The sequence below is a fragment of the Micromonospora sp. LOL_025 genome (assembly GCF_048060285.1).
Classification (GTDB): Bacteria; Actinomycetota; Actinomycetes; order Mycobacteriales; family Micromonosporaceae; genus Micromonospora.
This window is the reverse complement of record NZ_JBHMIR010000010.1, coordinates 114,924-172,594: the sequence shown is the minus strand read 5'-3', so window position 1 is coordinate 172,594 and position 57,671 is coordinate 114,924. Positions and strand designations below refer to the sequence as shown.

General features: G+C 73.9%; 37 protein-coding genes (2 of these 37 cut by a window edge). 15 read left to right on the top strand and 22 right to left on the bottom strand.

The window, feature by feature from the left end; translation table 11 throughout:
* Window positions 1-1,772, bottom strand: partial view of a CHAT domain-containing protein gene (locus ACFHW0_RS15920; protein ID WP_416608376.1) — the 5' portion only. It extends 859 nt beyond the left edge of the window; the window shows 1,772 of its 2,631 coding nt (coding positions 1-1,772); the start codon lies at window positions 1,770-1,772; its stop codon lies beyond the left edge, outside the window.
* Window positions 1,773-1,958: 186 nt separating this feature from the next.
* Between ACFHW0_RS15920 and ACFHW0_RS15915 the strand changes: the two genes are divergently transcribed.
* The 3 genes from ACFHW0_RS15915 to ACFHW0_RS15905 are packed head-to-tail and all read left to right on the top strand — an operon-like array spanning window position 1,959 to window position 4,378.
* Entirely contained in the window at window positions 1,959-3,269 is a 1,311-nt protein-coding gene (locus ACFHW0_RS15915) for a S8 family peptidase (protein WP_416608374.1), read from the top strand.
* A 31-nt stretch (window positions 3,270-3,300) separates the two neighbouring features.
* Window positions 3,301-3,939, top strand: coding sequence for an RNA polymerase sigma factor (locus ACFHW0_RS15910; protein ID WP_416608372.1), 639 nt, complete (start codon window positions 3,301-3,303; stop codon window positions 3,937-3,939).
* Complete coding sequence (locus ACFHW0_RS15905; protein WP_416608370.1) at window positions 3,914-4,378, top strand: hypothetical protein; 465 nt, start codon at window positions 3,914-3,916, stop codon at window positions 4,376-4,378. Before ACFHW0_RS15910 ends, ACFHW0_RS15905 begins: the two co-directional genes overlap by 26 nt.
* Before the next feature lie 134 nt (window positions 4,379-4,512).
* Here the strand turns inward: ACFHW0_RS15905 and ACFHW0_RS15900 are convergent, their stop codons facing one another.
* The 3 genes from ACFHW0_RS15900 to ACFHW0_RS15890 form a co-directional block, all read right to left on the bottom strand.
* Window positions 4,513-5,556, bottom strand: coding sequence for a hypothetical protein (locus ACFHW0_RS15900; RefSeq protein WP_416608369.1), 1,044 nt, complete (start codon window positions 5,554-5,556; stop codon window positions 4,513-4,515).
* A gap of 175 nt (window positions 5,557-5,731) precedes the next feature.
* Window positions 5,732-6,160 (bottom strand): hypothetical protein, encoded by a 429-nt coding sequence (locus ACFHW0_RS15895; RefSeq protein ID WP_416608367.1) that lies wholly within the window; start codon window positions 6,158-6,160, stop codon window positions 5,732-5,734.
* On the bottom strand, window positions 6,150-6,341 hold the full coding sequence (locus ACFHW0_RS15890) for a helix-turn-helix transcriptional regulator (protein ID WP_121399264.1): 192 nt from the start codon (window positions 6,339-6,341) through the stop codon (window positions 6,150-6,152). Before ACFHW0_RS15890 ends, ACFHW0_RS15895 begins: the two co-directional genes overlap by 11 nt.
* Window positions 6,342-6,608: 267 nt before the next feature.
* On the opposite strand from ACFHW0_RS15890, the gene ACFHW0_RS15885 reads away from it, so the two are divergent.
* Window positions 6,609-6,905 carry a hypothetical protein gene (locus ACFHW0_RS15885; protein WP_416608365.1) on the top strand — a complete coding sequence of 99 codons (297 nt, stop codon included), beginning with the start codon at window positions 6,609-6,611 and terminating at the stop codon, window positions 6,903-6,905.
* Between the two features lie 213 nt (window positions 6,906-7,118).
* Entirely contained in the window at window positions 7,119-8,453 is a 1,335-nt protein-coding gene (locus ACFHW0_RS15880; protein ID WP_416608363.1) for a GNAT family N-acetyltransferase, read from the top strand.
* A gap of 92 nt (window positions 8,454-8,545) precedes the next feature.
* Here ACFHW0_RS15880 and ACFHW0_RS15875 read toward each other — a convergent pair whose 3' ends face one another.
* Both ACFHW0_RS15875 and ACFHW0_RS15870 read right to left on the bottom strand, forming a co-directional pair.
* Window positions 8,546-9,268 (bottom strand): VOC family protein, encoded by a 723-nt coding sequence (locus ACFHW0_RS15875; protein ID WP_416608361.1) that lies wholly within the window; start codon window positions 9,266-9,268, stop codon window positions 8,546-8,548.
* A gap of 161 nt (window positions 9,269-9,429) precedes the next feature.
* The gene (locus tag ACFHW0_RS15870) at window positions 9,430-9,840 is read right to left on the bottom strand and encodes a nuclear transport factor 2 family protein (RefSeq protein WP_416608359.1); all 411 of its coding nucleotides are present in this window, start codon (window positions 9,838-9,840) and stop codon (window positions 9,430-9,432) included.
* A gap of 80 nt (window positions 9,841-9,920) precedes the next feature.
* Between ACFHW0_RS15870 and ACFHW0_RS15865 the strand changes: the two genes are divergently transcribed.
* The 7 genes from ACFHW0_RS15865 (at window position 9,921) to ACFHW0_RS15835 (ending at window position 24,984) form a co-directional block, all read left to right on the top strand.
* A complete protein-coding gene (locus tag ACFHW0_RS15865; RefSeq protein WP_416608358.1) occupies window positions 9,921-10,370 on the top strand; it encodes a MarR family winged helix-turn-helix transcriptional regulator in 450 nt (149 codons plus the stop codon).
* A gap of 358 nt (window positions 10,371-10,728) precedes the next feature.
* Entirely contained in the window at window positions 10,729-11,586 is an 858-nt protein-coding gene (locus ACFHW0_RS15860) for a DUF4132 domain-containing protein (protein WP_416608356.1), read from the top strand.
* Between the two features lie 5 nt (window positions 11,587-11,591).
* Window positions 11,592-16,640, top strand: coding sequence for a hypothetical protein (locus ACFHW0_RS15855; RefSeq protein ID WP_416608354.1), 5,049 nt, complete (start codon window positions 11,592-11,594; stop codon window positions 16,638-16,640).
* Window positions 16,641-16,758: 118 nt separating this feature from the next.
* Window positions 16,759-17,949, top strand: coding sequence for an ATP-binding protein (locus ACFHW0_RS15850; RefSeq protein ID WP_416608352.1), 1,191 nt, complete (start codon window positions 16,759-16,761; stop codon window positions 17,947-17,949).
* Window positions 17,946-21,638, top strand: coding sequence for a vWA domain-containing protein (locus tag ACFHW0_RS15845; RefSeq protein WP_416608350.1), 3,693 nt, complete (start codon window positions 17,946-17,948; stop codon window positions 21,636-21,638). Before ACFHW0_RS15850 ends, ACFHW0_RS15845 begins: the two co-directional genes overlap by 4 nt.
* Window positions 21,635-23,545, top strand: coding sequence for a hypothetical protein (locus ACFHW0_RS15840; RefSeq protein ID WP_416608348.1), 1,911 nt, complete (start codon window positions 21,635-21,637; stop codon window positions 23,543-23,545). Before ACFHW0_RS15845 ends, ACFHW0_RS15840 begins: the two co-directional genes overlap by 4 nt.
* Window positions 23,546-23,976: 431 nt before the next feature.
* Window positions 23,977-24,984, top strand: a complete 1,008-nt coding sequence (locus ACFHW0_RS15835) for a hypothetical protein (protein ID WP_416608347.1) — start codon at window positions 23,977-23,979, stop codon at window positions 24,982-24,984.
* A 25-nt stretch (window positions 24,985-25,009) separates the two neighbouring features.
* On the opposite strand, the gene ACFHW0_RS15830 is transcribed toward ACFHW0_RS15835, so the two are convergent.
* The 6 genes from ACFHW0_RS15830 to ACFHW0_RS15805 all read right to left on the bottom strand — a co-directional run bounded on the left by ACFHW0_RS15830 (window position 25,010) and on the right by ACFHW0_RS15805 (window position 34,469).
* Window positions 25,010-27,001: an acyl-CoA dehydrogenase gene (locus ACFHW0_RS15830; RefSeq protein WP_416608346.1), complete on the bottom strand. Its 1,992-nt coding sequence runs from the start codon at window positions 26,999-27,001 to the stop codon at window positions 25,010-25,012.
* A gap of 182 nt (window positions 27,002-27,183) precedes the next feature.
* Window positions 27,184-29,781, bottom strand: a complete 2,598-nt coding sequence (rph, locus tag ACFHW0_RS15825; protein ID WP_416608344.1) for a rifamycin-inactivating phosphotransferase — start codon at window positions 29,779-29,781, stop codon at window positions 27,184-27,186.
* A gap of 377 nt (window positions 29,782-30,158) precedes the next feature.
* A complete protein-coding gene (locus ACFHW0_RS15820; RefSeq protein WP_416608343.1) occupies window positions 30,159-30,872 on the bottom strand; it encodes a hypothetical protein in 714 nt (237 codons plus the stop codon).
* 188 nt (window positions 30,873-31,060) lie between these two features.
* On the bottom strand, window positions 31,061-32,008 hold the full coding sequence (locus ACFHW0_RS15815; protein ID WP_416608342.1) for a carbohydrate ABC transporter permease: 948 nt from the start codon (window positions 32,006-32,008) through the stop codon (window positions 31,061-31,063).
* Window positions 32,005-32,976 carry a carbohydrate ABC transporter permease gene (locus tag ACFHW0_RS15810; protein ID WP_416608340.1) on the bottom strand — a complete coding sequence of 324 codons (972 nt, stop codon included), beginning with the start codon at window positions 32,974-32,976 and terminating at the stop codon, window positions 32,005-32,007. The genes ACFHW0_RS15815 and ACFHW0_RS15810 overlap by 4 nt, the downstream gene beginning before the upstream one ends.
* 128 nt (window positions 32,977-33,104) lie before the next feature.
* Window positions 33,105-34,469, bottom strand: a complete 1,365-nt coding sequence (locus tag ACFHW0_RS15805; RefSeq protein ID WP_416608338.1) for an ABC transporter substrate-binding protein — start codon at window positions 34,467-34,469, stop codon at window positions 33,105-33,107.
* A 226-nt stretch (window positions 34,470-34,695) separates the two neighbouring features.
* Between ACFHW0_RS15805 and ACFHW0_RS15800 the strand changes: the two genes are divergently transcribed.
* The gene (locus ACFHW0_RS15800) at window positions 34,696-37,194 is read left to right on the top strand and encodes a hypothetical protein (protein ID WP_416608336.1); all 2,499 of its coding nucleotides are present in this window, start codon (window positions 34,696-34,698) and stop codon (window positions 37,192-37,194) included.
* Between the two features lie 71 nt (window positions 37,195-37,265).
* Here the strand turns inward: ACFHW0_RS15800 and ACFHW0_RS15795 are convergent, their stop codons facing one another.
* Window positions 37,266-40,319, bottom strand: coding sequence for an alpha-mannosidase (locus ACFHW0_RS15795; RefSeq protein ID WP_416608334.1), 3,054 nt, complete (start codon window positions 40,317-40,319; stop codon window positions 37,266-37,268).
* A gap of 188 nt (window positions 40,320-40,507) precedes the next feature.
* Here ACFHW0_RS15795 and ACFHW0_RS15790 point away from each other — a divergent pair, with 188 nt between their 5' ends.
* Window positions 40,508-42,493: a hypothetical protein gene (locus tag ACFHW0_RS15790; protein ID WP_416608332.1), complete on the top strand. Its 1,986-nt coding sequence runs from the start codon at window positions 40,508-40,510 to the stop codon at window positions 42,491-42,493.
* 65 nt (window positions 42,494-42,558) lie between these two features.
* Here ACFHW0_RS15790 and ACFHW0_RS15785 read toward each other — a convergent pair whose 3' ends face one another.
* The 5 genes from ACFHW0_RS15785 to ACFHW0_RS15765 all read right to left on the bottom strand — a co-directional run bounded on the left by ACFHW0_RS15785 (window position 42,559) and on the right by ACFHW0_RS15765 (window position 50,217).
* Complete coding sequence (locus tag ACFHW0_RS15785; protein ID WP_416608331.1) at window positions 42,559-45,378, bottom strand: alpha-mannosidase; 2,820 nt, start codon at window positions 45,376-45,378, stop codon at window positions 42,559-42,561.
* Window positions 45,375-45,956, bottom strand: a complete 582-nt coding sequence (locus ACFHW0_RS15780) for a D-sedoheptulose-7-phosphate isomerase (protein WP_416608329.1) — start codon at window positions 45,954-45,956, stop codon at window positions 45,375-45,377. The genes ACFHW0_RS15785 and ACFHW0_RS15780 overlap by 4 nt, the downstream gene beginning before the upstream one ends.
* Window positions 45,949-46,989, bottom strand: coding sequence for an ROK family protein (locus ACFHW0_RS15775; RefSeq protein ID WP_416608327.1), 1,041 nt, complete (start codon window positions 46,987-46,989; stop codon window positions 45,949-45,951). The genes ACFHW0_RS15780 and ACFHW0_RS15775 overlap by 8 nt, the downstream gene beginning before the upstream one ends.
* A 260-nt stretch (window positions 46,990-47,249) precedes the next feature.
* Complete coding sequence (locus tag ACFHW0_RS15770) at window positions 47,250-48,296, bottom strand: LacI family DNA-binding transcriptional regulator (protein WP_416608325.1); 1,047 nt, start codon at window positions 48,294-48,296, stop codon at window positions 47,250-47,252.
* Window positions 48,297-48,318: 22 nt separating this feature from the next.
* A complete protein-coding gene (locus ACFHW0_RS15765; protein ID WP_416608323.1) occupies window positions 48,319-50,217 on the bottom strand; it encodes an MBL fold metallo-hydrolase in 1,899 nt (632 codons plus the stop codon).
* Between the two features lie 103 nt (window positions 50,218-50,320).
* Between ACFHW0_RS15765 and ACFHW0_RS15760 the strand changes: the two genes are divergently transcribed.
* On the top strand, window positions 50,321-52,423 hold the full coding sequence (locus ACFHW0_RS15760; RefSeq protein WP_416608321.1) for a beta-N-acetylglucosaminidase domain-containing protein: 2,103 nt from the start codon (window positions 50,321-50,323) through the stop codon (window positions 52,421-52,423).
* Here the strand turns inward: ACFHW0_RS15760 and ACFHW0_RS15755 are convergent.
* From ACFHW0_RS15755 to ACFHW0_RS15740, 4 genes are all read right to left on the bottom strand, one after another.
* Window positions 52,379-53,917, bottom strand: coding sequence for an FAD-dependent oxidoreductase (locus ACFHW0_RS15755; RefSeq protein ID WP_416608318.1), 1,539 nt, complete (start codon window positions 53,915-53,917; stop codon window positions 52,379-52,381). The two genes, ACFHW0_RS15760 and ACFHW0_RS15755, sit on opposite strands and share 45 nt — an antisense overlap.
* Window positions 53,914-55,755, bottom strand: a complete 1,842-nt coding sequence (locus ACFHW0_RS15750) for a hypothetical protein (RefSeq protein WP_416608316.1) — start codon at window positions 55,753-55,755, stop codon at window positions 53,914-53,916. Before ACFHW0_RS15750 ends, ACFHW0_RS15755 begins: the two co-directional genes overlap by 4 nt.
* Before the next feature lie 69 nt (window positions 55,756-55,824).
* On the bottom strand, window positions 55,825-57,219 hold the full coding sequence (locus ACFHW0_RS15745) for a GH1 family beta-glucosidase (RefSeq protein ID WP_416608315.1): 1,395 nt from the start codon (window positions 57,217-57,219) through the stop codon (window positions 55,825-55,827).
* Between the two features lie 28 nt (window positions 57,220-57,247).
* On the bottom strand, window positions 57,248-57,671 hold the 3' portion of the coding sequence (locus tag ACFHW0_RS15740) for an aspartate/glutamate racemase family protein (RefSeq protein WP_416608313.1). It continues 275 nt past the right edge of the window; only the last 424 of its 699 coding nucleotides appear in the window; its start codon lies off the right edge, out of view; the stop codon is at window positions 57,248-57,250.

The following is a 57,671-nucleotide window of genomic DNA, read 5'->3' as shown; positions in this document are numbered from 1 at the left end:
AGGTCGTGCAGGCTGGTCCGGCCGTCGCGGACGAGTACGGCCCGCAGCCGTGGCCCGTGTGCCACCAGTTCCAGCAGTACGGCGTCGCCGAGCGCGGCGGCGAGGGCGCCGACCGTGGGCGGTGTCACCAGGCCGCCGCCGCCCGATTCCCGGGCTCCGCCGTCCGCTCCCCGGGCCAGCTCCCGGATGCGCTGTTCGAGTCGGGCCTGGCTGCGCCGCAACGCGTGCACGGGGTGCCCGGCGAGCAGCGCGTCCTCCAGGGCGGTGCTGACCATCCGTAGCTCGGCCAGGGCGGCGGCCAGCTCGGGGTCCTGCGGCGGCTGCACCGCGCGCATCCGCAGGGCGTTGGCCCGCCAGCGTTCCGCCCAGGCCAGCACCTGGGCGGGCGTGCCGGTGCGGACGGCGATGTCCAGCCCCTCGGCGGCCAGTTCGTGCCCGTACGCCCCGCTGTGCGCGCGTAGCTCGGTGGCGCCCAGGGAGGCCCGGTGGCCGTCGAGCACCGCCAGTCCCCGGCGCAGGGCCCGGGCGGCGCCCCGCAGGTCACCGTCGAGCCGGCGACGCAGGGCGAGCGCGTACCAGCCCTGGGCCCGGTGCGGCGCGGTGCCCCGGCGGTGCGCGCGGGCCGCCACCGCCAGCAGCTCGGCCGCCCGGGCGGGCCGGCCCATCGCCTCGGCCAGCCGGGCGGCCTCGATCCGGGTGGTCAGTGCCGGCGAGGGCCAGCCGGTGGCGTCGAGCTGCCCGGCGGTTCGCACCATGGCGGTGAGCAGGGTCGTCGACCGGGTGCCCCGGGCGAACTCGGCGCGCAGCTCGACGTGCCGGGCGAAGGCGGCCCAGATGCGGCGTCCCTGGCGGCGGAAGCGGGCCCGGGACGAGGCGGCGGCGGTCGCGGCGGTGCCCAGGTCGCCGGCGAGCAGCGCCGCCCGGGCCCGGGCCAGCAGCGCCTCGGCGAGATCCGAGGCCATGCCCCGCCGCCGCAGCTCCGTCACGGCGGAGGTGGCGACCTCGACCGCCTCGTCGACCAGCGGCACCGAGAGCAGCAGTTCGAACCGGTCCAGCAGCAGTGCCGGACGGGGCACCGACAACCGGCGGTACTCGTCGCCGACGGTGGCGAAGGTGCGCAGCGCGCCCGCGACGTCGCCGCGCTGGCCGGCGGCGATGCCGATGTTCCAGCGGGTGTCGGCGGCGGCCAGGTCGAGCCCGAGCCCGCTGAAGATGGCCGCGGAGCGGAACAGGTCGTCGTCGGCGTCCCGACTGGTGCCCCGGTGGGCGTTGAGCAGTCCACGGTTGTTGCGCGCCCGCGCCTCCAGCAGCAGGTCGCCCTCGCGCTGGGCGATCTCCACCGCGAGGCCGTAGTCCCGGACCGCCTCGTCGAACCGCCCCCGGTAGTGCAGCACGACGCCCCGCTGCATCCGGGCCCGGCCGGCGTCGGCGCCGGTCAACCGGGGGAGGGCCAGGGTCACCGCGCGTAGCGCCGCGCCGGTGCGTCCGGCGTTGGCCAGGACGTACCCGAGGCTCATCCGGGCCAGTGCCCGCACCCGCGGCGAGTCGGTGACCCGCACCGCCCGGCGCAGGTGCCGTAGGGCGCCCGGCAGGTCGTTGAGTTCCCGCAGGGCCAGCCCGATGGCGCGCTCGGCGGTGGAGCGCTCGTCGGCGTCGGCGTGACCGGCGGCGAGGACCTGCCGGGCGATCGCGATCGCCTCGCGGGGGTAGCGCTGGACGGCGTCGAGCGCGGCCTGGGCCGGGACGGCACCGGGAACGGCGCTGTCGGCCATGCCAAGAAGAATCCCGCAGTCGCGCTGCCCGGTCAATCGCGTCGGGGCGGACGGGCATCAGTCGCCTGACCGACGATCAATTGACACTCGACTATCCTTTGAAATAATCGTCCGGTGCCTCGGAGAGCGCTTCCGTAGCCGCCCGGCCCGTCGCCGACCACGCATCTTCGACCGCCTGGAGGACCGGTGCCGTCTGACGACTCCTTCGCGTCGCGCCCGCCCGCCGGGTTGTCCCGTCGGCAGGTCATGGCCTGGTCCGCCCTGGCCGCCGCGGCGACGCCGCTCGGTCTCGTCGGGCGGGGCGGCCCGGCCGCCGCCGGCGAGTCACCCGACGCGACCTACCAGCGCGTCTTCCTGGAGGCCCTGGCCGCCGACCCCGACCTGCGCCGGTACGCCGTCGAGGGCCGGGAGTTCCTCTACCGGCCCCGGCAGTTGCTGGTGGCCCACCCGGACGTGCAGCGGGTCGTGAGTCGGCTGCGCAGCTACGGCCACCCGGTCACCGAGGGCGTCGGCTTCGGCGGGGTCGCCCGGCTCCGCTTCGCCGCCGAGACCGACATCCCGTCGGTGGTGACCAGGCTCCGCGACCCGCAGCAGTGGCCGGGGCAGCCGGCGCCCCTGGTCCAGCCGCACCACGCCCTGCTCGGCTTCGGCAACATCATGGGCAACCCGGGCGGTCCGCCCCGGGTCGCCGCCGCGCTGCCGGCGCCGGATCCGGCGCGCGCGGGTGAGGGCGCGGGAGTGACGGTGGGAATCTGCGACACCGGCATCTGGCGGCTGGCCGGTTCCCGTCATCCGCAGTGGCTGGCCGGCAGCTATCTTCCCGAGACCGACGACGAGGACGCGGTCTACGTCGGGGCCGACGTGCTGGCGCTGCAGGGTGGCCACGGCACCTTCGTCGCCGGAGTGGTCCGGCAGGCCGCGCCGGGCGTACGTTTCGATCCCGAGGCCGCGCTGAACGCCACCGGCGTCGGCGACGAGGAGATGCTGGTCGCCGCCCTCGGCCGGCTCGGTCCGCAGGTGTCGGTCGTCAACCTCTCGTTGGGCTACTTCACCCAGGACGACCAGCCCCCGCTGCCACTGGTCAACGCGTTGGCCGGGCTGCCCGGCCGGGCGGTGGTGGCGTCGGCGGGCAATGCCGGCAACAGCCGGCGGGCCTGGCCGGCCGCCCTGGACCGGGTCCTGGCGGTGGGCGCGGTGAGCGCCGGATCCACCGGCCCGGTGCCGGCGCCGTACAGCAGCTACGGGTCGTGGGTGGACGCCTGTGCCCTGGGGGAGCGGACCAGCACCTACGTCAGGGGCCGACTCCAGTTGCCGGGCCAACCGATCCGGTACTTCGACGGCTTCGCCGCCTGGGCCGGCACCTCGTTCGCCACCGGCCACGTCGCCGGGCGACTGGCCGCGCTGATGACCAGCGCCGGGCTCGGCGCGGAGGCGGCCCGAGCCGCGCTGGTCGCCGGCCCGCGCTGGCATCCCGACTACGGCGTACTCGTCGCGTGAGGCCGGCATCGGCACGCCGGGCGTCGTACCGGTGAGCGAGCGCGGCACCGTCGGGCTGGTCGCCGCCGCCTCCTGCGGTGACGAGCGGGCGTGGGGTGAGTTGGTGCGCCGCTACACCCCACTGGTGCTCTCGGTGATCCGGTCGTACGGACTCGACCCGGTCGACGCGGCGGACGTCAACCAGACCGTCTGGCTGCGCGCGGTGGAGCACCTGGGGCGGCTGCGGGAGTCTAACGCCCTGCCCGCCTGGCTGATCACCACCACCCGACGCGAGTGTTACCGGCTGCTTCGCCTCGGCCGGCGGACCCAGCCGTTCGACCCGTACGACGACTCGGTCGACGGGCACGTCGGTGCCCATCTGCTGGTGGATCCGGTCACCCCGGACGAGGACCTGTTGCGCGCCGAGCGGCAGCAGGCGCTGCGGGAGGCGTTCGCGCAGTTGCCGCCGCGCTGCCGGGACCTGCTGGCCCTGCTGATGGCCGATCCGCCGGTCAGCTACCGCGAGATCGGCGCGCGGCTGGGCATGCCGGTGGGCAGCGTCGGTCCGAGCCAGGCCCGGTGCCTGCACAAGCTGCGGAACTGTCCGGCACTCGCCCCGTTCCTCAGGGCGCGCCCGGGCGACGAGGGGAGCGGAGGTGACCGGGATGGAGCCGTGGCCGCCAGCCGCTGACGACGCCCTGCTGGCCGAGTTGAGGGCCGCCCTGCGGGACTCCGGCCCGGTGCCGGAGGAGTTCCTGGCCGCGGCCCTCGCCGCGTTCAGCTGGCGGACCGTCGACGCCGAACTGGCCCTCGCCGAGCTGACCTTCGACTCGGCCTGCGACCCGGAACCGGCCGGTCCCACCCGGTCCGCCGGCTCGGCGCGCACGTTGACGTTCCGCACCGGTGCGGTGGTGGTCGAGATCGAGGTGACCCCGACCGGCATCGTCGGGCAGCTCTCGCCGGCCCGGGGCGGGCGGGTCATCGCGCGTACCTCCGTCGGCCCGTACGAGGAGGTGCCGGTGGACGCGGTCGGCTACTTCTCGATGGGGATGCCGCCCGCCGGCCCGGTCCAGCTCTGCGCCCGCACCGCCGGGTACGCGGTGGCGACCACCTGGGTCACCCTGCGCTGAGCCGGACACCGAGCGGGCCCGGAGGCCGGCCGTCGAGGGCCCGGGAGCGCCGCGGCGGCGGCGACACCGCCGGACGTGCGGAACGGAGGTCGCGGGCCCCGTCCGCGACCTCCGTCCCTGCCCCTTGCGGGCGCTTACCTGGCCCGCTGGGCCACCGTGATGTCGTACCGCACCCCGCCGAGGTCGGCCCGCGCGGCGCCGGTGGTGTCCGGGCCGACCTGGGTCACGTTGACGGCGGTCTTCTCCTGGGTCGGCACGGCCGCCGTGAAGTGCAGCGAGAAGGCGAGCCGCTCACCGGGGTTGAGCTCCAGGTTGTCCAGGCTGGCCTGGCCGATGTCGACGATCTCGACCTGGTTGCGGCCCACCTCGCGGACACCCTTGCCGGCCTTGCCGCCCTTGGCCCAGCGCTCGAACAGGGCCGGGCCGAGGTCGGCGACGAGCCGGCCACCGGCGGCCTGGAACGGCGCCCCGGTCTGGCTGAAGACCACGCTGCTGCGGGCCGGCCGGGTCAGCGTGTTGCCGATGGCGAACGGCCGCGTCTGCGCGAGGCCGCCGGCGGTCACCGCCACCGAGTCCACGTTCCGCCAGGCGATGTTGTTGTTGTGGCGGGTGTTGACGCCGATGTCCGGTCCCTCGAAGGTCATCGGGTCGTTGGGGGAGACCCAGCGCGCCAGCAGGCAGAAGTGACCCGGGCCGGGCACGTTGTCCCACGGGATGGTGACCGAGGTGACGCCCGGGTAGACCGGCACCGCCATCGCGCCGATCTGCGTCCACGCCCCCGGCCAGGCCGCCCCGCCGCCGGGCGTGGTCCGGTAGACCCAGATCGTGCCCTCCTCCATCACGCTGTCGCCGTACGGGCCGGGGTTGCGCAGCTTGATGAAGATGTAGTTCCGCTGGCCGACGATCGGGTTCTGGCTGGTCGCGCACTCGACGGCGGTGTGGCAGACCTTGATGTCCGCGCTCTGCCAGAGCGGGTTGAGCGCGTGCGGTTCGAGCCCCACGTCGGCGGCCGTGTCCTTCATGTACACGTCGACCGCGGCGGCGGTGGCGGGGCCTTCCGCCGGGCCGGCCAGTGGTGCGGCACCGGCCGCGGTGACGGACAACAGCGTCGCCAGTGCCGCGCCGGTGAGCAGGGCGAGCGTCGAACGGCGCGCTCTTCCTGCGAGTCTGGTAGACACATTTCCTCCCGATGATGGGGGATCGCCGTTCGCCCCGAGGTGGTGGCGTGGGCGGGTGGACATCCTTACGGAGTCCGATCGATGCGAGTAGATACATCTGCCGCCGGCGGGTGATGTCAGATGGCGGGAGTTGCCGTCAAGCCGGCGAAAAGCCGCACAGCGCTCGGATCCGCGCTCAACTGCGTCGGTTGATGACCGCGAAGGCGGTCGCCCCGACCAGGACCTCCGCCAGGATCAGCAGCGCCAGCATCATCTCGACCGCGGCGCCGAGCCCGATCGCGATCCCCGCCGTGCCGGTGAGCGGCAGCGCGAGCAGCCCGAGCACGGCCAGGGCGCGGGTGAGGACGGCGTCGTCCCGCTCGTCACCCGACTGGGACCACGCCCGCTCGAAGGTCGTCGCGCGTTCCGGTCGTCTGCTGAGCCGCCACGCCATCACCCCGACACCGATCAGCCCGAGCGCCGCGCCCAGGAGGAAGCCCACTCCCATGTTCCCGGGCGCGTGCTCGCGCAGCAGCAGGCCCACGGCGATCAGCAGCGCCACGATCGCCATGCCGACGCCGAGAGCCAGGGCCCTGCGCCTGTCCGTGTGTCGATCAGTCGACATGGAAGATCTCCTCGACGGTGCGGTGGAAGTGGCGCGCGATGGCAATGGCCAACGGCAGGGAGGGGTCGTAGCGGCCGTTCTCGATCGAGTTGATCGTCTGTCGCGAGACGCCCAGCGCCTGGGCCAGCTCGCGCTGGGACAGCCCGGTGGCCAGCCGGAGCGCGCAGAGGTCGTTCTTCATGAACACCCCCTGATGTCAAGTGACCTTGTCGCGACAAGCGTGCTTGACACTCTCCGCGGTTGTCAAGTTCGCTTGTCTCCGGCGGGGGTCCGCCGGCCCGACCGGCGCCCCGTGGCGACGTCCCGACCGGGAACGGCTCCTTCCACTGAGTGCCGCCGCCCCGGCTGTGCCTGGCGGTCCCCGACTCGATGCCGCCCCCCGTGACGCCGGGGCGTACCCATCGACCACAATCAGAGTCCGTCACCGTCCACAGTCGAGAGGACCCGAGTGAAACATCGCCTTCTACACGCCCTGACGGTCGCGACCGTCGTCTTCTCCGGTACGGCTGTGGTAGCCGCGCCGGCCTCGGCGAGCGACGCGTGGGGCATCGTCTGCAACCTCCGGCAGAACACCTGGCTGCGCGCCGAGCCGCACGGTCACGTGCTGCTCACCCTGACCGCCGGGCGCGGGTTCCGCTGGCACGGTCAGGTCTCGGCCGTCGACGACGATGTCTGGATCTACGGCCAGGGCGCCGAGCACCCGTCCGTGGACGGTTGGGTCCCGGCCGGCAACACCACCTGCTGAACCGGCACCTGAGCTGGGGCGGCCGTCGCGCGCTGCCGTCCCGGCGCAGGGCGACGGGCGGGATCCGCTGACCACGCCGATCCCGGCCGTGCGCCGAGCCTGGGCGCCGAACGCCACCGTGGCGCCGACCCGATCGACGGCGGCGCCGCGGGTGGTTCCGGCGCGGCTCGCCTCGGCACGCCACCGACGGAGGCTCCTGTGCGAAGGTAAGGCATGACAAGGCAGAGCGACGGTTACGTGATCCGGGCCGGCCGACCCTCCGACGCGCCCGAGCTCGCCGCCCTGCACGCGTCGGTCCAGCTGCAGTGGGTGACCGGCGGGAAACCGCACCCCGGCATCGCCGCCTGGGTCGAGAGCCTGCTGACCGGCCACCCCTCGGTCGTGCCCGACGACTTCCTGGTCGCGGTGGACCTGGCGACCGACCGCCCGGCGGCGAGCCTCGTGGGCCTCCGGCAGGACTGGAGCGTGGCCGGGGTGCGCCTGCCGGTGGCCCAGGTCGAGCTGGTCGGTACGGCGCCGGAGCACCGCGGGAACCAGCTCACCCAGCGGCTGTTCGCCGCGCTGCACGAGCGGTACGCGTCCCGCGGCGTGCCCGTCCAGGTCATCGAGGGAATCCCCTACTTCTACCGGCGGCTCGGCTACGACTACGCCCTCACCAGCGGCGGCGCGCCGGCGGTGCCCGCCACCGCACTGCCGGCCACTGGGCAGGCCCGGCCGGACGGCCCCTCCGACGGCCTGACGCTGCGCTCGGCGACCGCCGCGGACGCGGGTGCCCTCGCCGACATCGACCGGCGGCTCGCTGACGGCGACGCCCTGGTCTGCCCGAGGGACGCGGGTGTGTGGCGGTACGAGATCGCCGGACGCCGTCAGGCGGACCTCGCCCGGCGCGTCGTCGCCGTCCTGGTGCGAGGCGCCGAAGTCCGTGGATACCTGGTGCACGGTGCCCGGCTCAACGCCGCCGGCGAGCTGGCCGTGTTCGCGGCGGCCTGTACGCGCACGGCCGACTGGCCGCAGGCCGCCGTAGCCATGCACGCGTACCTGGCCCGGATCGGTCGAGGGTACGAGGCGTCGGCGGGTCGGCCGTTCGTCGCGGTCTGCCCCGCGCTCGACCACGAGCACCCGCTGGTGCGCCTCGGCCCGCCGGGCGTACCGAGGCGGCCCAGAGGCTGGTACGTCCGCAGCGGCGATCCGGTCGACCTGCTCGCCCGGTTGGTGCCGCTGCTGCGGGCCCGTTGGCGCGCGGCCGGCCTGCGGTGGCGTGAGGCCACACTGACCATCGACATGTACGGCCCCGCCGCCCGGCTGGTGTTCACCGACGGCGAGCTGACGGCGGTGACGGCGGTGCGCGGCACGGTCGGCCCGGCCACCGACCCGGCGACCCACGCCGCCGTCCCGCCGGGCGCTCTGCTCCAGCTCGCCCTCGGCAACCGCACCCTGCCCGAGGTGCTGGACGCCTGGCCGGACTGCCTGCTGCGGGACCGCCTCACCGAGCACTTCCTGACGGCGGCGTTCCCCCGGGTGCCGGTCCGCGTCTGGCCCCGCAACTGAGCAGGGCGCGGTTGCCGTCGTACCGGAGGTCGCGGCTGCGCTGACACCTGCCGCCGACCTTCCGGACGCCCGCGCCGTCGGGGCCGGGGTGGCTACCGGGGCGGCAACACGCAGAACTCGTTGCCGTCCGGGTCGGCCATGACCACCCAGCCGACCTCGCCCTGGCCGATGTCGATCCGGGTGGCCCCCAGGGAGAGCAGCCGGTCGACCTCCGTCTGCTGATCGCCGTCAGCGGGCGGGGCGAGGTCGAAGTGCAGGCGTTGCTTGCCGGTCTTCGGATTCAACGGTGGGCCACCCCACGTGATCTTCGGGCCACCGAGCGGTGAGCGGATCGCGGTCTCCTGGTCCTGGTCCCAGACCAGCGGCCAGCCCAGCGCTTCGCTCCAGAAGTATCCGACCTCCTGCGAGCCGTCGCAGGCCAGCGCCCCGACGAATCCGCAGTCGGCGAGGAAGTTGTTGCCCGGCGCGATGACACAGAACTCGTTGCCCCCGGGGTCGGCGAGCACCACGTGACCCTCTTCGGGGCGCTGGCCGACGTCGATGTGCCGTGCGCCGAGTTCCACCGCCCTGGCCACCGTCTGCTGCTGGTCCTCGAGGGATGCGCTAGTCAGGTCGAAGTGCATCGGGTTCGGGCCGGCCTTCGGCCGCTCGGTCGGAAGGAAACGGAGTCGGAACCCGGTGTCGTCACCGGACAGCAGGGCGACACCGTCGGGTGGATCGTCGAGCATGTCCCAGCCCAGGACCCCGGACCAGAACCGGGCGAGACGCGGAGGTTGGTTCGCATCGAGGCTGAGCGCGAACAGGTGGCACGTCATCTTCTGCGCATCTCCGATCGGCGGTGTGACCGCTGTCGACAGGACGCCTTGCCGGCGCGTAGGCCGGGAGCCTAAGGGCGGGCCGGCGGCGTCCGCAGCCGAGTATTGAACGCCGCCGGGCCCGCCGGTCACCTCGCCGCTGTCGGCGAATGGCGCCGAGTTCACGAGGACGTCGGGACCTGCTGCCAGAGCGGGGAGATCCGGGCCTGTGCGAATCGCCAGCCGACCGGCGTACGTGCGGCGGTGTAGCGGGCCCGGACGCCGGCGGTCCGGTGCGGCGCCTCGCCCCGGTGGAAGAAGTACACGAGTTGATGGGTGCCGACCTCCGCGTGGTCGCCGTCGAGGTCGACCACCACGTCGGTGTTGAAGTGCTGGGTCAACTCCTCCTCCGGGCTGGTTCGCCGGACGACGTCGACGATCTCGTCGATGCCGCGCAGGGCCCCGCGCGGGCTGCTGGTCTCGGCGTCCGGGGCGTAGACAACCCGCAGGTCCTCGAAGCGCCGCTCGTCCAGCGCCCGCGCGAGCCTGGCGACCAGCTCGGCGATCTCGGCGCGGTCGGTCACGTGTGACATCTCGATCCTCCGTATCGTTGGTGCGGCCAACGGTAAGGCAGATCGTTGGCGCGGCCAACGTCCTGTTAGCATGGTCACCCGTGGAACCGACACCGGACCGCCTCGCCACGAAGGCGACCTGGCTCATCACTCAGACCGCAGTGCACGCGAGGCGGTTCGTCTCCCAGGGGTTCGCCGCCGCCGGCGCGCGGGGCTACCACTACCGGGTGCTCGCCGCGTTGCGGGAGTTCGGCCCCGCGAGCCAGGCGGAGCTGGGGCGGCGCTGCCGCATGGACCGCAGCGACGTCGTCGCGGCCGTGACCGAGCTGGAGGGGGAGGGCTTGGTCGGGCGCAGCGCCGACCCGGCGGACCGCCGACGCAACATCGTCACCGTCACCGAGGCGGGCGTCCGGCAGCTCCGGCGGCTGGACCGGGCGCTCGACGACGTGCAGGACGAGCTGCTCGCCCCGCTGTCGGCCACCGAACGGCAGGCCCTGGTCGCGTTGCTCGGCAAGGTGCTCGACCACCACGCTGGCGCGCCGACAGCGTGATCAGCCGTCCGTCGAGCCGCAACGCGCCGGCCCGGCGTCGTCGGTCCGCCACTGCTGAGCCCGTACCGCCATGCCCATCGCCGGCCGGGGCCGACTCCGGCCGCCGACGGCCCTGGTGTGACCTAGATCATCGCCGCGTCTCCCCGCCGGGACCGCGACCGACCGTTCGCGGCGCGCTCGGACCCGCCGGACCTGCGACTTCCGCGGATCGCGCCCTCTCGTCCCGCCGACCCCGGCTCGGCTGACCGGCCGATGGGTCGCTGTCGTGTCGGTCACTACTGTTAGCGTGCCCTCGTTGTCGATCACGGCCGATTCCTCACGAAATCTGGCTGTTCTGCCACTGCGGAGGGTATTCCTGATGGGCTGGCTACCGGTGGGGGACTCGTACGAGATCTCTCTCGTGGACGGAAAGGTGGCGGCCCGGTCCACCGGCCCGCGGGCCGGCGGCCGTCCGCTGAAGACTCTGCCGAAGGCGCTGCGGGACGACCCCGAGGTCGACCGGCTGCGCCAGCTCGGCCAGTGGCTCGACCGGCACGCCGCGGAGTGCCTGGCCCGGGTCGACGCCTGGGTGGTGTCCTCGCTGCCGGTGCCGACCGGGCTGCTGGCCCGGGTCTGGCCGGACCCGGCCTGGCAGGACGCGTTGCGCGACCTCGTGGTGCTCGGGGACGACCCGGCCGAGCCGGGCTTCCTGCGCGACGTCACCGACACCGGCGACCTGCGCGTGGTCAACCTCGACGGGGAGACCGTCCGGCTCTCGCCGGTCAGCGCCACGCTGCCCCACCCGGTGCGCCTGCCCGAGCTGGCCGACCTGCGCGGGTTCGCCGACGAACTGGACGTCACCCAGCGGATCGAGCAGCTGCACCGGGGCACCTGGGGCAGACCCGACGACCTGAAACAGCGCGACACGACCATCACCGACTTCCGCGGCACCACCGTGCCGAACCGGCTCGCCGCCCGGGCCGCCACGCTCGGCTTCCGGGTCTCCGGCTCGCAGGTCAAGTGCCGGGTCTGGGAGGCCGGCCGCACGGTCGAGGCCGCCATGTGGTTCGACGAGGACTACTGGGACTCGGAGGCGACCCTGGGCAATCTCTCCTGGTCGGTGGTGGACGGGCCGACGTTGCGGTTGACCGAGGTCGGGCCGGTGGCCTGGTCGGAAGGAATGCGGATGGCGACGGCCCTGTCCGGCGCCGTGACCGGAACGGGGAAGAAGGCGTGACCGGGATGACGACGACGGCTGACGACGGCGCGGTCGAGAACCTGCTGACCGCCGGCGCGGTGCTGCCGGCCGACACCGCCGGGGCCGGTGACCGGGCGGTGCCCCTCACCGCCCGCACCTACCGGCACCCGGCCCTCGACGAGCGGCCGGTGGTCCGCCTCGTTGACGCCGCCCTGGGCGAGGGCGAGGACATCGCCGTCGGGTTCCTCGGCCTGTCGCCCGGCGCCGAGCCGGTCGTCGTCGGGCTGGGTCCCCGCCGACCGCTGGCCTTCCCCGAGTGGGTGCTGGTGCACCACCCGGCGGACGGCCGGCACGCGTTGGCGGTGGTGCCGGAGTTGCAGAAGCTGGCCAAGCAGGTGCGGTCGCGGCCGAAGGCCGCCCTGGACGGGCACCAGAGCATCGCCGACCGGCTCGCCCGTACGCTGCCGCACCTCCTGCCGACGTTCTTCGAGCAGGCGGCGCGGGTGTTCCTGGCCGCCGGGCAGGACGCGTACGCGACGCAGCTGTTCAACAAGGCGCGCAAGGCGGAGGCGCAGCACGGCCTGCCGGTCGACCTGGACCGGCTGGACGAGGTCTACGTGGAGTTCGCCTCGGCCAAGGTGGTGTCCGCGACCGCGTTGGCCGGCTACGCCAAGGAGTTGTCCGCCCAGTTGCCGGCCGACGAGGCGCTGGAGCGGTTCTGCCGGCTGGCACTGCGGGCCGCGACCGCCGGCGTGGTTCCGTCCACCCAGTCGGCCGGTGTGGTGAACCGGCTGGTCCGGGCCGCCACCAAGGCCGCCGGTAGGGCCGGGGCCGCCGCCGTCACCGAGCGCGAGGCGGCCTACCTGACCGAGCTGCTCCGGTTGCCGGTGGCCGCCGAGGCGCCGGCCGGCTGGTGGAAGGCGCACCTGCCGGCGCTGACGGCGCTGGCCGGCCGCGACCCGGCGATCCGCGGCAGCCTGCTCGACCTGATGCCCGCCGACCGGGACGACCTGGTCACCTGGCTGGCCCTGCTGACCGACACCGGTGCGCTCGCCGGGCTGTCCGACCCGGACGTGCCGGACGCGGCGCGCCCGCAGGACGGCTCCGTCGGCTGGCTGCGCCGCTTCGTGAGCCGGGTCAACTCCGGCCACCAACGCCGACGCCTGCCGCAGTTGTACCCGCTCGTCGAGCGGATGGCCGTCCGGCTGCGCGTCGAACTGGCCGACAGCGGCGAGACCCTCGGGGCCGAGGGGGACCTGGAACTGCTCGACCTGCTGCTCGCCCTCGACCTGCCGGTGGCCGCGCCGAAGGAGCGCGAGGTCCTGGACCTGGCGAACTGGGTCACGCGTGGGGGAGAGCGCGATCTGCTCGCCGTCGCCGGCGACGACCGGTTCACCGATGCCCTGCGCCGGGGCCTCGACCAGCTCGACGACCAGCAGGCCGCCCTGCGCCGGATGGTCGAGACGCCGGGCATCCGGCCGATGCTGATCGACTGGCTGCGGGCCCGCATCCGCAACCGGTTCGCCGCCGGACTGCCGTACCTGCCGGCGTCGGTGGACTGGCTGGGCAGGCTCCCGGTCGAGGCGCTGCGCCTGGTCTCCGACGAACTCGACGGATCCGGTGAGCCCGGACGGGGCGGCGACCTCGGGCAGGCCCTCGGCGTCGACCTCGCCGAGCGCGTCGCCCGCAGCCTGCGCGGCGGGATCCTCGACGAACTGGGCTGGCCGGACTGGGAGCTGGCCTGGCAGGAGGTGACCGGCGGCGACCGCCGGGTCGAGGTGGTCCGGCAGGAAGCCTGGCCGTACGTGATCCTGGGCGGGCCGACCACGGTGCGCGTGATCGGCGCCGAGGGCATCGTGCTCCGCCACGACCTGCGCATCCCGGCCGGCGACCTGTGGGGTCAGCCCGGTTACCACTACGTCGACGGCCAACTGCTCGTCTACTGGCGTTCCAAGGCGCTGGACTACGACCTGGGGGGCTACTGGCACTCGTCGCCCGGCGAGCCGCAGCTCGTCCAGGGCCGGCACCACGGCCAGCAGCCGCGCGGGAAGCAGATCACCCTGCCGCTGCCCGGCGGCGGGCGGACCACCGGCGACGGCGTGCTGCACGCCGGTGACACGGCCGTCCCGTCCGAGCTGCCGGTCATCACCGACGGCACCTCGCACTGGGTGTACCGGCACAGCGAGGAGGACGACGCCTACGGCTGGTGCGAGTACGACCCGGTCGCCAACACCCACGGCCGGCGCGGCCTGCCCCGGTTCCTGGCCGACCTCCCGGTCGACGGAAGCCACCTCCGGGAGCCGGCCAGCTGGCTGCGGCCGGCCCTCTCCGACCGGGCCACCCCGGCGGCCGTCCCGGTGGGCGGGCTGCTCGGCTGGCGGGTGGTCACGCTGCCGGACGGCTCGGTACGCGGTGAGGACCTGGCCGGTCGTACCGTCACCGTGGCCGCGGGCCAGGAGCCGATCGCGGCGCTGGTGCTGCCCGGCGACGACCGGCCGCGGGCCGTGCTCAACGGTCCCGTCCTGGTCGACCCGGACGGGATGGTGTCGGCCGCCGCCGGGCCGCCGTCCAGCCGGGACTACAGCCCCGACGCGCTCCCGCTGCCGCCACGGCAGTTCCTCGGCAACATGCTGCCCCGCGACCCGGCCGGCTCCACCGCCCTGCGCCGGATGGACCGGGAGACCGCCGCCGCGCTGCTGAAGGCCGCCCTCGACGAGCGCCGCGCCGCCCTGGCCGAAGAGGCCGCGCGGGCCGCGGCCCGCGCGGCGGCGCGACCCGGGTTGACCGTGGCCCCGCAGGCCGTCACCGGCCTTCCCGTCGCGGTTCCGGCGGCCATGGTCGGCGCCGGCTCCGGGCCCGCCAACACCGGCGCGACCGCCGACGAGGACGACACGGACGCGCTGGTCGAGCTGGTCCGCTCGACGCTGCCGGCGGTCAGCCACGACGCCGTGCTGACGGGCGTGGCCGGGGTGCTGCGGCTGGCCGCCCGGGTGCGCACCGACCTGGACGCGGTGACCGAGCGGCTCACCAGGTCGTTGTCCGCCCCGGCGGCGGTGGCGCCGGCGGTCACCGTGACCGGACCCACCGACCGGCAGCTCAACGAGGCACTGGACGGCCTGCGTGGCTCGGCCCACGGGGCGGGCACCGCGCCCCACGCCTTCACCCAGTTCCAGGCGTTCACCACCCAGTCGTCCGCCACCGGCGGGGGCGGTTCCGCCGTACGCCTGCACCTCGACGGGCCGTCGCTGCCGTCCGGGCTGGACTGGTGGTCCCTGCTCGGCGGTGTGGCCGCCGTGGCCTACCGGGCCGTCGCGGCGGTGACCCCGGACGAGCACCGGGAGACGCTGCGCGCCCTGCTCGCGGCGCTGGACCGGCTCGACCTGAGCGCGGCGGCCGCGCCGGGGCGGTGGCGCCGGTGCAGGCTGCACCTGCGCGACGACGACCTGAAGAACCCCGACGGCTCGCGCCGCTACCCCAGGCCGGGCATCCTGCCGTTGCCCGACGGGGCGTTCCTCGCCGTCCTCAACTCCAGGGGCACGGCCACCGGCTACTTCTTCGACGCGTTGCACCACGACCCGGCGGGCGTGTTCGCCGTGCCCGAGCCCTACACGGCGCAGTCCTCGGAGCCGGTCGGTGACGAACGGCCGGCCGGCTGGCTGGCCGGCTTCCTCACCGAGTCGGCCGCGCACGGCCCGCTGCCCTGGCGGCCGGAGGCGGCCGAGCAGTTCGCCGAGTTGACCGGCGTCACCCCCACCGCCGCGAAGCTGGTGCTGGCCGGCCTCCCGTACGTGGACTCGGCCAACACCGTGCCGACCGAGCTGCGCAAGGCGCTCGGGATCAGGCAGGTCGGGGAGGTCAAGCTGGCCTTCGGGGTGCTGAGGGAGGCCAGGCCGGGGTTGCGGCGGGCCGTGGTCTCGGCGCTGCTGCCGGCGGACCCGGCCCGGCTGTGGACCGACGGCCCCGACGTGGCCGCCGCCGCGGCGGTGTGGAACGCCGCCCTGGGGCGCCGGGTGGTGGTGCCCGAACAGCTGCTCGCCGAGGCGACGCGCGCGATCCGCACCGGCTGGGAGCCCGCCAAGGCGTTGCCGGCGCTGCTCGACCCGGCCCGTTCGGCCGAGCTGAGCACCGACCTGGCCTTCGAGATCAGGGGCGACCGGGTCCGGCCGGCCGACGGCCGCGCGGCGGGCTTCACCGGTCACGTGCTGCGCTCCACGGTCGCCCTGGCGGCGTGGGTGGCCCACCACACGCCGGCCGGCGACGCGTGCCGGGCCGCGCTGCCCGCCGCGCTGGCCGCGATCCGGGACCGGCTGGCCAACCCCAACCTGCTGCTCGACCTCGACCAGTACGTCTCCCTGCCCGCGTTTCGGCAGGTGGCGGGCACCCCGTCGGAGACCGGCCCCGGCTGGGAACGGTACGGCGCCATCGTGCTGTCCACCCACGACAGCCAACCGTCGCCCGCGCTGCGGCCGGACCTGCTCGACGCCGACGGGACGGATCCGTACCTGCCGGCGCTGCGCGGCGACGCCGCCAAGCCGTACCCGATCGAGGTGGCGCTGCGCCTGGTCCGTGACCCACGCTTCGCGGCGTTGCTCGGCGATCCGGGGGAGCCGGGCGGCGGCGCGCGGGCGGCGGACGGCACCTGGTGGCCGCAGGATCCGACCCGGTCGGTGCCGGACCTGGTCGCCGAGGTGGCCGGGGCGCACGGCCTGGGCGCCGACGCGGCGGCGGTGTACCTGATGCTGCTGGCCATGCCGGACCCGACCGACCGCAACACGGCGAAGTGGACCGGCTGGAAGCCGGCCCGGCTGAAGGCGGCCCGCGCCGAACTGGCGGGCACCGACCTGGTCGTCGAGGCCAGCCGGTCCCGGGCCGGCCGGTCGCTGTTCCTGCCCGGCCCCTGGCTGGAACGCGGCAGCGGGCAGGCGCCGATCGAGGGCTGGAAGGTGACCCTGTTCGACCTCGCACCCGACGGTACGGCCGCGCTCGGCGTGACCGTTCCGTTCGAACCGGCCGCCGAGCTGCACCGGCGGGCCTGGCAACGCCTGCGCGACGGCGACCGGCCCCGCTTCGACAACCTGCCCACCCGCCGCTGACCGACCCCCGACGGGGCGGTGGTGCCGCGACGACCTGCCCGGCCGTCGCGGCACCGCCAAGCCGCCGACCCCTGTCCCGACCCACCCCCATCCGAACCAGAAAGATCGAGGAACGCCCGTGACCGTGACGGAACACGTCCGCCCCACCGTGGCGCCGGAGACCGCCGCCCAGGTCCTCTCCGCCGAGCAGCGGTACGCCGACGAGCTGGCCTTCCTGGCCGCGTACGACGACGGGGCCCGGCCGCCGGGCTGGGCGCTGACCCCGCGCGCCGTGGTCACCTTCATCCAGGGCAGCGACGGCGAGACGTTGAAGCTGCCCGCCGACCGGCGCACCGGCCCGGACGGCACCGAACTGCCGGCCGGCATGACCATCCCGGCGAAGTTCGTCGGCGAGCGGAGCCTCGTCGAGCGGTGCGTGGTCACCCTGGCCGGCGAGCGGGGCCTGCTGCTGGTCGGCGAGCCCGGTACCGCCAAGTCCATGCTCTCCGAGCTGCTGGCCGCCGCCGTCTGCGGCACCAGCGCGCTGACCGTCCAGGGCACCGCCGGCACCACCGAGGACGCCTTCCGCTACGGCTGGAACTACGCCCTGCTGCTCGCCCAGGGCCCGACCCCGCAGGCGCTGGTCGACTCGCCGGTGCTGACCGCCATGCGCACCGGCCGGGTGGTGCGCATCGAGGAGGTCACCCGCTGCCTGCCCGAGGTGCAGGACGCGCTGGTGTCCATCCTGTCCGACCGGCGGATGAACGTGCCGGAGCTGTCCGGCACCGAGGACGGGCTGATCCGCGCCGTGCCCGGGTTCACCGTGATCGCCACCGCCAACCTGCGGGACCGGGGCGTGTCGGAGATGTCCTCGGCCCTCAAGCGCCGGTTCAACTTCGAGACCATCCACCCGATCTCGGACGCGGACGTCGAGACCGACCTGGTCCGCCAGCAGGCCACCGCCGCCGTGCAGCGCGCCGGCGCGGCGTACACGGTGGACGACGCGGTGCTGGACGCCCTGGTCACCGTGTTCCGCGACCTGCGTTCCGGCCGGTCGGGCGAGGGCTGGGACGTGGAGCGGCCCGGCACGGTGATGTCCACCGCCGAGGCGGTGCAGGTGGCGGTGTCGCTCGGCCTGGCCGCCGCGTACCTGCCCGGCGGGGACGCGCTCGACCTGGTGCCCGGGCACCTGCTCGGCGTGGTCCGCAAGGACGACCAGAACGACCACGCCCGCCTGCTCGGCTACTGGGACGGCCCGGTCCGTCGCCGCGCCGAGGACGGCTCGGCGATGTGGCGCCGGCTCTGGGACCTGCGGGAGAACCTGCGGTGACGACCCTCTCCAGTCCGCCGACCGGTGCGGCCCCGGCGACCGCCGGCCCGGGGGGAGCCGACGCGACGTCGGCCGACCCGCGCGCCGTGGTCGACGCGCTCGCCGGTTCGGTGCGGCCGTACCTGATCGGGGTGCGGCATCACAGCCCGGCGCTGGCGGCGGTGGTCCCGGCGCTGCTGGACGCCGCCGGGGCCGAGGTGGTCTGCATCGAGTTGCCGGCCGACTTCCAGCGCTGGCTGCCGTACCTGTCGGATCCGGCCGCCCGGGCGCCGCTGGCCCTGGTCGGCAGCCACGGCGCGGACGGGCCGATGGGCTTCTACCCGTTCGCCGACTTCTCCCCGGAACTGGCCGCGATCCGCTGGGCCCGGCAGCGCGGCGTGGAGGTTATCTGCTGCGACCTGCCGCTGGCCGACCCCGGCTGGACCGCCGGCGCCACCGACCCGGCCACCGTCCCCGACCCGACTGCCGGCGCCGAGCCGGCCGCCGGTGGCGAGCCCGGACCGGACGCGGGGGAGCCGGTGCCCGGCCTGCGCCGCTCCTACGCCGCCGCGCTCAGCGCCAGCGGCACCGGACGGGACGGCGACGACCTGTGGGACCGGGTGGTGGAGGTGCGTGCCCCGGGCTGCCCGCCCGAGGCGGTCCGCCGGGCCGCGCTCGGCGTCGGCTGGGCGATGCGTACCGACAGCGCCGACCGCGACGGCGTGCCGGCCCGGGACCTGGCCCGCGAGCGGCACATGCGCCGGGTGTTGGCCGAAGCCGGCGTCGACGGCCGGCGGGTCGCCGCCGTCATCGGCGCCTTCCACGCCCCGGCCCTGGTCACCACCCCGTCGGCCGCCGACGTCGCCGTCGCGCCGATCCGGCCCGGCACCGCCGCGGCCGATCCCGTCCGGTCCGTGACGACTGCGCCCGGACCGGCCGCCACCGACGGCGGCGCCACGGCGGTCACCTCGCTGGTGCCGTACGCGTTCGACCTGCTCGACTCCCGGTCCGGCTACCCGGCCGGGATCCGCGACCCGCGTTGGCAGCAGTCCGTCTTCACCGCCGCCGGCGACCCGGAACGGATCCGGGCCGCCGCGGCCCGCGCGGTCACCGACCTGTGCCGGGAACTCCGCGCCGCCGGTCACACCGCCGGCACCGGTGAGGCCACCGAGACGGTACGGCTCGCCGACGACCTGGCCCGGCTGCGGGACCTGCCCGCCCCCGGCCGGGGCGAGGTGCTGGAGGCGGTGACCACCGTGCTCGGCCAGGGCGAACTGCTCGGCCGTGGCCGGGCGCTGGCCAAGGCCCTGGAGAGCGTGCTGGTCGGCGCCGAACGGGGCCGCATCGCCCCCGGCACGCCGCGCTCCGGGCTCGGCCCGGCGGTCGAGGCGGAAGTCACCACGCTGCGGCTGCCCAACCCGGACAGCCCGAAGGCCCGCGAGGTCCGCCTGGACCCGCTGCGCACCGAGCTGGACGGGCGGCGGGAAATCCTGCTGCAACGCCTCCAGGTCTGCGGCGTCGGCTACGGCGAGCCGATCGCGGTGTCCGGCACCGGCGACGGCGCCGCCCTGACCACCCGCTGGCAGCTGGCCTGGACGCCGTCCGTGGCGGCCCGGCTGGACCTGGTCGGCGTACGCGGGGTGACCGCGGCGCTGGCCGCGGCCGGCACCCTGCGGGAGCGGTTCCGCCGGGAGGCCGCCGACGGCGGCCCCACCGCCGCGCAGCTGCTCACCGGCCTCCGCGACGCCGCCCGGTGCGACCTGGCGGAGCTGGTCACCGACCGGCTCGAGCTGGCCGCCACCGTGCTGCCGGGCACCGGCACGCTGCCCGAGCTGCTGGCCGCCCTGGACCTGCTGGAGGCGCTGCGCCGCGAGCACCTGCCCGGCACGACCCCCGACGGCCGGGCCCGGGCGGCCGAGCTGGCCGTCGTGCTGCTGGACGCGGCGGTGCGCGGGCTGCCCGGCCTGGCCGGCAGCGACACCCCGGCGGACGCCGCCGCGCTGGTCGACCTCGCGGTCCGCGCCGGCGAGGACCGCATCGGGCTGCGCCTGGACGAGGCCCTCGACCACCTGGCCCGCGCCGGTTCGCCGCTGATCCAGGGCGCCGCCCTGGCCGCCCGGGTGCTGCTCGACCTGACCGACCTGGAGACCCTGGGCACCCGGGTGGCCGGCTGGATCGACGCGGCGACCGGACCGGACACCCGACGGCACCTGCACCGGCTGCTCGGCGGCCTGCTCACCGGGGCGCACCCGCTGTTGCAGTCCGCCCCGGCCGCGCTGGACCCGCTGCTGGAGCGGATCGAGCGGCTCCCCGACGCCGACTTCCTGGACCGGCTGCCCGCGCTGCGCGGCGGGTTCGACGTGCTCACCCCGGCGGCCCGGGGCCGGCTGCTGGACACCGTCACCGAGCGGCTGGGCGACCGGCTCGACCTGAGCCTGTCCGCCCCGCCGGAGCTGCTGGCCCGCTGGGCCGCCGCCGACGCGGCCGGCCGGGCCGCCCTGCTCGCCCGCCGCATCCCCGTTCCGGGTACGCCGGCCGGCCCCGGCGACGCCGACGCCGATGCCGGCGCGACGCCCGGGCCGGGAACGCCGGACGCCGGGCTCACCGCCACCGACCGGTGGCGGCTGCTGCTGGGCCGCCAACCCGACCGGCTGCCGGCCGACGCCCGCCGCTACGCCCGCGCCCTGGACGAGCTGTACGGGGCGGGTCAGGGCGAGGGCGCCACCGACCTCGGGCAGGCGGCCGGCGGCGGCCAGGAAGCCTCCTTCCCGACCGCCCGCGAGTGGGCCGACGAACTCGAGGCGCTGTTCGGCACCGCCGTACGCGAGGAGGTCATCGCCCGGGCGGCCGAGAGCGGCCGTACCGACGTGCTCGCCGAACTCGACCCGGCCGCGGTGCGCCCCTCGATGGAGCTGCTGACCTCGGTGCTGTCGCTCGCCGGCGGCCTGCCCGAGGGGCAGCTGGCCAAGCTGCGGCCCCTGGTGCGGCGGCTGGTCGAGGAGCTGACCAGGCAGCTGGCCACGCAGGTGCGTCCGGCGCTGACCGGGCTGACCAACCCGCGTCCGACCAGCCGTCCCGGTGGCCGGATCAACCTAGCCCGTACGCTGCGGGCGAACCTCGCGCACACCCAGCGGCTCGGCGACGGCCGGACGGTGGTGGTGCCGCAACGCCCGGTCTTCAACAGCCGCACCCGCAAGGAGGCCGACTGGCGGCTGGTGCTGGTGGTCGACGTGTCCGGCTCGATGGAGGCGTCGGTGGTGTGGTCGGCGTTGACCGCCGCCGTGCTGGCCGGGGTGCCCACCCTGTCCACCCACTTCCTCGCCTTCTCCACCGAGGTGGTCGACCTGACCGACCGGGTCGACGACCCGCTGTCGCTGCTGCTGGAGGTGCGCGTCGGCGGCGGTACGCACATCGCCGCCGGGCTGGCCGCCGCCCGCTCGCTGGTGACCGTGCCGAGCCGCACCATCGTCGCGGTGGTCAGCGACTTCGAGGAGGGTTATCCGCTGGCCGGGCTGCTCGGTGAGGTCCGCACGCTGGTCGGTTCCGGCGTGCACGTGCTCGGCTGCGCCGCGCTGAACGACAGGGGAGCGCCCTGCTACTCGGTGCCGGTCGCCGGGCAGCTCGTCGCGGCCGGGATGCCGGTCGCCGCTCTCAGCCCGCTCGAACTCGCCCGCTGGGTGGGCGACCGCATCCGCGGAGGATCACGTTGACGGACCGCACAGCCACTGCCGTGGACACCGACCGGTTGCCGCCGGTGCTGCCGGCGGTCGCCGCCGCGGCGGTGGCGGCCCTGCCACCCCGGCTGCACAAGCGGCTGGACGCCGCCGTCGAACGGCTGGCCGGCGCACCGGTCGGCCCGGTCGACGGGGGCGTGTCGGTCGACTGCGGCCCGGAGTCACTGGTCACCCTGACGCCCGGAGCGACCGGCGCGGTCACCGACGGGCACCAGGCGCGGTGCAGCTGCCTGCTGGCGCCCCGCTGCCTGCACCGCACCGCCGTCCTTCTCGCCTGCCCGGTCGCGGACCCGGCCACCCACCCCGATCCGGCGTCCACCGCGGCGGCGCCGTCGGCGTCGGGTCGCGCCGACGCGGCGTCCGGGGAGACCGGCCGCACCGGGCGTACCAGGAAAGCGGCTGGCGCGGCACCGACGAAGGCGCAACGGGCCGCCGCCGGCGCGCTGTGGCGGGCGGCCGCCGCGGTGCTCGCGGCCGGCGTGCCGGCCGCCGGGGCGGTGCCCCAGGCCGAGCTGCTGCGGGCCGCCCACGGCGCCCGGCTGGCCGGCCTGCCGCGGGCCGAGAGCGCCGCGCTGCGCGCGGTGCGTGGGCTGCGCGCGCAGCGGGGACGGCAGAACGGCCACCGGCTGGCCGAGCTGGTCGAGGTGCTGCACGACCTGCTGTACGTCGCCGGCCGGCTGGCCGCCGGCGATGCCGACCCGGCGCTGGTCGGCGTCCTGCGGCGGGCCTACCAGCCGGACGGCACCCTGGAGGTGCACGGCGTCTGCCGGGAGCCGGTGATCAGCGCGACCGGGTACGCCGGGGTGGTCACGCACCTGGTCGCCGCCGACGGGCGCCAACTGTCCTTCGGCGACGTGAAACCGGGCGGTCCGGACCGGGCGCGGGACTGCGCCCGGGCGGTCACCGAGATGGGCGCGGTCGCGGTCAACCACGCGGTGCTGGCCCGTGGCGGCCTGCGGATCACCGGCACCACCGTCTCCCCGGACGGCCGGCTCGGTGCCGGTAAGGGGGTCCGGGCCACCCCGCTCGCCGGGACCGACTGGTCCACCGGGCCGCTGGCGCGCCTGTTCGCCCGCCCGCTCGCCGAGGTGGTGACCGCGCAACTCGCCACCGACGACCCGGAGGACCCGGGCCGGGCGGGTACCGCGCTGTTCGGCGGCGACCTGGTGGTGGTGGGTGCCGTCGGCGACCAGGTGCTGGCCCGCGAGCTGGCCCCCGCCACCGACGCCGGACGCGAGCGTGTGCCGGTGCCGGACGGGCCGGTGATCCGGCTGGTGCCGGTCGACTCCCACCCGATGCTGGCCCACGTGGCCAACCTGCGGCGGCTCGCCTCCCGGCCCGGCCTGCGGGTCCGGGTGGTCGGTCGGCTGGATCCGGACCGGGCCAGCACGCTGCGACCGCTCGCGGTCGGCCCGGTGCCCGGTGCCGCCGCCACGTTGCGGCTGCCGGCGGACTGGCACGGCCGGGCGGACCTCGGCTACGACGAGATCCAGGGCGGTCACCTGCCGCCGCGCGACCCGGCCGGGACGACCGAACCGGTCCTCGCCGTCGGTGCCGACGCGGTTGCGGAGTCCCCGCTGTGGCGGGTGCGCCGGCTGGTGGAGTTGGCCGTCTCCGGCGGTCGCCGCGCCGTCGCCGAGGCGGCCCGCGGCGACGGCGCCGGCCTGGCCGGCCCGCTGCGTCGCGCTGGCTTCACCACCGCCGCCGCGCTCACCGCCGCGTTGGCCGACGAGTCCGACCGGCGCGGCCGGGACGTGTTCGGCCGGCGTACCGATCCCGACCCGGACCGGTACGCGTGGGCCTGGCTCGCCGTCACCGCCCACCTCGCCGCCGCCGAGCGGGAGCTGATCCGGTCCTCCTGGACCGCCCCACCGCTCGGCTGACTCTGCCGGCGCCGGCCACCTGCGCCCCGGCGCCCGCCCCCTCCCGGGCGGGCGCCGGTCCTCGGGCGACAGGACGCACCGGCGTGGCGCCGGTGGACGTCGTGACCGGCTGTCACCCGGGGACAGGCGGTGAGGTGCGCGACGCGGGCGATGACGGAGGGGCGGTCGGAGCGAGGTCGGCGTGGGCGGCGCGGTGGGGCCCGCGCGACTCCGCCGCTGTCGGCACCGATCGCCCGACCCGCTGTGCTAATTCGTATTAGCACCTTGACGCCGCTGAGACGGCGCGCGCAGACTCATCGACCAACGGCCCCGCCCGCGACGAGCGTCCGCACCGATCGGCCGCCCGGCGAGGCGGAGCGACACGTGACTTCGTCACGGCCGGCCCGCTTCCCCTGCCCCCGTCGGCCCGCCCCACGAACGGAGGGAACGCGATGACGCGTACCCCGGAAGGCTCCTTCTCCCGACGCGCGCTGCTGCGTGGTGCGGCGGCCGCCGGCGTCGCGACCGCGACCACCGGCGCCGGCCTCGCCGCGACGCCCACGCCGGCGCTCGCCGGACCGGCCGGCTTCCCCAACTACCGGTACGTGCGCGACGCGTTCGACCGGCCGTTGCGTTACAACCCGACCGGCGAGTTCATCTTCCCGTGCGTGCGCGGGGTCTACGACAAGATCGGCGGCTACCTCGGCCGCTACTACCTCTACTACGCGCCGCACGACGCGCCCGGCGGGATCTGCCTCGCCTACGCCGACCGGCTCGAGGGCCCCTACACCGAGTACGCGGACAATCCCGTCGTCGACCGGGTGCTGCCGTCCACGACGGTGAGCCACGTGTCGTCGCCGCACGTCGTGTGGGACGCGCCGACCCGGCAGTTCTACCTGTACTTCCACGGCGAGAACCACACGACCCGGGTCGCCCGCTCGACCGACGGTGTCCGCTTCACCGACGAGACGCCGATCCTGTCGACGAATCTGGTGCCCAACACGACCGAGACCTCGTACGCGCGGGTCTTCGCGCACCCAGTGGCCGGCAAGGGGAACCGCTACGTGATGGTGTTCATGGGCGCCCACACGATCCGGCCGGGCACCCGGAAGATCTTCTGGGGCTGGTCGCCGAACGGCTGGAGCGGCTGGCAGTTCTCCCCGAACCCGCTGGTGTCGCCGTCGGGCGACGGGCTCACCGACATCTCCGCGCCGCACCTGCTGAAGCGCAACGGCACCGCGTACATCGCGTACCACGGCGGCAGCGGCAACATGTATCTGACCGAGGTCGGCAACAACTTCGACCGCGAGGTCCACCTCGGAGTGTTCCACCGGCCGGTCGCGTCGGACAACGGCCGGGTGGCGTCGCCGACGTTCGGCACCGACGGCGGCGTGGAATACATGCTCTACGAGGCCGGGCCACGCCTGGATGCCAGGATCTGCGTGGCCCGCGCGGTCTAGCCCCGGCGTACCCGAACCTTCCTGGCTACGCGGGGACCGCCTGCGGATCACCGGCGGCGTCATGGGCGGCCATGCTCTCCTGCCGGCGGGGTTCCTCGCGCAGGATGGCGGCGTGCAGCCACGTGTCGGGGATGGCGAAACCGTCCACGAGTGTCCGCATGTGCGGGCGCAGCTCCTTGAGCAGACCGTTCACCACGCCGGTGATCGCCTTGGACCGGGCCGGCGTGAGACGGCCGTGCTCCAGGAACCATCCCTTGTCGGCCTCGATGACGCTGAGCGCGTACAGGTCGCAGACCCGGGAGAGCAGCGCCCGGACCGCCGGGTCCGCGATGTCCTCGATGCCGGCGACGAACGCCTCCAGGGCGACCCGGTCGACGTGTGCGGCGGCGACGGCGAGGACGTGGTCCTGGACGTCGTTGAAGATGTCGAAGGGACGGTCCTTCTTCGTGGCCGCGCCGTTGCGCAGGCGGCGGACCGCGCCGTCGAGGAGGTGCCGCTCGCGGTCCTCGAAGGCCTTGAGCTGCCAGCCGCGGTCGGTGACGGCGACCTCCTCGTCGCGGCCGGGCACGGCGCTGACCAGCCGCTCGATGAGCGACCGCGCGGCGGTGCGCTCGAGCACCATCTCGCGGACCTGTTCGGCGACGAAGGAGGCGCGTCCCCAGCCGTCCAGCGAGCCGAACTCGTCCCGGTGACCGGTGAGCAGTCCCTTGGCCACCAGTTGCAGCAGCACGGTGTTGTCGCCCTCGAAGGTGGTGAAGACGTCGGTGTCGGCCTTGAGGCTGGGCAGCCGGTTCTCGGACAGGTAGCCGGCGCCGCCGCACGCCTCGCGGCACATCTGGATGGTGCGGGTCGCGTGCCAGGTCTGCGCGGCCTTGAGACCGGCGGCCCGCGACTCCAGCTCCCGTTGCCGGTGCTCGTCGACCGGCCCGTCGCCGCCCTGCACCTCGTCCAGCGCGGCGACCAGCTCGGCCTGGGCGAAGTGCAGCGCGTACGTGGTGGCCAGGGCGGGCAGCAGCTTGCGCTGGTGGGCCAGGTAGTCGTTGAGCAGCACCTCCCGATCCGCGTCGGGCGTGCCGAACTGGCGGCGGATGTCGCCGTAGCGCACGGCGATGGTCAGCGCCGACCTGGTGGCCGCCGACGCGGCGCCGCCCACGCTCACCCGACCGCGGACCAAAGTGCCGAGCATGGTGAAGAAACGCCGGGAGTCGTTCTCGATCGGGCTCGAGTACGTCCCGTCCTCCGCGACCTGACCGTAGCGGTCCAGCAGCATGTCGCGCGGCACCTGCACGTGGTCGAAGCTGAGCCGCCCGTTGTCGACGCCGAGCAGGCCCGCCTTGGCCCCGGCGTCGCCGATGGTCACGCCGGGCAGGGGCTTGCCCTGCGCGTCGCGGATCGGGACCAGCCACGCGTGTACGCCGTGCCGCCGCCCGTTGGCGATCAGCTGCGCGAAGACCACCGCCATCCGCCCGTCCCGGGCCGCGTTGCCGATGTAGTCCTTGCGGGCCGCCTCGTGCGGGGTGTGCAGGTCGAAGGTCTGCGTCTGCGGGTCGTACGTGCAGGTGGTGCGCAGCTGCTGGACGTCGGAGCCGTGGCCGGTCTCGGTCATCGCGAAGCAGCCGAAGATCCTGCCCGAGACGATGTCCCGCAGGTAGGCGTCGTGGTGTCGCCGGGTGCCCAGGGCCGCGACGGCGCCGCCGAACAGCCCCCACTGCACGCCCGCCTTGACCATCAGCGACAGGTCGACCTGCGCCAGCATCTCGGTGGCGACGATCGAGCCGCCGACGTCGGACCTGCCGCCGTACTCCATGGGGAAGGCCGAGGCGATACCCAGCTCGACGGGGAGTTCGGAGAGCAGCCGGGTGATCCGCTCACGCGCCTGGTCACCGGTCTCGCCGTACACCGGGAGGAAGCGCGCGTCGAGGTGCTTCCGGTGGGCGTTGCGGACCTCGGCCCACGGCCCGTCGAGCACCTCCTGGAGGCGGGCGAGGTCGATGCGGCCGGACGCGTGATCGGGCATGGTCACCCCTCGGAACGACGGACATATGGGTACAGTCTGTACCCGATCAAGGGTACCGGCCCGGTACGGTGACGCGCGGAGCAAGAGCGCGGTGAGACGGGACACCATCGCCTCCGGCCGCTGGCAGCGCACCCGATCGCGTACGACGCCCGCCCGCAGGCTCACCACCCGGCTCCCGCCGGTCAGGACAGGATCTCCACGTACCCGTCGGTCGCGTGCACGCGGATCCGCTGCCCGTCCCGGATCAGCCTGGTCGCCTGCTCCACGCCGACGAGGGCGGGCAGGCCGTACTCCCGGGCGATCACCGCCCCGTGGGTCATGAGGCCGCCCACCTCCGTCACCAGGCCCTCGATCGCGACGAACAGGGGTGACCAGCTCGGGTCGGTGTAGGCGGTGACCAGGATGTCGCCCGGTTCGAGATCGGCCCGGGCCAGGTCCAGGACGACGCGAGCCCGCCCCTCGACGATCCCGCCGGAAACCGGGAGGCCGACCAGCGCGCCGGCCGGCACATCCTCGCGCCGGTACGCGCCGGCGACGCCCTCGCCCTCCGACGTGAGCACTCGGGGCGGGGTGAGCGTCTGGTACGACCTGAACGCTTCCTCGCGCCGGCGGACGAGCTGGTCATCCACCTCGTTCGTGCGCACGACGTCGGAGAGTTCCTGGAACGTGAGGTAGAAGATGTCCTCCCGCTTCGGAAGCACGTCGGCGCGCACGAGGCGCTCGGCCTCCTCGAGCAGGGCCTGTTTGTAGATGAAGTAGCGGCTGACGATGGCGTACTTCGGATACTCCCGGTACCCGACGAAGGTCCGGACGCGGTCGATCATCCGCTTCGTCTCTTCCGCCTTCCGCTCCCCGTCCGGCAGGGCCCGCAAGCGCGCCAGGACCTCCCGTTCCTTCTGTTCCGCCTGCTGGCGCCCCTGCGCGAAGCGCCGCTCGCGAGCGCCCGGCGCGAGGTTCCTGACGTTGTCGAGGATGACGGGGACGAGCGTGCTGGGACGTTCGCTCCAGCGCGGCCTCGTGATGTCGATCTCGCCGGCGCAGCGCATCCCGTACGTGTCGAGAAAGGCCCGGATGGCGTCTCGCGCCTCCTGACCGCCCGGGAGCTCGGCCAGCTCATCCACGAAGCCCTCGTCCTCGACCTGCCGCAGGAAGGCCACGACCTCGGGGTGCGGGCGGACGACGTCCGCGACGTCCAGCAGCGCCAGTCCCATCTCCGACGTGACGTTGTGGGGCGCGGACAGCGTGAGCGTGTCGGCCGCGTCCTTCTCACCCAGCCACTCGTGCAGCTTGTCGTTGAGCCACCACGTGGCCTCCATCCCCGCCATGATCGCCTGCATGTTGAGCGGATCGCTGAGGGCGCGCCTGTGCTCCTCGAAGGCCTCCCGCAGGAAGTCGAACAGCGCCGGTCCGGATTTCGTCCGGATGTCGCGCCGCAGGGTGGCGACGGACGCCCGGCTGCGTTCGATCAGCTCGGTGACGATGGCCGGATCGGTCTCGACCGGGGAGGGCGCACCGCCGTCGGGCGGCCCTGCGGGAGCCTGGTCGGGAAGCGACGGGACGAAGTCGCCGCGGTCGAGGACGGTCTCCAGCGCGTCCCTGGTCAGCGGATCGGACCTGCCCACCATCTCCAGCAGGCCGGCGCGGCTGGCGGGTGAGGCCAGGCGACGGGTGACGTCGACGAACAGCCTCCCGCCGGCCTCGTGCATCGGCGCCATGGCCGTCAGCTGCCACACGGAGACCCCCAGGGGCCGCATGGCGTCGGTCATCATCTGCTGGTGACCCACCGAGACGTAGACGTGGTTCTCTCCGTCGCCGGCCTCGGGGATCGGGAACAGCGTGGTGATCGGCCGGCTCTGGACGATGTGGAAGTCGTCGTCGGCCAGGCACCACTCGATGTCCTGGGGGTGGCCGAAGTGGGCTTCGATCCGCCGGCCCAACCGCACCAGCCGCACGACCTGTGCATCCGTCAGCGCCGGCTGCTCCTGTCGCTCCGCGTCGATCTCCTGCTCCGCCGTCCCGCCGCCGGGCAGGGCGTGGATGGCAAGCCGCTTGGCCGCGATCGCCCTGCCGACGATCTCATCGCCGCGCACCCGGTAGGTGTCCGTGTTCACCAACCCGGAGACCAGAGCCTCGCCGAGGCCGAAGGTGGCCTCCACGGACGCGACCCTCCGGTTGGACGTGACGGGGTCGGCCGTGAACAGGACGCCGGCCGCCTGCGGGAAGACCATCCTCTGCACGACGACGGCCATGTGGACCGTGCGGTGGTCGATGCCGTGGCGTCGACGGTAGGTCACGGCCCGCTCGGTGAAGAGCGAGGCCCAGCACCGGCTGACGTGCCGGAGGATCGCCTCCCGCCCCACGACGTTCAGGTACGTGTCCTGCTGGCCCGCGAAGGAGGCCGTCGGCAGGTCCTCCGCCGTCGCGCTGGATCGGACGGCACAGGCAGCGCGGTCGCCGAGCCGGGTGAGAGCCCGGATGATCGCCGCCGCCACGTCGTCGGGGAGGACGGTCGCCTCGATGCTCCGGCGGATCTGCGCACTGACTGTGCGGGTCGCCTCCCGGTCGTCCGGGTCCAGGCGCGACAGCTGGTCGAGCCGCTCGTCGATCGACGGCGTCTCGGCCATGATCCGCCGAAAGGCGTCCGCCGTCACGCAGAAGCCGGCCGGCACGCGGACGCCGTCGATCCGCGACAACGCCCCCAGGTGCGCGCCCTTGCCGCCGACGATCGCGACCTGCACGTCGTCCACGTCCCGGAGACCCCACACGTACTGTCCGATCATCGCGATGCCTCCACGGGAGCGGTCCTCGGCGGCGACGAGAACACCCGCACGCCGTGTCCCGTTTCCTTGTCAGTTCTTGGTCCGGCCGACGATTCTGCGGCAAGAGCCGGGTCTTGCCGCAAGCCCCGGGGTGCGATATACGTTGAAGTGGGAACGCTTTGCTTACATTTTTCGCTGCGGACCGGAATCTCTTTCACTGAATCCTCACGGGCGGTGCGCCGCGCCGACGACGCCGGGGGAGCAGCGGACCTGGCCCGGCTGGTGCACGGCATTGCCGAGGCCACCCGCCGCCGGTGGCTGCGGGCGAACGGCCATCCGTCCTCGTGTCGCGACGGATGGCACGATCACCGGTAGGTGATCGACACGATCGCGGTCTCTCAGGCCAGCAGTTGCTCGCGCATCCTCGCGCCCGGATTGAACCCACCGACGACCCGGGGGCCGGCCGGATCGTGCACGTCGAGGGTGTTGTTGCGGCGCATGAGCTCACGGACCGCAGGCGGCAGCCGGGGCGGGTCGTCCATGGCGGCGAGAACCCGTCCGGCGCTGGAGATCAGCCGATCGGCCAGCGCGGCGGCGTCGGTGTCCACCCGCACCCGGCCGTACTCCCAGCCGGCGGTGGTGAGGTCGAGCACCTCGAACACGCTAGTCACCAGGGGGTGCGGGTCGGTCACCCGGTCGAGCCGGGCCGCCTGGCTGCCGAGCACCGTGACGGCGGCGGCCACCTGCGCGTACGGGTGGAAGCCGCTCGGCAACGTGAACAGCGGCCAGCGCAGGGCCGGGCCGGCCTCCCTCCACAGCGGCCGGTAGTTCCGGCGGTGCACCAGGAGCCGTCGGCCCGTCCGTCGGTGTACCTCGTGGGCCTGGGCCTGGAGGTCCGCGTGGGCCTCGTCGGCGACCTGGCTCACGATCCGGGCCGCCACCACCAGGCCGTCGTCGCCGTCCAGCATTGCGGTCACCGCCTCGACCTGCTCGGCAAACCGGAGCTGCGCGTGGGCGCCGTACCGATGCTGGACGTCCCGTAGCAGAGCCTGCTGCCGTCCCGGATCGAGCTGGACCCGCCCGCCGCCCAGCAGTCGCTGGAGCCAACCCATTCCGCCTCGTTTCAGCAGAGCCGTCCCGGACTGCGGCAATGCTAGTGCGTCGGACCTACCCGGGTGCGTAAGGGGTGGCTGACCCGTTGCCCCCTGGCCGGTAGGCAACCTACTGCCAGATGTGCGGTTCATGCGGACGCGGCGTCGGGCCCGGCGCGGAGCCGGGCCCGACGCCGCGTCTGTGGAGATCAGCCCTTGCGGCCCTGGGTGGCGACGCCCTCGATGAAGTACCGCTGGCCGAAGCTGAACAGCAGCAACATGGGCAGCGTGACGAGCAGCGAGGCGACCATGACGTACTGGTAGTCGCCCTGCCCGCCCGCCGTGGGGCTGTATTTCGTCATGGCGTACGCGATGCCGAGGGGAGCGGTGAAGTCCTCCATCGACTCCCCGTTGAGATAGATCAGCGCGCCCTGGAAGTTGTTCCACGCCGCCTGGAACTCGAACAGGAAGACGATGACGAACGACGGGATCGACAGCGGCATGGCGATCTTCCAGAACAGCTGCCAGTAGTTGGACCCGTCGATCCGGGCCGCCTCGAACAGTTCTCGGGGCAGGCTCAGGTAGAACTGCCGTTGCAGGAAGATGTAGAACGCCGAGCCGAACAGGTTGGCGCCGAACAGCGGCACCCAGGTGCCGAGGAGACCCGTCTCCTTCCAGATGAGGTACATCGGGATCATCGTGACCGCGCCGGGCAGCATCATCGTGCCCAGGACCAGCCCGAACAGCAGGTTGCGTCCGGGGAAGCGGAAGTACGCGAACCCGAAGGCCACCATCGAGCTGGAGATGGCGACCGTTATCGCGGCGAGCAGTGCGATCGACACGCTGTTGAACACCCAGTGCAGCAGCGGCAGCTCGCTCCAGACCTGGACGTAGTTGTCCCACCGCCAGGTCTTCGGGATCAACGAGTTGTCGAACACCTGGCTGGCCGGCTTGAGGCTGGCCGCGATCAGCCAGACCAGGGGATACAGGAACAACGCGGCGAACCCGACGAGCAGGAGGGTGAGCAGTACCCGCCCGATCGTCCACCTCGTGGGCCGGCGCCCGGGATCCCGTTGCCCTGCGGGGGGCGCGGCGTCCACGGCCTGGGCCAGGACGGGGGCCGCGGTGGGTGCGGTGCTGGGGCCGATTGTCGTCACGACCGCTCTCCCTCGTAGTACACGAAGCGGTTGCCGACCTTGACCTGGATGAAGGTCAGGATCATCAGGATGACGAAGAGCAGCCAGGCCATCGCCGCCGCGAAGCCGAAGTTGAACTGCCGGAACGCCTCCTGGAACAGGTAGACCGCGTAGAACAGCGACGCCTCCGGCGCCGGGTTGTTCTGGTCCCGCCAGAACAGCAGGTAAGCCTGGTCGAAGATCTGGAACGCCGCGATGGTCAGGATGATGACGTTGAAGAACAGGGCCCCGGAGATCATCGGCAGGGTGATGGAGAAGAACTGGCGGACGGGTCCCGCCCCGTCGAGCGAGGCGACCTCGTACAGGTCACGCGGCACGTTCTTGAGCGCGGCCAGGAAGATGACCATCGTGCCGCTGACCGTCCAGAGGGCCATGAGCACGATCGACGGCTTGACCCACGTCGGGTCGACCAGCCACTGCGGGCCCTCGATGCCGATGAAGCGCAGGCCCTGGTTGATGGCGCCGGTGTTGCCGTTCAGCAGCAGGAAGAAGATCGACGCCGTGGCCACCGCCGGGGTCATCTTCGGCAGGTAGTAGACCGTGCGGAAGAACCCGGCGCCGCGGCCCACCCGGTTGAGCAGCACCGCCAGCAGCAGCGCGAAGCATATCTCCAGGGGTACGGCCAGCACGGCGTAGAACAGGGTGTTCGCCAGCGACTTGGCGACCTTCGGGTTCTCCAGCAACGCCTCGTAGTTGCTGGTCCCGGTCGGCCGGATGACGTTGGTGGCCAGGTTGTACTTGCTGAACGAGATGACCAGGCTGTAGATCATCGATCCGGCGGTGAAGACGAGGAAGCCGATGATCCACGGCGAGATGAAGAGGTAGCCGGCCAGCGCCTCCCGGCGGTTGTACTTCCTTCCCCGGCCCGGCCGTCTCCTGCTGCTGTCGCGAGTGCCGTCGCCGGAGGGCGCGACGGTGGTACTTGTCATCCAACGCCTCCATGGTGTGCCGGGTGCCGGAAGTTCCCGGGGTGGATCGCAAGATCTCCACAATGCGGCGTGGCGGGCTCCCGCGCCATGCGAGGGCCCGCCACGCCCACGAGGAACGTTGCTGGCGGTCAGCCGCCGGTAACGGTCTTGTACGCGTTCATCGATGCCGTCTGGGCGTCGGCGAGCGCCTGCTGGGCGGGCTTGCTGCCGAGCAGCGCTGCGGTGACGGCGTTCAGCAGTTCCTGCTTGATCTGCTGGCCGGCCGGCGAGGCTCCCACGCTCTTGCCGGCGTCCGCGACCTCGTAGTAGGTGCTGATCACCTGGTCGAAGCCGGCGTCACCGCTGGGCTTGACGTACTTCTCCCGGATGGCCTTGTCGGACACCGGCGACCCGGTGAACAGGCCGGTGTTGATGGACTTCTTCTCCGCCACCGTCTTGGCCCGAGCCTCGGCGGCGGCGTTCCAGGAGCCCTCCTCGGTCAGCGCGAGCGCCCACTTGCAGGCGGCCGAGGGGTTCTTGGCCTGGGCGGGGATCACGAACGAGGTGCCGCCGGCCTGGGTGACCGGGTTGCCGTCCTTGCCCTTGAACGGCACGGCGCCCAGCTTGATCTTGTCCTTGTACGGCGAGAGGACGTTGGGGTACCACTGGGCGTCCACCTCCGCCCCGACCTGGTTCTGCACGAACTGGTTCTTCTCGCCGAACATGTCGAAGGAGTCGGTGAAGCTCTTGTACTTGGCGAACCCGCCCTGCGCGTCCACGATCTTCTTGAGCAGTTCGAGCGCGGCCACGTTGTTCGGGTCGTCCAGGGTGGGCTTGCCGTCCCCGTCGGCGAGCTTGCCGCCCATGCCGACGAGCCAGAGGTTGATCTGACCGGTCGCCTGCGGGTTGAAACCGAGCGTCGTCGGCACGCCACCGCTGGCCTTGTACATCTTCGCGACGGCGGCGAGCAGCTTGTCGGGGTTCGACGTGTCGATGTCGGCGTCCTGCACGCCCGCCGCGTCCATGGCCTTCTTGTTCAGAATGATCGCCGCCGGCTGGTAGAACTGCGGCACCGCCCACATCTGGCCCTTGTACGTGACGTCGTTGGCCACCGCCGGGTACCAACGGTCCTTGGTGACCTTGTTGACCTCCAGGCACTTGTCGAGCGGCTGGATGAGGCCCTGGGCGGCGTAGGTGAGGACCAGCTCACGGTCCATCTGCACCACGTCGGGGACGTTGCCGCTGGCCTGGCGGGTGGTGAACTTCTGCGCGTCGAAGCCCGTCTGGTCCATCTCGATCTTGACGCCGTCGAGCTGCTTGGCCGCGTACTCGATCCGGGCCTTGCCGACGTCGTCGGCGTTGTTGAAGCCCCAGGCGCTCAAGGTCCCGGTGGGCTTGGCGTCGAAGTTCGCGGCCTCGCCGCCGCTGTCGCCTTCGGACGATCCGCAGGCGGCAGTCGCGACAAGTGCGGCGGCGACGCCTGCGGCTATGAAGGCAGCTCGCCTTTTCCTCATCTGGGTCCCTTCGACGGCGTGCGGGGCCGGCGGGGCCGGCCCTCAAGAGGCTGAGGTCAGCATGGAATCCGTACCAGGCGGGACCGTATCCGAACGTGAGACCGGACACAAGCGGAGAATGTTTCCATTTGATATCGGCCCAGGTCAGAGGCAAAACTGGGGTTGCCACGACGGCCGAAGTGGAGTTGGATCCGGTGTGACAACGATGCCACAACTGGGGGCCTGAGTGCCGGCCATCAGCCAGATCCTGCTCATCGGACATACCCACCACGACGTGGGCTACACCAACAGCCCGCGGCTGCTGGACGACCAGCACCGGCGTGTCGTCGCCGAGGTGCTGCGGCTCTGCGAGGCGGACCCGGAACCGGGCCCGGCCCAGTTCCGCTGGACGTTCGAGGTGGCCCGGCCGGTGCTGCGCCACCTCGCCGAGACCGGCGAGGCCGGGGCGGCGCGGCTGCGGCAGCTCGTGCACGAGGGCCGGATCGCCGTGACGGGCGGCTACCTCAACATGACCCAGTTGCCGTCCGATGCGGAGTTCGGGGCGGCGTACGACGCGGTCGAGGTGCTCCGGGCCGCCGGGCTGCCGGTGCGCACCGAGCAGCACGGCGACGTCAACGGCATCGCCTGGGGCACCGTCGAGGCGATGCGGCGGGCGGGGATGTCCCGGCTCGTGATGGCGCTCAACCCCGACCACGGCCGGGCACCGTACGAGCAGCCGACCGGGTTCTGGTGGGAGGGGCCCAGCGGCCAGCGGGTGTTCGTGTGGCTGTCCACGCACTACGGCATCGGCGAGGAGTGGGGGATCGTCGACGGCGACGTGGTCGCCGCGCAACGCCACATCGCGGCCTTCGTCGAGCGGCTGGCGGCGCGCCCGGACTACCCGTACGACGTCGCGGTGGTCCACGCGGCGAACGACAACCGCTGGCCGACACCGTTGTTCCTCGACGTGGTGCGGCACTGGAACGCCGTGCCGGGCAACCCGCCGATGCGCACCGCGACCATCGACGAGGCCCTCGACCTGCTGGAGCCGCAGGCCGGCCGGGCGGACGTGCCGGTCGTCCGCGGCGAGTGGTCGGACTGGTGGTCGCACGGCCACGGCTCCACGGCCCGGGAGGTGGCCGTCTACCGGGAGGCCCGGTCGTTCGCCCGGGCGGCCCAGACGAGTCTCGGGCTGACCCTGCTCAGGGGGGACGGCGAACCGGCGCTCGCCCACGTGCTCGGCTACCGGCGCGGGCCGACCCGGCTGCGCGACGAACACGAGGTGGTCGCCGACCTGGCCAGGGTGGACGAGGACCTGCTGCTGTTCGGCGAGCACACCTGGGGTTCCTGGGAGACGTACTCCAAGCCGCACTCCACCTTCAGCCACTCGCACTGGAACGCCAAGGCCGGCTTCGCGTACCAGGCGTACGACCTCGCGCGTGACCTGGCCGTCGAGGGGATGTTCCGGCTCGCGGCGAGCGGCGCGGACCCGGCCGGCGCGGCGTCCGTGCCGGCCGCGGGCGACGGGATCCTCGTGGTCAACCCGACGGAGCGCGACCGGACCGAGCCCATCGAGGTCGAGCTGGACACCACCCGTCGGGCGCGGCTGGTCGCCCGGGCGCCGGCCTTCGGTGTGGCACTGCTGCCGACGCCCGGAGCGTCGACGGCGCGCACCGGCCGGGAGATCGCCGTGGGGGCGTACCGGGTGGTGGTCGATCCGGCGTGCGGCGGGGTGGTGTCCCTGGTCGACCGGCGCGACGGCCGGGAACTGGTGGACCCCGACGTGCCGCACGGGCTGGGCGCCGTGGTGATCGAGAGGATCCCCACCGGCTGCGACCATCCGATGGTGGTGCGCTCGCCCAAGGACTTCCATCCGGACTTTCCGGGGCCGGACTTCGAGCGGCTGGTCGCCCGGGGCGAGGACGAACCGACGATCACCGAGTCGGCCGAGCTGGCCACCATCACGTGGCGGGTCACCCCGGCGGATCTCCCGGCGGCCACCGTGGCGCTCACCCTCTACCGCGACGCCGACGTCGTGGACCTCGACGTGCACCTGGTCAAGCCCGCGCGGCTCGAACCGGAGAGCATCTTCGTGGCGTTCCCGTTCGCGGTGCCCGACCCGGAGTTCCTGCTGGAGACCGCCGGCGCGGTGTACACGGCCGGGACGGAACAGCTCCCGGACACCAGCAGGGACTGGCACTCGGTCCAGCACGCGGTCGGCGTGACCAACCGTGACCACGGCATCCTGTGGGGCAGCTTCGACGCGCCGCTCGTGCAGGTGGGCGGCTTTCACACCGGGCGGTGGGCGCGGACCCTCGCGGTGGCCGGTGGGCGGGTGAACAGCTGGCTGATGAACAACCTGCACTTCACCAACTTCCAGGCGAGCCAGGACGGCACCCGGCGGTACCGCTACCGGTTCGCCGCGCGCTCCGGCCCGGTGACCCGCGAGCAGGTCCGGGTGTACGGCCGGAACCTGCTGGAACCGTTGCAGGCGCGGCGGTACGCGGGACCGGTCGGCGCGGCGGGCGGCAGCGGGCTCCGGGTGGAACCGGCGGACCGCCTGCTCGCCGAGGTCCGGCCGGCCGGCGATCAGGCGGTACGGGTACGGCTGCGCAACGTCGGCGCCGAACCGGTGGCGGCCACCGTCGACTGGGCCGGCCCGGGGGTGACCGGCGGCGGTCCGGTGACCGTCGCCGGCCACGGGATCGCCGACGTGACGCTGCGCCGCGCCGACCCGCCGTCCTGACCCCGGCGACCCGGGCGTGGTCTTCGCTGACGGACTCGGCGAAGACCACGCCCGGGTGGCACCACGCTCTCTCAGACCCGCGCCGGCGTCAGCCGGAGCGTCACCACCTGGAACGGCGTCAGGGCGAGGTCGACGGCCTCGCCCTCGACCGTGATCGGGGCCAGCGCGGCGACCGATTCGTCCGCCCGCTCCAGCAGGTCGACCACCCGGGCCCCGGCGAGGGCGAACGAGGTGCGCAGGCGGGCGCGGGCGCGTCCGCCGAGCGACTCGTACAGCCGGACGATCACGTCGCCGCAGCGGTCGTCGGCCAGCTTCACCGCCTCCACCACGACGGGCGGGTCGCTGACCTCGATCAGCGGGTCCACCGGGTGCCCACCGGTGCGCCGGCGGACCGGCAGGTTGGCCCGGTAGCCCTCGCGTACCGCGTCCTCGATCTCCGCCCCGCAGACCAGGGCGTAGCCGAAGCGGTGCGCGCCCCGGTCGGTGTCCGGGTCGGGGTAGCGGGGGCCGCGCAGCAGGGACAGCCGTACGGTGGTCGGCTGCGCGCCCTGCGCGTCGCCGGGCGGCCGGCGCGTCACGTCGTGGCCGTACGTGCCGTCGTTGACCAGCGCCACGCCGTATCCCGGTTCGCCGACGTGCAGCCACCGGTGCGCGCAGATCTCGAAGCGCGCCGCGTCCCACGAGGTGTTGGTGTGGGTGGGCCGCTGGAGGTGGCCGAACTGGATCTCCGAGCTGGAGTGCGTGGCCTGGACGTCGACGGGGAAGGCCACCTTGAGGAAGGTCTCCCGCTCGTGCCAGTCCACCTCGGTCTCGAACCGCAGCACGCGCTCCCCGGCGGCGAGGGACACCGTCTGCACGTACGCGGAGTCGCGGTCGGTGCGGCTGATCCGGACGCGGACGCACCGGGGATCGTCGGCCTGGACCGTCAGCTCGGTGACCTCGGTGAGGTCGTGGCGCCGGTTGCGGTAGAACTCGTCGACGTCCCAGGCGTCGAACTTGTTCGGGAGGTCCGGATGCAGTTGCAGCACGTTGGCCGGGGCGCCGGCCGGCAGCACCTCCCGGTCGGCCACCAGGTCGCGGATGGCCGCGACGGTCCCGTCGGTGGCGATGCGCACCCGGAGCAGACCGTTGTCCAGCAAGGTGCCGTCCGGGCCCGGCCGCACCGACACCGCCGGGGCGCCGGCGTCGGGCCCGGCGCCGTCCGCGGGGGTCGTCGCGATCCCGAGCGCGGGCACGCCGGGCCGCGTGTGCGGCGCGGCGTTGGCGACCAGCGGCACCGACCCCGGGCCGGTGAGCGCCGCGAGCGCCGCGTCGATCAGCGTCTCCAGCCGGTCGGCCAGTCTCGCGTACGTCTGCCGGGCCTCGCGGTGCACCCAGGCGATCGAGCTGCCCGGCAGGATGTCGTGGAACTGGAGCAGCAGGGTCTCCTGCCAGATGGCGTCCAGTTCGTCGTACGGGTACTCGTGGCCGGTCCGCGCCGCCGCGGTGGCGCACCACAGCTCGGCCTCGCGCAGCAGGTGCTCGGTGTGCCGGTTGCCGCGCTTCATCGCCGACTGGCTGGTGTACGTGCCCCGGTGGTATTCGAGGTACATCTCGCCGTTCCACACGGGCGCGTCCGGATACTCGTGTTCCGCCTCGGCGAAGAACTCGGCCGGGGTGCGGATGGCCAGCCGGGGCGAGCCCTCGAGGTCGGCGACCCGGCGGGCGATCTCCAGCATCTCCCGGGTCGGCCCGCCGCCGCCGTTGCCGTAGCCGAACGGCAGCAGCGACACGGTGGAGCGCCCGTGCTCGGTGAAGTTGGCGACCCCGAACGCCAGCTCGCGCCCGCTCAGCTCCGAGCTGTACGTCTCGGCCGGCGGGAAGTGGGTGAAGACCCGGCTCCCGTCGATGCCCTCCCACCAGAAGGTGTGGTGCGGGAAGCGGTTGGTCTGGTTCCAGGACATCTTCTGGCTGAGGAACCAGCGGAAGCCGGCGAGGCGGGCGAGCTGCGGCAGGGACCCGGAGTAGCCGAACGAGTCCGGCAGCCAGACCTCCCGCGGTTCGATCCCGAACTCGGCGGCGAAGAACCGCTTGCCCTGGGTGAACTGGCGCACCAGGGCCTCGCCGCCCGGCATGTTGGTGTCGGACTCCACCCACATGCCGCCGACCGGCAGGAACTGCCCGCCGGCCACCTTCTCCGCCACGCGGCGGTACACCTGCGGGTGGTGCTCGCGCAGCCAGGCGTACTGCTGGGCGGAGGAGCAGGCGAAGACGAGTTCGGGGTACTCGTCGGCGAGCGCCACGACGTTCGAGAAGGTACGCGAGCACTTGCGGATCGTCTCGCGTACCGGCCAGAGCCAGGCCGAGTCGATGTGCGCGTGGCCGACGGCCGTGACCCGGTGGGCGCTCGGCGCCGCCGGGGAGGCGAGGACGCCGGCCAGCCGCTTGCGGGCGGCGGGCGCGCTGCCGGTGAGGTCGCCGAGGTCCAGCTCGTCGAGCATCAGCTCGAGGGCGCGACGGATCTCGTGGTGCCGCGGGTCGGTCACGGCCAGCTCCAGGGCGAGCTGGTGCAGCACCTGTACGTCCAGGACGAGCGCGTACACCTCCTCGTCCCGCAGCGCCAGTTCCGCCCGGTCGAGCCGGTAGAGCGGCGTGTCGGGGGCGGTCTCCCGGTCTCCGAGCTGCGTGACGATGCCGTCGAAGCGGGGGTTCGCCGCGGCCTCGACGTACACCTCGACGCGCTCGCCGCCGGCCGCCTCCCGCGCCACCGGCACGTATGCCGTGCGTGGCTCGATGCCCTTGATCGGCGTGCCGTCCGGCGTGTACGCGAGGCCCTCCGAGCGGAAGCCCGGCCCGGCCCGTTCGAAGCCGAGATCGACGATCAGTTCGACCCGCCCGCCGCGCATCCGCTCGGGCACCTCGCCGGTGAACCGGAACCAGGTGGTGCTCCAGGCGGGGCCCCAGAACTGGCCCACGGCGAACGGCGCGTAGGGCAGCGCCAGCCCGACGTCGGCGGGCACCGGCTCGCCGGGCAGGTGGGCCGCCTCGACCGTCACGGGCTCGACGTCGCGGTAGATCGCGGGGATCAACCGTTCGAGCAGCACCCGGTCGATCCGGTGGGTCAGGTTGGACAGAGAGCGATGCATCGGGAAGCTCCCGGGGGAGTGAGCGGCCGGGCCGCTTGTGGGAACGAATCCACAGACGCAACCACACGCTTTTTGCTCGTGTCAATGCGTTCTGTCCGTCCGATCCCTGGCCCTGTAGGGATACTTCCGCTATCTTGGCGGCTCAATAGTGGTATCGATCCCAGAGCGCGAAGGATGTGCACGTCACGGTGACCGGTTCCCTGCCCGCTGCGGTCGCAGCCCCCACGCCACTGCGCAACGCGGCCGGTCGGACGGTCGGCTCGGCGCCCGGGACGGTCGACGTCGTCCGGGCCGACGGCCGTGCCGAACCGGCCGGCGACGGGCCGTTCACGGCCACCCTCGACTGGGGGCCGCCGTCGGCCACGGGCCGGCGGAACGTCCGGCTGACCGTCGAGTACCGGGGCGACGCGGCGGTGGACGCGGGAATCCGGTACCGGGTCGACCTCGCCGCCGACCCCGATCCGCCGTGGTGGTTGCTGCCCGGCGCGTTCTACGGCGAGAACCGGCCGGCGGACTGCCTGCGGGTGTATCCCCGGTTCGCGGTCGACGGCACCGACCACGCCGGCATGGTGAGCGACCACTGGGAGTTCCGGGCCGACCGGGCGGCCACCCCGGCGGTGTTCGGCTGGGCCGGCGAGGGCGGCGTCGCCCTGGTCGCCGACGAGACCACCGTCCTCGGCATGACCGGGCTCGGGTTCGGGCACGACGCCGGGCGCGGCCGTGGACACCTGCACCTGACGTTTCCGTTCCGGGAGGCGCCGGTCAGCTACGACGGATCCGCGGTACCGGGGCCCGCCGAGGTCAGCACGTACACCTGGCGCCCGGGCGAGCGGGTGGAACTGGACCTCGCCGTCTACGCACTCGACCGGGACCGGCACGGCTACGCGGCCGTGCTGCGCGAGGAGCACGCCCGCCAGGCCGCGGACGCCCCGCTGCGGCCCTGGGTCGACGTCACGCAGGCCGCCGTGCTGGCCGCCGAGGGGTTGCGCCGGTGGCACTACGCCGAGCCCGGCGTCCTGCTGGAGACGGTCGCGTTCGACCGGGGCATCAGCGGCCAGGACGGGCTGCCCGTGGACCGGCAGGCCATGCACGTGGGCTGGGTCAGCGGCATCCCGTGGGCGTACGCGCTGCTGGCTCACGGCCGGCGGGTCGGCGCGACGGCCGACGTCACGGCCGCGGAGCGGGTCATCGACTTCTGCTGCGCCGAGCTGTCCCCGTCGGGCACCTTCTGGGGCGTCTGGTACCGCCACCGGGGCTGGTCGCAGAGTTGGTCACCGGTGCCGCACACGCTGCACTCGCGCACCCTCGCCGAGGCGACGCAGTTCCTCGTCCGGGCCCTGGAGCTCGACGGTGATGCGGGCGGCTCGCGGCCGGCGTGGATCCACGCGGTCCGGTCGAACCTCGACGCCGTCGTCGCCCGGCAGCGGCCGGACGGCAACCTCGGCTCGACCCACCACGCGCTGACCGGCGAGGTGCTCTCCTGGGCCGGCTGCGCGGGACTGGCCTGGGTGGGCGCGCTGGCCGAGGCCGCCCGCTGGGACGGGCCGGACGGCGCCGGGGGCGGGTACCTGGCCGCCGCCGTCCGCGCCGGGGAGTACTACGCGCCGTTCGTGGAGAGCGAGTTCCTGCACGGCGCGCCGGAGGACGTGGACCTGGCCCCCACCTCGGAGGACGGCTACGTCGCGGTGATGGCGTACCTGGCGCTGCACCGCCGCACCGGCGAGCGGCGCTGGCTGGACCTCGCCCGCCGTGCCGCCGACTGGACGCTGACCTTCCGGTACACGTACAACACCACGTTCCCGGCCGGCACCCTGCTGCACACCTACCGGTTCGCCACCCGGGGGGCCGACAACGCCTCGCCCTCCAACCAGCACCTGCACGCGTACGGGCTGATCTGCACGGCCGAGTTCGCGGAACTCTCCGCCGCCTGCGGCGACCCGCACTACGTCGAGCGGGCGCGCGAGGCGCTGGCCTGCTTCCGCCAGTTCGTCGCGCGCTTCGACGGCGACTTCAACGCGTACCGGGGGATGGTGAGCGAGCGGTACTACCAGACCGCCTGCTTCCAGCCCAAGGGAATGCTGCTGACGCTGTCGCACGCGTGGAGCGTGGGGGTGCTGCTGCTCGGCTGCGAGCAGGCGCTGGCCGCCCCCGCCCTCCTGGTCCCGCCCCGCTGACCCGCCCCGGCCACGCAGCGCGGGGCGGAGCGGGTCAGCGGGGGAGTGGTCCCGCGCGCCGGGACTCAGCCGCCCTCGCGGCGGCGTTGGTTCGGGGCCAGCCGCTCGGCCGGCATCGTCGCGTCGGAGGACTCGCGGTCGGGCTCGGTGCTGCGCCGCCCGCCCGGCGCCGCCGGGATCGCCGACTCCGTGACCGACCCGGGCGACGCCTCGGCGAGGTCCCACTCGATGAGGTCGACCTCCCGGACGGGGCCCCCGTCGACCGGCACCCGGAAGGTGCGCAGCTGGCTGGGACCGAAGTCGGCCTCGATGACCCGCCCGAGCACCGGCAGGTCGATGCGGACCCGGGCGGGCCGGCCGGTGGTCTCCACCGCCCGGACGACCAGGTCCGGGGCTGCGCCGCCGTCCTCGTGGCCCTTCACGGCGGTCACCATCACCTGGTCACCGCCGTCGGACAGGTAGCTCTGCCGGGCGGGCAGCGGACCCCGGTGGAAGCTCTCCAACATGGCCCGGACCGGCGCGCCCAGCTCGGCCGCCCGCCGGAACAGGCCGGCCTGCCGCCAGTCGCCCCCGTGCGGCACGAGCAGGTAGCGGAAGGACTGGATCCCCTGGTCCTGGTACGAGTAGAAGCCGTCCGGATCGAGCTGGCGCGGATCGTGCCAGGAGTAGACGGGGCTGCGGGCGGCCGTGATGCCGATGCTCGGGGTGTCCCCGTCGGGATCGCCGGGCGAGACGTCGTACCCGTGCTTGGCGTTGTTGACCACCGCGAGCCCGGCGGGCCGACCGTCCACCGTGCCGCTGACGTCCACCCACGACTGTGCGGGGTTCTCCCCGCCGTCGACCGGCTGCCCGATGGACCCGAACGGGATCTCGTACGTGGCGACCGGGTCGTTCACGGCCGTCGGGAAGCAGAGCTTGAGCAGGTGGGCCTGCTCCCGCCAGTCGAGGGTCACCCGGACCTCGACGTGGTCGTCGCGGTGCCCGAGGATGAACTCCTCCACCATCGTGGAACGGTTCCACGCCCGCTCCACCCGCAGTCGGGCGCGCAGCGGCCCCGCCTCGCGCAGGGTGACGCGGCTGGTCCGCATGGGAGCACCGGGCCACCGGTACGAGACGACCCGGTGGCCCCAGGTGTCCGTCGGGTCCTGGCAGATCTGGGTGTGCTCGCCCCGGGCGCCGGCCACCAGGTCCACCCCGGTCCGCTTGTCGAGCAGCCCGCGCAGCCATCCGGTCTCCGGGTCGATCTCCACCCGGAGCAGGTCGTTCTCCAGGACCGTGTCGGTGGCCCGCAGGTTGCCCGCGGGCCGCTCACCGGCCGGCGTGTCCGCCGGCGCGGCGCCGGACCGCAGCCGGTAGAGCCGGTAGCCCAGCGGCGGCAGCACCGCCTCGAACACCGTCGCCCCGCGTCCCTTGTCGTCGGTGGTGGCCACCGACTGGGTCCGCTGGGCGAGCGTCACGCGGTCGTCGGCGTCGACCACGTGCACGCCGGTGGGCTGGGTGCCGTACTGGAGTTCCACCTGCGCCGTCACCGGCCAGGGGTGGGGATTGAAGACCAGGACGGGCTGGGTGCCCTCGGCCAGCGGGATGTCGACGTGCCGGGCGATCACGTTGTGCGTACGCGTGATGATCCGCTTGGCGACCGCCACCGCCTCGCCGAGCTGGTCGCGGGCGTCGTCGTACGCGCTCTCGATCGCGGAGCCGGGCAGGACGTCGTGGAACTGGTTGAACAGGATCTGCCGCCAGGCCCGGCCGAGGTCGTCGGTGGGGTAGTCCAGCCCGAACAGCGTCGAGCCGAGCACCGCCCACCGCTCCGCGGACAGGATCGCGGCCTGCGCGCGGCGCTGCCAGAGCTTGATCCCGGAATGCGCCGAGTAGCAGCCCGGGGCGTGCATCTGCAGGTCGTCCCGCCAGACCGGCAGCTTCGCCAGCCCTTCCTCGCCCTGGTTCTTGGCGAACTCGTCGAAGTAGCGGGCCGGCGAGGAGATGACCATCCGGCCGAACGAGCCCATCCGGTCGTAGCGGTGGATGGACTCGATGTTGGCCCGGGTGGGCCCGCCGCCGTGGTTCCCGACGCCGAAGTAGATCATCATGTCGCCCAGGCCGTGGTCGAGCACGCCGAGCGACTTGTCGGTCTGCCCCGCCACGTCACCGGGCGGGCTGCAGTACTCGAACGGGATCCGGTAGGCGAGCACGCGGGAACCGTCGGGCGACTCCCACCAGAAGGCGGTGCCGGTGAGGTGGGACTCGTGCGGGCCGGGCCGCAGGAAGCAGTACGCGTGCATGCCCTGGCCGCGCAGGATCTGCGGCAGCATGCCGTTGTGCCCGAACGGGTCGACGTTCATGCCGACCGTGGCGGTGACCCCGAACTTCTCCTTGAGATAGCGCTGCCCGTACAGCCCCTGCCGGACGAACGACTCGCCCGAGGGCATGTTGCAGTCCGGTTCCACCCACCAGCCGCCGACCATCTGCCAGCGGCCCTCGGCGACCCGTTCCCGGATCCGGGCGAACAGTTCGGGGTCGGACTCCTCCACCCAGCTCAGCAGCACCACCTGGTTGCAGGTGAACACGAAGTCCGGATACTCCTCCATCCGGTGGATCGCCGACCAGAAGGTGGCCCGGGTCTCCTGGTAGCCCTCCTGCCACGGCCACAGCCAGACCGGATCGAGGTGGGCGTTGCCGATCATGTGCAGGGTGCGTTGCGGCGTCGCCGCCGGGCGGCGCGCGGGGTGCAGGCCGGGCGGCTGGTCGCCGGAAGGGGCGTTGGCGACCGGCGCCGTCGGGCGTCCGGTGGTGGCCTCCGCCGCCGTCCGTTGCCGGGGCGGCTCCGCCGTCGGCGGGGCCAGTGGCGTGCTGCCGGTGCTGTCGCGGTGGTCGGGCTCGGTCACGCCGTGGGCTCCTCGCCGGCGGCCCACGCGTCGACCATCTCGCTGATCACGTGCAACATCAGCGTGTGCATCTCCTGGATCCGCTGGGTGCTCTTGCTGGGCACGAGCAGGGCGTGGTCGGCGTGGATCCGGGCCGGACCGCCGTCGCCACCGGCGAACAGCACCGTCGTGGCGCCGCCGGCCTGCCCGGCGGCGAGGGCCGCCACGACGTTGGGGGACCGTCCCGAGGTGGTGAAGGCGATGACCACGTCGTCCGGGCGGGCGAGCGCGCGCACCTGGCGGGAGAAGACGTCCTCGTACGAGTAGTCGTTGGCGATGCAGGTCATCACGCTGGCGTCGGTGCTCAGGGTCACCGCGGGCAGTGGCCTGCGGTCGCGCTTGTAGTGGCCGATGAGTTCGCCGGCGAGGTGCTGCGCGTCCGCGGCGCTGCCTCCGTTGCCGAGGGTGTAGACGACGCCGCCGCGGGCGAGCCGGGCGCAGACGAGCTCGCCCACCGTCCGGATGTCGTCGGCCAGCGTGGTGGTCGCCTCGGCGACGGCCACGTGGTCGTCCAGTTGGGTCTTCAACCAGTCAGACATGGGCTCGCTCCACTCGCAGGTTCCGGGTCAGCCCGCCGGCCAGATCGGCCTCGGCGAGCAGGTCGTGGCCGATGGCTCCGGCGCCCACCACGCAGACCAGGTCGCCGAGTTCGGCCGGGACGACGCGGGCGGCGCGGGCCGCCGGCGCCATGGCCTCCCGCGCCACGAGGGCGCGGACCGGGTCGATCAGCATGGCTCCGGCCCGGGTGACGCCGCCGCCCAGCACCACCATGTCGGGTTCGAACACGTTCACGAGGTCGGTGACCGCCGCGCCGAGCAGGTCGACGGTCTCGGTCCACACCCGCACCGCCAGCGGGTCGCCGGCGGCGGCCGCCGCCGAGACGTCCGCGGCGGTCACCGTGGGCAGCGCCGACATCGACGAGGCCGCGCCACCGGCCAGGGCCTCGCGGGCGCGCTGGGCGATCGACGTGCCGGAGGCGTACGCCTCGACGCAGCCCCGTCGACCGCAGCCGCATCGCCGGCCGCCCCGGTGCACGGTCAGGTGCCCGAACTCCCCGCCGTTGCCCGCGGCGCCGCGGTGCGGGGTGCCGTTGATGACGGCGCCGCCGCCGACTCCGGTCGAGACGGTCAGGTAGAGCATGGTGGTGGTGCCCCGGCCGGCGCCGAACCGGTACTCGGCGATGGCACCGACGGTCGCGTCGTTCTGCAGCGCGAACGGCACCCCGAACGCGTCCGCCGCGAGCGGCCCGATGGGCACGTCTGTCCAGCCGGGCAGGTGCGGTGGGGACAGCAGCATGCCGGACGGCGCGTCCAACGGTCCGCCGCAGGCGATGCCCACCGCCCGGACGGGGCCGACGCCGGCGAGTTCGACGGCGCGGCGGCCCATCTCGAAGAGCCGCCGTGTCACGACGCGCCAGCCGTCCTCCCGGCGGGTGGGCTCCACCACCAGGCCGTGGCTGGAGCCGTCGGCCGTCACCACGCCCACGGCCAGCTTCGTGCCGCCGATGTCGAGGGCCAGAACCGGGCCCGGGCTGCCGACGGGCGGCAGGGCGAACGGGTCAGGGTCGGTCATGGGAGTCCTCTCGGTCGGCCCCGGGGGGTGGTGCAGCGGGATGCCCGCGGGGTCCCCCGGGGCGGCCGTCGGAAGGCCGGCGGTCTATGGGATCGATCCCAGGCAGAGCCTAGGAGTGAGCCCGGACATCGTCAAGGGAGGGCAGCCGGGTGGGTGCTACGGAACGTGGGCGGGACGCGGCGGCACGTGTTCGCCCGCAGTGCCGGGTGACGGAGCCGGCGCGTGCGCCGGTGCGGTCGGGCCGGCGCGTCGCCGCCCGGTCAGTGTGTCCGGGGCGGGGCCGTCGAGCCGCGGGAGGTGACCGTGGCCGAGAGCAGCACGGTGCGCACCGGCGCGTGCGGCGACTGGATGCGCTCGAAGAGCTGGGAGATGGCCGCCTCGCCGAGGGCCACCGGATCCTGCGCCACGGCGGTCACCCCGGGCTGGACCAGGCTCATCCACGAGACGTCGTCGAACGACACCAGGCTGAGCTGATCGGGGATGGTGAGGTTGAGTTCGGTCGCGGCCCGCCACACGGCCTCGGCGAGGACGTTGTTGGCGGCGAACACGGCGGTCGGCGGTTCCGGCCGGCTGAGCAGCTTGTGTGCCTCGATCCGGGCGGCGTCGACGTCCCAGCCGGCGCTGACCACCAGCGAGTCGTCGAACGGCACGCCGGCCGCCGCGAACGCCGCCCGGTAGCCGGCGAGCCGGTCCCGGCCGGTGGTCCAGTGCATCTCGTCGATCACCATCGCGATGCGCCGGTGGCCGAGGTCCAGCAGTTGCGAGGTGACCTGCCGGGCGGCACTGCCGTTGTCGACCATGACGGCGTCGCAGGCGCCCAGCGAGAACTGGCGGTCCACCTCCACCACCGGGATCCGCTGCCGCGCCAGGTAGGTGCTGATCTCCGCCGACACCGGGGTGACGATGACCCCGGCCACCCGCAGGGCCACGAACGCCTCGGCCGCCTCCGCCTCGACCTCCGGGGAGCCGCCGTCGTCGGCCAGCATCATCGTGTACTGCCGCTTGCGGGCCTGCTGGCTGATGCCGGCCGCGAGCCCGGCGTAGAACGGGTTGTTCAGGTCCGACACCAGCACGCCGATCGACTGGCTGGCCTGCTGCCGCAGGTGCCGGGCGGTCGCGTCGGGCACGTAGCCGAGGCTGCGGGCGACCTCCCGGACCCGGTCGCGCACCGCCGGTGCGACGTACCCGCGACCCGTCAACGCGCGGGAGGCGGTCGACCGGGACACCCCTGCCGTCTCGGCGACCTCCCTGATGGTAGGCCGACGTGCCGGAGGAAACCCGTCGGGCACTGTCAGCCCACTCTTCATTCGGCCACCCGTCCCGCTTCCGTCACGTCGACCCAGCTTCTGTCACGTCCACCAGTGCCTCCGCGTGCTGACCCAGGTGGAGATCGCCGATGCTCACATCGGCGGCCATCCGGGCCCGTCGTCGCGCCGGCCCTGTCATCGTCACCTCGATCTCTATCTCTCCCCGCCCGAGCGGGGGCAACGAGATCGCCGCGACGTCCGGCACAGCGACCCAGCCTACCGGCAGCACAAGACATACCACGGCTTTCTCGACGGAGGGTCGTGGGTTGCTCACGCTGACGACGAAGCGGGTGACCGTGCCAGTCTGCGCCCGCGAGTAGTACGGCGCAATTCGGGCGAGTACGCCGTCCGCGACGACCTCGCCCTCGTCCAGCGGCAGCAGGTCCTGGTGGATCCGGACGAGTTCGTCGCCCGCCTCGGTCAACAGCTCCAGGTAGTCGTCGGTGACCCAGCGCGGCGACCAGTGCCCGGAGACCATCAACCCCGGGCCGACCCGACGGTACAGCTCGGCGCTCGCCCGGTAGTCGCCGATGCGGAAGCGGTTGCGGTACTGGTAGTTCAGGACCTCGCGGGGGCCGCCCCGCACTCCCGAGCCGACCTGTTGGTCGCTGGTGACCAGCACGGTCACTCCGTCCACCACGAACTCGTACGCCGCCGCGTAGAGGGTGTGGCCGGGCAGTTCGTGGACCATGATCTCGTACTCGTGCCAGGTGAAGCTCTCGCCCAGCGGCAGCCGCCGGTCCACCGGGATCGGGTCGTACCAGGTGCACGGCAGGTCCTGGACCATGGGTGCCTCGAGGATCCCGGCCACGTTCTCCGGCGCCCAGATCTCGGTGCCCGCCACGTCCCGCAACAGGTTCATGCCGGCCACGTGGTCGTCGTGGTAGTGGGTCGGCAGGGCCACCTCGATCGACGTGACGCCGTGGTTGCGCCGCAGCGCCGGCAGGGAGGCCAGCCAGGGGCGGCGCGACGCCCGGTCGGTGCCCGAGGGCAGGCCGGTGGTCATGTCGTAGCCGTAGTCGATCACGAGGGCCGCGCCCGTCGCCGAGAGCAGGACGTAGCTGCACGAGTTGCTGGTCCGGTTCAGCAGCAGGTGCTCGGTGAGCGCGGTGAACGGGTTGTCCAGCCGGTCCCGCAGGTCCCACGGGTACGGGCGGCGCGAGTCGACGTACTGGCCCATCCGGGTGGCGAGCAGGCCCAGGGCCGCCCGCGGCTCGTCCATCGGCTCGCCGTGCGAGGGCAGCAGCAGGTCGAGGTCGCGCTCCATGAGCTGGTAGCAGCTCAGCACCGTCATCGCCGGGCCCTCGTTGTCGGTGTACGACCACTGCGTGGCGGCCAGCGACCAGACCTTCCCGGGCGCGTAGACCAGGTCGCCGGTGAACGCGAGGCGACGGCCGTCGCGTTCGACGAGGTAGGTCACCGACCCGGTGGTGTGGCCGGGCGTGGGCACCACCTCGACGGTGGTTCCGGCGTACGTGCGGCGCCGGTACTCGGGCACCACGTCGTGCACCGGTACCGACTCCAGTAGCGAGAACCTGTCCTGCCGCAGGTTGTAGTCGTTGTGGAGGGTGCGCGCCTGCCACATCCCCTCCACGTCGGCGAACAGGTCCCGCTCGACCGGCGGCACGTGGACCCGGATGCCCGCGGCCACCGCCAGCGGCAGGCCCTGCCCCTGGTCGCGGTGATGGTGGGTCATCAGGACGTCGGTGATCCGGTCGATCCCCATCTCGGCCAGGTGATCGAGCGCGAGACCGGAGCCGAAGTCGATGGCGAAGGCGGTGCGCGGGGCCGGGGTGCCGTCCCGGCCGGTGACGCCGTCCGGTCCGTCGGAACCTTCCGGCGAGCGCACCACGTAGACGTTGCAGGTGTCCCTTACCCGGAAAATGCCGGGCGCAATCTCCGATACGCGCGACGCGGTCATGTGCGGCATGGTATCGATCCCATAGCGCCTGGGGAAGATTCAATATTCGCACCAAGACAAGCGTTGGTTCATAAGGGAAGGACCTGCTGATAACGTTCCCAGAATGTCGGCTCTCATCCCCTCCCCGGCTGGTCAACCACCCCCCGTCCTGTCCACCCGCGGCACCGTCGAGGGCTTCTACGGCCCGCCCTGGCCGCACGCCGAGCGCATGTCGCACCTGGAGTTCTCCGCCCGCGTCGGCCTGAACGCGTACGTCTACGCCCCGAAGAACGACCCCTACCACCGGGCCCGCTGGCGGCACCGGTACCCGGCACCCGACCTCGCCCGGCTCGCCGAGCTGGCCGAGACCGCCCGTACGCTGGGCATCCGCTTCACGTACGCGATCAGCCCCGGCCTGTCGATGCGCTTCGCCGAGGAGGTGGACTACCAGGCGCTCGCCGCGAAGGCCGCCCAGTTGCACGACGCCGGGGTGGACTCGTTCGCCCTGTTCTTCGACGACGTACCGGCCGAACTGACCCGGCCCGAGGAGGTGGACCGGTGGCCCGGCGCCGGGGCGGCCGGCGCCGCGCACGGCGAGACGTGCACCCGGTTCGTGGCGGAGTTCCTCACGCCCCGTGGCATCCGGGAGCCGCTGCTGGTCTGCCCCACGGACTACGCCGGGGTCGAGGAGACCGCCTACCGCCGCCGGTTCGCCGCGACCGCCCCGCCGGACATCGTGGTGGCCTGGACCGGGCACGACATCGTGGTGGGCGAGGTGAGCCGGTCGGACATCGACAAGGCCGCCGCCAGCTACCAGCGCCGCCTGATGCTGTGGGACAACTTCCCGGTCAACGACTTCGAGCCGAGCCGGCTCTTCCTCGGCCCGCTCACCGGGCGCACCACCGAGCTGGCCGGCTCGCCGCTGGCCGGGGTGCTCGCCAACCCGATGATCCAGGCCGTGCCGTCCCGGATCCCGTTGATGTCGGTGGCCGACTGGGCCCGCGACCCGGATGGCTACGACCCGGCGGCGTCCGCCCGGCGGGCGCTGGACGCGGCGGCCGGGGCCGGAGCGGAGCACCTGGCGCCGCTGGTCGGGGTGTGCGGCTCCTGGCCGCCGAGCGCCGAACCGGACGCCGAACTGGCCCGCGCGGTGGCCGACACCCTCGCCGGGCGGCCGGGCGCCGCCGGGGTGCTGACCGGACGCCTCACCGGGCTGGCCCGGGCGTGCCGCGCGGCGGCCGAGCCGGAGCCGCTGGTGGCGGCCCTGCGCCCGTGGCTCGTCGCGGGCGCCGACATGGCGGCGGCCGGACTGGCGGCCGTCCGCCTGCTGGACACCGCGACCGCCGACGCGGTCGAGGAGACCCGGCGGGCCCTCGCGCGGGCCGAGAGCCACTACGCCGACGTCCTGCGCGTGGTCGTCCCGCCGTTCGTGCGGGAGGTTTTGGACCGCACCGGCCAGCCGGATCCGGGACCGGCCGGACAGGCGGAGCGGGACGCGGCCGGCCGCCCCGCTCGCGCCAAGGGCCGGCCGGTGGCACTGCTGGTCACCGGCGAGCGCCGTACCGCCGGGGACGAGGCCGTCGCCGCGCTGCTCGGCGAGCGGGGGTACGCGGTGTGCCGGCGGCACGCGCCGGGCCCCGACGAGGTCGCGGCGGCGTCGCTCGTCGTCGTCACCCGGGGCGCCGACGGACCGGCGATCGAGGCGGTCGCCCACGCCGGCGCACCGCTGCTGGCCTGGCACGGCCTCGTCCCGCTCGGGCTCGCCCGGCACAGCGAGGTGTTGCTCGCCCGCGACCGGGTGCGGATCGTGGACCCGGCCGACCCCGCCGCCGCCGGGCTCGCCGACGTGGTGTCGGTCTACCGGGGACCGGCCAAGCTGACGGTCGCCGAGGTCGGGCCGGACGCGCAGATCGTCGCGCTGGTCGTGGACGAGAACCGCCCGGCGCTGTTCCGCTACCCGCGGGGCGCCCGACTGCCGGACGGGACCGTCGCACCCGCGCCGCGGGTCGGCGTGTTCCTGGGCGCGGACGGCCTGGCGCCGTGGCTGATGACCGCCGACGGGAGGGCGCTGGTCGTGGCCGCGCTGGACGCCTGCGCGGCCCGGGGCCGGCCCGCGCCCGACGCGGGGGAGCGGCCCGACGCGGTCGCGACGGGCCCCGCCGCCAATCGGCAGCGGGGGGCGTCACAGCCCGAGGACCTGCCCCGCGTCCCGGAGGTGTCGCTGTAGCAGGCGGGTGTCCACCGACTGCACGGGTCGGCCGTCGCGCAGCGCCAGCGTGGCGGCCAGCCCGGCGACGTGCCCCAGCATCTGGTACTGCACCTCCATCCGAATCGACGAGAACGCCACGTGCGAGGCGGAGACGCAGACCGGGACGACGAGGTTCAGGCAGTCGGCGTAGCGGGGCACCAGCGCGCGGTACGGGATCGGGTACGGCGGCGTGGGCACCGACAGGTAGCCCTCGGTGAACACCATGGCCACCGGCCGGGGGTGCTCGGGCACCCACCGCCACGTCCGCTGCACCTCCCGGACGTCCAGGTGGTACGAGCCGAGGGCGACGACGTCGTGCTGCGGCCGGGCGCCGAGCAGGTCGTGCTCGGTGAGGACGTACTCGCCGAGCATCCGGCGCGCCTCCCGGACGTAGAGCTGGTGCGGCAGGTGCCCGGTGTCGGGGAACTCGTCGGCCGGCAGGCCCCAGCGCCGCAGCTCCCGCCGTACGCTCGCCGGGACGGCCGGGTCGTTGGCCAGGAACCAGAGCAGGTCCTGGGTGTGGTGCAGATGGTGCAGCCGCAGCTCCTCCCGGCGCGCGGGGTCGGCGTCGGGATACTCCCAGGCCGAGCCGTCGAGGACGTTGAGCGAGAACGGGCCGAGCGAGTTGCCGTCGCACTTGCCGTTCGGCAGGTTGGCCTCCAGCCCGAGCAGTGCCCCGGCCGCCGGCTCGAAGCCCTGTCGGCGCCAGTGGTGGAACAGGCGGCGGCCGAGTTCCCAGTGGGCCTCGTCGTAGCCGTCCCGGCGGGAGAACGGGACCCGGTCGGCGTCGGTGGTGAGGCAGACCCGGTAGCCGTACGCCATGACGCCGCCGTCGCCCGTGCCGACCGGGGCCAGCGGGCCGGTACGCAGCTGCGGCAGCACGGGGCCCTCGCGGTGGCCCGCCGGATCGTCGCGGAACGGGGAGATGAACGGCGGCATGGTGTGCCGGCCGGGCAGCAGCTCCTGGCGTCCCGCCCAGCGCTCTCCGTACGACGCGCGGTCCTCCCGGCCCACGGCGTACGGGACCCCGGCGAGCGCGAGGAGGTCACCCTCGTAGCTCGCGTCGACGAAGACGCCCCCGGCGAAGGTCCGGCCGTCGCCGGTGGCCACCTCGACGATCCGCCCGTCCCGCAGCCGCGCCGAGCGCACCGCGCTGTCGGTGACCAGCCGGATCCTCGGGTGGTCGAGCCAGCGCTGGAAGATCGCCTCGGCGACCCGCGGTTCGGGGCCCGCGTAGTGGCCCACCGGCACGCCGTAGTGCTCCGCGACCTCCCGCCGGAACCGCGCGGCCGGGCCGCCCAGCACCCGCACGTCACCGACGTCGGTGTAGCCGAGTCCACCGGAGGTCATCCCCCCGACGTGTCGGCCCGGTTCGAGGAGCAGGACGTCGGCGCCCGCGTCCGCGGCCGCCACGGCCGCGCACACGCCGGCCGAGGTGGCGGCGTACACGACTACCTCGGCCGGCGTGCTCATCCGACCTCCAGCGGTCGGCGCGCGGTCGCCGCCGGAGCGTCGCCGGCCGTCTCCCGTCCGGCCCGGTAGTCCCGCCAGGTGCGGGCCACCAGGGCGAGGTCGTCGCCGGTCAGCTCCTCGGCGGAGCGGTCGATGCGTTCGGCGTAGTAGAGCGCCGGCACGCCGAGCCGGCGCTGCGCCTCGACGTACGCGCGCCACTCCGCCCGGTCCGCGATTGGCCACTGGTCGGTGTCGACGAGGTGGCCGGGCATCGTCGCCGCGACCACGGCGTGCCGGAAGGCGAGCTGGTCGACGGCCGGGACCACCCCGCCGGCCGGATCGCGTTCGAGAATGTCGTTGAGCCGGATCATGTCGCAGACGTCGCCGAAGCCGGGATGCGGCGTGTGGGTGACGACGAGGGCGTCCGGCTTGACCGCCTTCGCCGCCCGGTACAGCGTCTCCAGCATCCGGTGCAGCGCGGCGATCCCCCACGGGGCGTCGGCCGGGGCTCCCGGTCGCCGCAGCCCCCGACCGGTCGGCGCGCGCTGGGTGAAGTCGATCTTGAAGCCGTCCGCGTCCAGGCCGTCCGGGCCGAGCAGCCCGGTCACGATCCGGGCCAGCCGGTCGAGGTACGCGGGGCTGCCGGGGTCGACGGCGACCGGCCGCCCGCCCGGGTCGGTCACGCATTCCGCCGCCGGCAGGCCGGTCGGGTCCCACGCCTTCCACCAGAGCAGCACCCGCTGGCCGGCGGCGTGCCGCTGGTCGATCCAGGACCGCAGGTCGGGCCAGCGGGCCGGGTCCGGCTCGGCGGTGCCGTACGCCAGCTGCCAGCGGTCGTCGATCACCACCGTGCCCGGGACGACGTCGTGTTCCGCGAGCAGGCCGAGCCAGCCGTCGTAGCGGTCCTGACGGGCCAGGTCGAAGGCGATCGGCAGGCCGTCCGGCACCAGCGCCGGCCCGAGCTCCGACAGGTGGTACGGGTACGACATCGGCTGGCCCGGGATGGGCGCGGCGGCGCACTGCGCGCCCCAGCCGCAGAAGATCGGCTCGGTCCACCAGCCGGCCCGGGGCGTGGCCGCGGCGGCGGGCGCGAAGCCGCGTTCCACCAGGTCCGCCCGGTACGTCGCCAGGCCCTGCCACGGGTCGGCCGCCGGCCGGAGCACGACGGTGGGGCTCTCGAACGACCCCTCGACGCGCGTGTGCCCGTCGTAGTCGAGCTCCAGCAGGAAGCCGCCGTCCAGCGGGACGTACCTCAACTCGGTGAAGCGCAGGTCGGCGACGTGGCCCAGCACTCCCGCGGTGAGCCAGCCACCGTCGGGGACGTGGGTGACGTGCCGGGCGGGTTCGCGCCCGAACGCCAGCAACAGCGGCGGCGGGGAGAAGACGGCGTGCAGCCGTCCGGCCGAGGCGTCGCCGACGATCCCGAGGGCGGCGCCGGCGGAGGCCGGCCGCACCACCTGGACCGGCTCGGTGGGGGTGGGGTTGAACACCGAGGCGAAGTCGGTCGAGGAGCGGAAGGTGCCGCACGCCCCGCTCGGCAGGACCGCCCGGCCGCCCAGCAGTCGGACGTCGCCGAGCGTGCCGGAGCCGGTGACGCTGACCGACGCCTCGATCCGGTCGGCGAAGCAGCGCAGCCGGACCGACTTGGCCGTCCACGCGGTGCTCCGGCAGACCAGTTCCACCTCGACGACGTCCTCGCCGTCGCGCTGCCCGGCGGACACCACGGGCTCGCCGAAGTCGTACGACTCGTCCGCCAGGTCGACCCGGTCCACCGAGGCCAGCAGGCTCAGCCGGGACCAGATCCGGCCGTCCGCGTCGGCCAGGACGGCGAGCCGCTGCGGACCGCGTACCTGCAACACGTAACCGGCAGCCGTGACGGTGTGGGTGCCGGGCCCAGAGGTGAGCTTGATGGGAGTTCTCCTTCGATGTCAGCCGAACGGCGGCACGGTGGGGCGGGTGTCGGGAAGCTGGCCGGTGGCGGCGATGCGGGCGTACACCCTGCCGGAGTCCTTCACTGTCAGCCGGCCGGAGGGGTAGTCCACGTGCACCAGGCCGAACCGGGGGCGGTAGCCGAGCGCCCACTCGAAGTTGTCCAGCAGCGACCAGTGCAGGTAGCCCACCACCTCCGCGCCCGCGTCGATGGCCTCACGCACCGCCCGCAGGTGGCCGAGCAGGAAGTCGACGCGCCGCTGGTCGTGCACCAGCCCGTCGTGGGTGGGGGCGTCGCCGTACACCGCCCCGTTCTCGGTGATCATCAGAGGGACGCCGGGGTGGTCGCGGTGCAACCGGATCAGCAGGTCGCGCAGGCTGTCCGGGGCCACCTCCCAGCCCTCGTCGGTGCGGGTCACGTCACCGGAGGGGCCCACCACCCGCCACGGGAAGGGGCGCCCGGGGCCCGGCTGCGCCGCGGCCATGACCCGGCGGGTGTAGTAGTTGACGCCCAGGAAGTCACTGCGGCCACCGATCAGCTCGGCGTCGCCGGGCCGGATGATGTCGTCGAGGCCGCCACCCAGGGCCCGTTCGTAGTGCGCCCACATGTCGGCCGGGTAGCCGTCGCCGAGCAGCGCGTCGAGGTACCACCGATTCACGTAGCCGTCCGAGCCCCGGGCGGCGGCGAGGTCGGCCGGGTCGTCGCTGGCCGGGTCGCACGGGAACAGGCTCAGCGCGCAGCCGACCCGCGCCCGTGGCGCGCGGGCGTGGATCACGTCGGCGCCCGCGCCGTGCCCGAGCAGGACGTGGTGACCGGCCGCGACCGACGCGCGCAGGTCCCGGACGCCGGGGGCGTGCAGGCCGAGCTGGTAGCCCAGCAGCGCGATGATCCACGGCTCGTTCTGGGTGATCCACCAGTGCACCCGGTCGCCGAGCCGGTCGGCCACCGCCGCCGCGAACTCGGTGAACGCGTCCACGCTGGAGCGGCCCACCCAGCCGCCGTCGGCCATCAGCGCCTCCGGCATGTCCCAGTGGTTGAGCGTGAGGACCGGCGTCACGTCGCGGGCGAGCAGCGCGTCGACGAACCGCTCGTAGTGGTCCAGGCCGCGCGCCTCGACGCGGCCGCGACCCTGCGGCAGGATCCGGGACCAGGAGACCGAGAACCGGTACGCGCCCAGCCCGAGCCCGGCGACCAGCTCCACGTCGCGGTCCCACCGCCGGTACGAGTCGCAGGCCCGCGAGCCGTCGCCACCGCCCTCGACGGTGCCCGGTCGCGCGGCGAAGGTGTCCCACACCGAGGGCCCCCGCCCGTCGGCGTCGAGGCTGCCCTCGATCTGGTACGCGGAGGTCGCCGCGCCCCAGAGGAAGCCGGGCGGGAAACGGTGTGTCGTCATCGGTCACTTCCTCGAAGGTGCTGCCGGATCAGTCCGGCCGGTCGGACAGGACACGCAACAGCGCGGCCACGCCGCCGTGCGGAGAGCTGAGCACCGGTACCGCGACGTCGGCCAGCGCCGCGGCGCGGGCCATGGACGCCTGGGCCAGCACGACCACGTCCGCGTCGGCCGCGGCGTGGGCGACGGCCGCCGCGACGAGGCTGTCCACGCGTTCCCGGTCGCCGCGGTCCTGCGCCTCGGCGGCGTCCGCCACCAGTTGCGCGGTCACCTCCACGGGCCGGCCGGCGCTGCGGGCCGCCCGCTCGACGAGCCGTCCGGTCGGCCCGAGCGTGGACGGGAGGGTGGCGAGCACGCGGATGCGTCCCCGCGCCCCGGGTCCGGCGGCGTCGGCGACCGCCTCGTCGGCCATCGCCGCGTCCACCCGTACGACCGGAACGCGCACCCGCCCGGCC

Bases quoted from the DNA above. Each gene is read 5' to 3' on its own strand.
- ACFHW0_RS15905 (WP_416608370.1), top strand. From the start codon at position 3,914: ATGGAGCCGTGGCCGCCAGCCGCTGACGACGCCCTGCTGGCCGAGTTG.
- ACFHW0_RS15895 (WP_416608367.1), bottom strand. From the start codon at position 6,160: ATGTCGACTGATCGACACACGGACAGGCGCAGGGCCCTGGCTCTCGGC.
- ACFHW0_RS15890 (WP_121399264.1), bottom strand. From the start codon at position 6,341: ATGAAGAACGACCTCTGCGCGCTCCGGCTGGCCACCGGGCTGTCCCAG.
- ACFHW0_RS15880 (WP_416608363.1), top strand. From the start codon at position 7,119: ATGACAAGGCAGAGCGACGGTTACGTGATCCGGGCCGGCCGACCCTCC.
- ACFHW0_RS15875 (WP_416608361.1), bottom strand. From the start codon at position 9,268: ATGACGTGCCACCTGTTCGCGCTCAGCCTCGATGCGAACCAACCTCCG.
- ACFHW0_RS15870 (WP_416608359.1), bottom strand. From the start codon at position 9,840: ATGTCACACGTGACCGACCGCGCCGAGATCGCCGAGCTGGTCGCCAGG.
- ACFHW0_RS15860 (WP_416608356.1), top strand. From the start codon at position 10,729: ATGGGCTGGCTACCGGTGGGGGACTCGTACGAGATCTCTCTCGTGGAC.
- ACFHW0_RS15855 (WP_416608354.1), top strand. From the start codon at position 11,592: ATGACGACGACGGCTGACGACGGCGCGGTCGAGAACCTGCTGACCGCC.
- ACFHW0_RS15835 (WP_416608347.1), top strand. From the start codon at position 23,977: ATGACGCGTACCCCGGAAGGCTCCTTCTCCCGACGCGCGCTGCTGCGT.
- ACFHW0_RS15830 (WP_416608346.1), bottom strand. From the start codon at position 27,001: ATGCCCGATCACGCGTCCGGCCGCATCGACCTCGCCCGCCTCCAGGAG.
- rph (WP_416608344.1), bottom strand. From the start codon at position 29,781: ATGATCGGACAGTACGTGTGGGGTCTCCGGGACGTGGACGACGTGCAG.
- ACFHW0_RS15820 (WP_416608343.1), bottom strand. From the start codon at position 30,872: ATGGGTTGGCTCCAGCGACTGCTGGGCGGCGGGCGGGTCCAGCTCGAT.
- ACFHW0_RS15810 (WP_416608340.1), bottom strand. From the start codon at position 32,976: ATGACAAGTACCACCGTCGCGCCCTCCGGCGACGGCACTCGCGACAGC.
- ACFHW0_RS15805 (WP_416608338.1), bottom strand. From the start codon at position 34,469: ATGAGGAAAAGGCGAGCTGCCTTCATAGCCGCAGGCGTCGCCGCCGCA.
- ACFHW0_RS15795 (WP_416608334.1), bottom strand. From the start codon at position 40,319: ATGCATCGCTCTCTGTCCAACCTGACCCACCGGATCGACCGGGTGCTG.
- ACFHW0_RS15780 (WP_416608329.1), bottom strand. From the start codon at position 45,956: ATGTCTGACTGGTTGAAGACCCAACTGGACGACCACGTGGCCGTCGCC.
- ACFHW0_RS15775 (WP_416608327.1), bottom strand. From the start codon at position 46,989: ATGACCGACCCTGACCCGTTCGCCCTGCCGCCCGTCGGCAGCCCGGGC.
- ACFHW0_RS15770 (WP_416608325.1), bottom strand. From the start codon at position 48,296: ATGAAGAGTGGGCTGACAGTGCCCGACGGGTTTCCTCCGGCACGTCGG.
- ACFHW0_RS15765 (WP_416608323.1), bottom strand. From the start codon at position 50,217: ATGACCGCGTCGCGCGTATCGGAGATTGCGCCCGGCATTTTCCGGGTA.
- ACFHW0_RS15760 (WP_416608321.1), top strand. From the start codon at position 50,321: ATGTCGGCTCTCATCCCCTCCCCGGCTGGTCAACCACCCCCCGTCCTG.
- ACFHW0_RS15755 (WP_416608318.1), bottom strand. From the start codon at position 53,917: ATGAGCACGCCGGCCGAGGTAGTCGTGTACGCCGCCACCTCGGCCGGC.
- ACFHW0_RS15745 (WP_416608315.1), bottom strand. From the start codon at position 57,219: ATGACGACACACCGTTTCCCGCCCGGCTTCCTCTGGGGCGCGGCGACC.